The organism is Streptomyces sp. NPDC051322, assembly GCF_040689485.1.
Lineage (GTDB): Bacteria > Actinomycetota > Actinomycetes > Streptomycetales > Streptomycetaceae > Streptomyces.
The window spans coordinates 57,672-115,342 of the sequence record NZ_JBFBAK010000014.1; the positions used below are offsets into that span (position 1 = coordinate 57,672).

Here is a 57,671-nt window from a genome sequence, read left to right on the forward strand (position 1 = left end):
GGCTGGTGCTCAACAAGGGCCGCATCGGCTTCTCGGCGAGTGACGCTGCCCGTTGGACGCCCGAGTCCCGCACCTCGGCGCGTCTGCCCTGGATCGCGGTCAGCACGGAGCTCGCCCGCTATCGGGGCGTCACCGGTCTCGGCACCCCCGAGCGCCTCTACCGCCGCGAGCTCGACACCGCCACGCGGGCGTCCTTCGCCGCACTACTGCGCGCTCGCGGCCTGGACCCGGACCATTACCTCTATCTGCCCGTGCATCCGTGGCAGTGGGACGAAGTGATCCTTCCTCTTTTCGCTCCGGCCATTGCTCATCACAAGATCGTCCCTCTGCATGCCGATGGTGATCCGAGAATTCCGCAGCAGTCCGTCCGCACCTTCCTGAACCTGGACCGGCCCGACCGGCACACCGTGAAGCTTCCGCTGTCGATCCTCAACACGCTGGTCTGGCGTGGTCTGCCCACCGAGCGGACGCTCGCCGCGCCCGCCGTGACCGCCTGGGTCCAGGGCCTGCGCGACGAGGATGCCTTCCTGCGCGACGAATGCGGAGTCATCCTCCTCGGCGAGGTCGCCTCCGTATCGGTCGAGCACCCTCTCTACGATCACCTCCCGGACGTCCCGTATCAATACCGGGAACTCCTCGGTGCCATCTGGCGCGAACCGCTGGAGAGCCGGCTCGCGCCCGGTGAGGGAGCCCGCACGCTTGCCTCGCTGATCCACACCGACCTGCAGGGGCGCTCCTTCACCGCGGAACTGGTTGCCAGGTCGGGGCTCACCCCCACCGCGTGGCTGCGCCGGCTCTTCGTAGCGCTGCTGCCGCCGCTGCTGCGCTTTCTCTACCGCTACGGCACGGTCTTCTCACCGCACGGCGAGAACGCCATCGTCGTCTTCGACGACCACGATGTACCCGTTCGGCTGGCGATCAAGGATTTCGTGGACGACGTCAATATCAGTGCGGAATCCCTGCCGGAGCACGAATCGATGCCTGACGAAGTGCGCGAGGTGCTCCTGACGGAGGAACCCGCCTTTCTCACCCAGTTCATCCACTCCGGGCTCTTTGTTGGCGTCTTCCGCTTCCTCGCCCCGCTCTGCGAAGATCAGCTGGGAGTCCCCGAGGCCGATTTCTGGTTACTCGTCCGAAACGAGATTCTGCGCCATCAAGCTCGCTTCCCCGAGCTCAAGGAACGCTATGAGATGTTCGACCTCCTCACCCCCCGGATCGAGCGTCTCTGCCTGAACCGCAACCGGCTCCACCTCGACGGTTACCGGGACCGACCGAATCGTCCGCACGCCGCAGTGCACGGTACGGTCCGCAATCCCCTGCACGAGGTGTGATCCCGATTGTCAGAGGTGCCCCGTAGGGTAGTCCTGCTATGACGAAGCCCTCCCTCCCTGAGCTCTTGCACGCTGCCGTCACCGCCGTGGGCGGTACGGAGCGCCCGGGCCAGGTCACCATGGCCCAAGCCGTCGCTGAAGCGGTCGACCACAATGCCCACCTGCTGGTTCAGGCAGGCACCGGTACCGGAAAGTCCCTCGGCTATCTGGTGCCTGCCCTGGCCCACGGTGAGCGTGTCGTCGTGGCCACGGCGACGCTCGCGCTGCAGCGTCAGCTGGTGGAGCGTGACCTTCCGCGGACGGTCGAAGCCCTCCAGCCGCTGCTGCGGCGACGGCCCGAGTTCGCGATGCTCAAGGGGCGGTCCAACTACCTCTGTCTGCACCGCCTCCACGAGGGCGTACCGCAGGAAGAGGAGGACGGTCTCTTCAACCAGTTCGAGACGGCAGCTCCCAGCAGCAAGCTCGGCCAGGACCTGCTGCGGATGCGGGACTGGGCCGATGAGACGGAGACCGGCGACCGCGACGATCTCACTCCCGGTGTGTCCGACCGGGCCTGGGGACAGATCTCCGTCTCGTCCCGCGAGTGCCTCGGGGCGAGCAAGTGCGCCTATGGCGCTGAGTGCTTCGCGGAGGCCGCACGCGAGCGGGCCAAGGTGGCCGATGTCGTCGTCACCAACCACGCCTTGCTGGCCATCGATGCGATCGAGGGCGCTCCGGTACTTCCGCAGCACGAGGTGCTGATCGTTGACGAGGCTCACGAACTGGTCTCACGGGTCACCGGTGTGGCCACCGGTGAGCTCACCCCGGGCCAGGTCAACCGGGCCGTGCGGCGTGCCGCGAAACTCGTCAACGAAAAGGCGGCAGACGCCCTGCAGACCGCCGCCGAGACATTCGAGCGAGTCATGGAGCTGGCTCTGCCGGGACGCCTGGAGGAGATTCCGGAAGACCTCGGATATGCCCTGATGGCGTTGCGTGACGCCTCTCGCACGGTGATTGCGGCGCTGGGTTCCACCCGCGACAAATCGGTCCAGGACGAGGACGTCGTGCGCAAGCAGGCCATGGCGTCCGTCGAGTCCATCCACGATGTCGCCGAGCGGATCACTCTGGGCTCGGAGTATGACGTCGTCTGGTACGAGCGGCATGACCGCTTCGGCGCTTCGCTGCGAGTGGCCCCGCTTTCCGTATCGGGATTGCTCCGCGAAAAGCTCTTCGCCGAGCGGTCGGTGGTCCTGACGTCCGCCACCCTCAAATTCGGCGGGGATTTCAATGGGGTGGGGGCTTCGCTCGGTCTTGCCCCGGAAGGCACTGAGGGTGAGGACCTCCCCCAGTGGACCGGACTCGATGTCGGCTCGCCCTTCGACTATGCGAAGCAAGGCATTCTCTACGTCGCCAAGCACCTCGCGGCCCCGGGCCGCGAAGGATCCAGGACAGACATGCTGGATGAGCTGGCCGAGCTGGTGGAGTCGTCCGGTGGGCGCACCCTGGGGCTCTTTTCGTCCATGCGGGCGGCCCGGTCCGCGGCCGAGGAGCTGCGCGGCAGACTGGACAAGCCGATTCTTCTGCAGGGTGAGGAGACACTGGGCGAGTTGATCAAGAACTTCGCGGCAGACCCGGAAACCTGCCTCTTCGGCACGCTTTCGCTCTGGCAGGGAGTGGATGTCCCGGGATCCAGCTGTCAGCTGGTGGTCATGGACCGGATTCCCTTCCCGCGTCCCGATGACCCGCTGATGAGCGCCCGCCAGAAGGCGGTGGAGGAGGGCGGCGGTAATGGGTTCATGGCCGTCGCGGCCACGCATGCTGCTCTGCTGATGGCTCAGGGAGCGGGGCGGCTGGTACGCGCCATGGGAGACCGGGGTGTCGTAGCGGTGCTCGACCCCCGTCTGGCCACTGCCCGCTACGGCAGTTACCTGCGGGCCTCGCTGCCGGAGTTCTGGTTCACCACGGACCGTAACCAAGTGCGCCGCTCGCTGGCTGCCATCGACGGAGCGGCAAAGGCGGAGGGCAAATAGTGGCGTCCGTCCCTGCGGCACGAAGCTCGGGGCCTGAGCGGTCCTGAACACCTGCAAGCCTGTCCGGGGGCACTACAGGGCCCCGGAACCGGCGCAGTGGGTTCCGAGGCCCGGCTCATCGCCGATGGGTGGTCAGACCCGCCGGAGCACTGCTACCACCTTGCCGAGAATGGTGGCCTCATCCCCAGCGATCGGCTGATACGCGGAGTTGTGAGGGAGCAGCCATACGTGTCCGTCCTCGCGCTTGAAGCGCTTGACGGTGGCCTCGCCCTCCAGCATCGCCGCCACGATGTCGCCGTTCTCCGCGACGGGCTGGCGGCGTACGGTGACCCAGTCGCCGTCGCAGATCGCCGCCTCGATCATCGAGTCGCCGACGACCTTGAGCACGAAGAGCTCGCCGTCCCCCACCAGCTGCCGGGGGAGCGGGAAGACGTCCTCCACCGACTCTTCGGCCAGGATGGGTCCACCGGCGGCGATCCGACCGACGAGCGGTACGTAGGAAGCGGCCGGCTTGCCTGTGGTGTCGGTGGTCTGGGTGCTCGGCTGGTCGGAGCCACGGACCTCGTACGCCCGGGGGCGGTGCGGGTCGCGGCGAAGAAAGCCCTTCCGCTCCAGCGCCATCAGCTGATGAGCGACGGACGAGGTACTCGACAGCCCCACGGCCTGACCGATCTCCCGCATCGACGGCGGATAGCCACGCCGCTGGACGGAGTCCCTGATCACCTCGATGACTCGCCGCTGCCTGTCCGTCAGCCCAGAACTGTCCGCCCGGATTCCCGGAGGTCGGCCGGGCAGCGAGCGAGCAGGTCGCGGGGGCACCAGGCCCTCGGGATCCGTGGCGTCGTTCATGGCATGCACCGGCTCGAGTCGATTCTGGGAGCGGTCCTGGGCAGTGATGATGGCACTGTCTGCGGTCGTGGTCACGTCGGCCCCTCTCGAGATGTTCTCTCCCTAGTTGGACAACGGTAGTGGCTTTCGAAAGGTTGCGCCAAACACACGTTCGAGTGAAAAACTGGAAAACCCTTCACCTGAGCGGATGGTCGGGTGTATGAGCGCCTTGAGCGTTGAAGGCAAGCGGGCCGCCGACGCTACCGCCCCCGCCTCGCGCAGTCGTTCTGCGGGTGCTTCTCGCGGACCGTCGCCGATGGATTTCACTCTGTCATCGGGTGGCCCGGAATCCCTGCGCCGACGCGCCTGCCGTACGCTCGGCACGGCCGGACGGCGGGAGCGGTGGTGCCGACACGCGCTGAGGCGAAGGTGGCGCCGAACCCCAGATCTAGTGGTTGGATTGCAACTGCAGCCCAGAAGTAGTGGTCCCTGGTCCTTCAAGGCCCCAGTCATCGCCTATGCTTGGGGCTGCTTCGAGGGGCCTCTTCCGGGCCTTGACGAGGGTATTCAGTCGTGCGCGAAGGAGGCTCGGAACCATGCACTGCCCCTTCTGCAGGCACCCTGACAGCCGTGTGGTCGACAGCCGCACCACCGACGACGGCACGTCGATCCGTCGGCGCCGGCAGTGCCCCGACTGCTCTCGCCGTTTCACGACGGTGGAAACCGCATCGCTCATGGTGATCAAGCGCAGCGGTGTCACCGAGCCGTTCAGCCGCACCAAGGTCATTACCGGGGTGCGCAAGGCGTGTCAGGGAAGACCGGTCACCGAGGACGCTCTCGCCCAGCTCGGCCAGCGGGTCGAGGAGGCGCTGCGCGCCACCGGGAGTGCCGAGCTCACCACCCACGATGTGGGGCTGGCCATGCTCGGCCCGTTGCAGGAACTCGACCTGGTCGCGTACCTGCGTTTCGCGTCCGTCTACCGGGCTTTCGACTCGCTCGAGGATTTCGAGGGCGCCATCGCGGAACTCCGCGAAGGGCAGCCCCCCGCAGTGGAGTGCGAGTGCGGAGGGGCCCCGGCGGTGCCCCCGCCCTCCACTGCCACCGACTGATCCTTCGGGATTCACGGTCACACTGCCGGCGGCACTTCAGGAGCCGCCGGCGCCAGACAAATACAGTGCCCTGGGAAGATCTGGGCGCTTTTGGGTGTTTTAGCCCGCATATGGGAGGCGGCATGACAGAGACGACGAGTGGCCCGGCACGAGGTTCCCGATCCAAGGGATCCAAGGCGGCTGCTAATCGGCAGGGGTTGCGCGGCGAGCGCATCCACACCACCCCCGGCGTACACCCGTACGACGAGGTGGTGTGGGAACGCCGGGACGTCGTCATGACCAACTGGCGCGACGGCTCGGTCAACTTCGAGCAGCGTGGCGTCGAGTTTCCCGACTTCTGGTCGGTGAACGCGGTCAACATCGTCACCAGCAAGTACTTCCGGGGCGCTGTCGGCGCTGACAACCGTGAGAGCAGCCTCAAGCAGCTCATCGACCGTGTCGTCAGGACGTACCGCAAGGCAGGCGAGGAAAACGGATACTTCGCCTCCGCCGCAGATGCCGAACTCTTCGAGCACGAGCTGGCCTACGCCCTGTTGCACCAGGTGTTCAGCTTCAACTCGCCGGTCTGGTTCAACGTCGGAACGGCGCAGCCCCAGCAGGTCAGCGCCTGTTTCATTCTCTCCGTCGACGACTCCATGGAGTCCATCCTCGACTGGTACAAGGAAGAGGGGATGATCTTCAAGGGCGGCTCGGGCGCCGGCCTCAACCTCTCGCGTATCCGGTCCTCGAAGGAGCTGCTCTCGTCCGGGGGCAACGCATCGGGTCCGGTTTCCTTCATGCGTGGCGCCGACGCTTCGGCGGGAACCATCAAGTCCGGTGGCGCGACGCGCCGCGCGGCCAAGATGGTCGTGCTGGATGTCGACCACCCCGACGTCGAGGCCTTCATCGAGACCAAGGTGAAGGAGGAGGAGAAGATCCGCGCCCTGCGTGACGCGGGCTTCGACATGGACCTGGGCGGCGACGACATCACGTCGGTGCAGTACCAGAACGCCAACAACTCCGTCCGGGTGAACGACGAGTTCATGAACGCCGTCGAGGCCGGATCCAAGTTCGGTCTGCGTTCCCGGATGACCGGCGAGGTGATCGAAGAGGTCGATGCCAAGGCTCTCTTCCGGAAGATGGCTGAGGCCGCGCATGTCTGTGCCGACCCCGGTATCCAGTACGACGACACCATCAACCGGTGGCACACCTCGCCCGAGTCGGGCCGGATCACGGCATCCAACCCGTGCAGCGAGTACATGCACCTGGACAACTCGTCGTGCAACCTCGCCTCGCTGAACCTCATGAAGTTCCTGCGCGACGACGACCAGGGCAACCAGTCGTTCGACGCGGAGCGCTTCGCGAAGGTCGTCGAGCTGGTCATCACCGCGATGGACATCTCCATCTGCTTCGCCGACTTCCCCACCGAGAAGATCGGCGAGACCACCCGCGCCTTCCGCCAACTGGGCATCGGCTACGCCAACCTCGGCGCTCTCCTGATGGCGACCGGCCACGCGTACGACAGCGACGGCGGCCGTGCGCTCGCGGGTTCGATCACCTCACTGATGACCGGTACTTCGTACAAGCGCTCCGCCGAACTGGCCGCGGTCGTCGGCCCGTACGACGGCTACGCCCGTAACGCGGATGCCCACAAGCGCGTCATGCGGCAGCACGCGGACGCCAACGCGACCGCCACGCGCACGGACGACCTCGACAGCCCGGTGTGGGCCGCGGCCACCGAGGCCTGGCAGGACGTGCTGCGTCTCGGCGAGAAGAACGGTTTCCGCAACGCGCAGGCCTCCGTGCTCGCGCCGACAGGAACCATCGGCCTGATGATGGACTGCGACACCACGGGCGTCGAGCCGGACCTGGCCCTGGTCAAGTTCAAGAAGCTCGTCGGTGGCGGCTCGATGCAGATCGTGAACAACACGGTCCCCAAGGCCCTCAAGCGGCTGGGTTACCAGCCCGAGCAGGTCGAGGCGATCGTCGCTCACATCGCGGAGCACGGGAACGTCGTCGACGCCCCCGGCCTGCGGCTCGAGCACTACGAGGTCTTCGACTGCGCCATGGGTGAGCGTTCCATCGCTCCCATGGGTCACGTCCGGATGATGGCCGCCGCCCAGCCGTTCCTCTCCGGCGCCATCTCGAAGACGGTCAACATGCCGGCGTCCAGCACGGTCGCGGACGTCGAGGAGATTTATCTCCAGGGCTGGAAGCTCGGCACCAAGGCACTCGCCGTGTACGTCGAGAACTCCAAGGTCGGCCAGCCGCTGTCGGCGAAGACCAAGGACGTCGTCGAGGAGCCGAAGGCCGAGAAGGTCATCGAGTACCGCCCGGTCCGCAAGCGGCTGCCCAAGGGTCGCCCCGGCATCACCACCTCCTTCACGGTCGGCGGCGCCGAGGGCTACATGACCGCCAACTCGTACCCGGACGACGGCCTCGGTGAGGTCTTCCTGAAGATGTCCAAGCAGGGCTCGACCCTCGCAGGCATGATGGACGCCTTCTCGATCGCCGTCTCCGTGGGCATGCAGTACGGCGTTCCGCTGGAGACCTACGTCTCGAAGTTCACCAATATGCGTTTCGAGCCGGCCGGAATGACGGACGACCCGGACGTACGGATGGCTCAGTCGATCGTCGACTACATCTTCCGCCGCCTGGCGCTCGACTTCCTGCCCTTCGAGACGCGCTCGGCGCTCGGGATCCACTCGGCCCAGGAGCGTCAGCGTCACCTGGACACCGGTTCGTACGAGCCCGGTGACGACGATGTGGACGTCGAGGGTCTGTCCCAGTCCGCGCCGCGCGCTGTGGAAATGCCGAAGGCCGTCTCCACCAAGCCGGAAGCGGTGGCGGCGGTCCCGGCTCCGAAGGAGGCGCACAACTCCACTGAGCTGATGGAGATCACGCTCGGCCTGAACGCCGACGCACCGCTCTGCTTCTCCTGCGGCACGAAGATGCGCCGAGCCGGCAGCTGCTACCTCTGCGAGGGCTGCGGCTCGACCAGCGGCTGCAGCTGATCCTGCGGCGGGGCTGCGGGGAGATCCTGGGCAGCCCGGGTAGCTGATCAGCGTTCATCGAGGGGACCGGTCCATGGCCGGTCCCCTCGATGCGTGCCGCCGGAGCGGGTTCGGTTCGGGCGGCCCTGAATGCACTTGGTCCGAGTGCGACCGGCGTCACTCTGCTGGCCGTACGATGGCGCGGTGCTGGTCAAGTGGATTCGCTGCACGGTGACGGACCTCCGGGGGTTCGAGCAGGGGCAGCGGAGGTGGGCGGGGTTGCTGGGCGAGCCGGGTTTCCGGGGACAGGGTGGTGGATGGAGCCGTGGCCGGCAGAGCGTGGCCCATGTCTTCACCTTCTGGGAGAGCCGTCCCTTCTATGATTCGTTCATGGCGCGGTCGCATGATCGGCTCGCTGCCGCGCAGGCGGGTACGCACAAGAATCGCAGCGCCAAAATCTTCGACCACCGCTTCGATGTGAAGACCGGATTCGAGCCGCGCTTCGCGGACGCGGATGTCGTCCGTGTCGCGCACTGTCGGGTGCGTGCGGACCGGACCGAGCACTTCGCACTGATGCAGGAGAAGGTATGGAACCCCGCGATGGCGGGGTCACCGGGGATGCTGCGCGGGTTGTTCGGTCAAGCCCCTGGAGACGAGTTCCTGGTCCTTTCGATGTGGCAGTCGGCGGCCGAGCGCGGGAAATACCGTCCCGAGCGGGTCGAGCGGCTCTCGCTGCGTGCACAGACCGACGCGGATGTGGTGGCGCTGGCCGGGGACATCGTCCAGCTCGAACCCTCCTGGACCGTGTGATCTCCGTCGGCTCTGCCGGGAGGCCGGGACGGTGGTTGCCGATGCAATCTAGGGTTCTGGCATGGCACGACCACAACGCATCGTCCTCGTCCGGCATGGCGAGTCGGAGGGCAATGCCGATGACACGGTGTACGAACGCGAACCCGACCACGCCCTGAGACTCACCGGAACCGGCTGGCGACAAGCCGAGGCGGCGGGGGTACGTCTGCGCCAGGTCTTCGGGCAGGAGACCGTCAGCGCCTACGTTTCGCCCTACCGACGCACCCACGAGACCTTCAGGGCTTTCGGGCTGGACCCGGAAAAGGTGCGGATCAGGGAAGAGCCCAGGCTCCGCGAACAGGACTGGGGGAACTGGCAGGACCGCGATGACGTGAAGCTGCAGAAGGCCTACCGGGACGCCTACGGTCATTTCTTCTACCGTTTCGCCCAGGGGGAGTCCGGCGCGGACGTGTACGACCGGGTCGGCGCCTTCCTGGAGAGCCTGCACCGCAGCTTCGAGTCTCCCGATCACCCGCCGAATGTTCTGCTGGTCACGCACGGGCTGACCATGCGGCTCTTCTGCATGCGCTGGTTTCACTGGTCGGTCGGTGAGTTCGAGGCGCTGTCGAACCCGGGTAACGGGGAGACCCGGACCTTGCTGCTCGGTGCGGACGGCAGATACACGCTTGACCGGCCGTTTGATCACTGGCGTGTCCCGGAGTCCTACGGTGCCACCGGATAGAGTTGTACAGCGATGACCGCTGACTCCGCTTTCCACTCCGTTTCCGGGTCTCTTCCCGAAGCTTTCGGACGTGCCCGGTGCAGCCTGCGTGGGCTCTCCGTGGGAGACGCCCTGGGTTCCCAGTTCTTCGTCCCCGACAACTATCCGCTGCTCGCCAGGTGTGAGCTGCCGCCCGGGCCCTGGCAGTGGACCGACGACACCGAGATGGCCTGCTCGGTCCTGGCCGTGCTGGTATCGCACGGCCGCATCGACCAGGACGCGCTGGCGGCGTCATTCGCCGAGCGGCACGACTTCGACCGTGGTTACGGGCCTGCGGTCAACCGGATGCTCCGGCTGATCAGGGAAGGCGGTGACTGGCGCGAACTGGCCAGTGCCCTCTTCAACGGGCAAGGCTCCTGGGGCAACGGAGCGGCTATGCGGATCGCACCGCTCGGCGCTTGGTACGCCCACGACCCGGAGCAAGCCACTCATCAGGCCGAGATCTCGGCGTACACCACGCATCAGCACCGTGAAGCGGTGGTGGGCAGCATGGCGGTGGCCGCAGCTGCGGCCCTCGCAGCAGCTCCGGGTGGCCCGCCGACTCCTGCCGGATTGCTCGATGGCGTGATCGCGCTGGTTCCGCGCAGTGCGGTGGGCGCGGGGCTGCGCCGGGCCAAGGACATGCTCGATTACGACGATGCGGGGACCGTCGCGGCGGTGCTTGGCTGCGGACGGCGTACCAGCGCGCACGACACCGTGCCGTTCGCCCTCTGGTCCGCGGCCCGCGGCCTGGGCGATTTCGAGCAGGCGTTCTGGACAACGGCCCAGGTGGGCGGTGACGTGGACACGACCTGCGCGATCGTCGGCGGTGTAGTGGCCGCGACAGGACACGCCCAGGCGCCGCCTGAGTGGCTGGACCGGACGGAGCAGCTTCCGGAGTGGGCCCCGTCGCGTCCGTCGTAGCACGACGAACGCGACGGGCGATGGCGTCGACGGAATCAGATCGCTCCAGGGCCGCCGGCCGTACCGCTGAGCGCCTCCAGGTCGCTCTTGCGGACCTGGATGACGAATACGGCGGTGACCACGGCGAGCGCGACAAGAGAGACCGCCGCGACGAACGACATACCGATGCCGTGGGCGAGGACGGCGTCGCTCCAGGGCGCGGGTAGCTTGTGGGTCCTGGCGAAGGTCGCCTTCTGATCAGCAGTTCCGTCGGTGAGGAAGTTCGCCGCCTGTTTCGTCCCCTCGTTGCGGCTCGCGGTGCCGAAGACCGTCGTCAGAATGGACAGGCCGAGCGCGCCACCGACCTGCTGAGTGGTGTTGAGCAGCCCGGAAGCCGCACCGGACTCGTGCTCGGCCACGCCGGAGACGGCAGTGAGTGTCAGGGTCACGAAGTTGAGCCCCATGCCGAATCCGAACAGCACCATGGGGCCGAGCACGCCGCCGACGTACGAGCTGCCCGGGTCGATCATCGTGAGCCAGCCCATGCCGATCCCGGTGAGCACGGTGCCGGTCACCATGAACGGCTTCGGGCCGAGCTTCGGCAGTAGTTGAGTGGAGAGTCCTGCCCCGGTGATGATGGCGACGGTGACGGGCAGAAAGGCCAGCCCTGCCTTGATGGGGCTGTAGTGCAGCACGTTCTGGACGAAGAGCACGATGAAGAAGAACATGCCGAACATCGCCGCGGCGAGGCTGAGCATCATGACGTAGGTGCCGGAGCGGTTGCGGTCGGCGAACATCCGCAGCGGGGTGATGGGCTGCGCCGACCGGCGCTCCACCGCGATGAACGTGAAGAGAAGTACGACCGCGGCGGCGAACGATCCCAGCGTCACGGTGTCGCTCCAGCCGTCATTGGCCGCGCGGATGAACCCGTACACCAGGGCTGCCATTCCGGCTGTCGAAGCGGCGGCGCCGGTGATGTCGAACCGTCCCGGACGCCGTTCCGACTCGACGATGTAACGCGGTGCGAGGAAGGCGATGAAGAGCCCGATCGGCACGTTGACGAAAAGCACCCAGCGCCAGTCGAGCCAGTCGGTGAGCATGCCACCGGCCAGCAGGCCGAGCGCGCCACCGCCCGCGGAGACGCCGGCGAAGACTCCGAAAGCCCGGTTGCGTTCAGGGCCCTCGGGGAACGTGGTGGCTACCAGAGCGAGCGAGGTGGGCGAGGCTATCGCGCCGCCGACTCCCTGCAGGGCGCGGGCTGCCAGCAACTGCCAGGGTTCCTGGGCGAAGCCGCCGAGCAGCGAGGCGAGGGTGAAGAGCAGGATGCCGGTGATGAACATCCGGCGTCGGCCCAGCAGATCCCCGGCTCGCCCACCGAGCAGGAGCAGTCCTCCGAAGGTGAGCGCGTACGCGTTGATCACCCAGGTCAGGTTGTTGGTGGAGAAGCCGAGCGCGGTCTGGATGTGCGGCAGGGCGATGTTCACGATGGTGGCGTCGAGTACCACCATGAGCTGACAGGCGGCGATGACGGTGAGCGCGATACCAGGACGCGCCGGTCGCCGGCCGGAGTTCGGTGCGGATACGTCGCGCAGCGACATATCCAGTTGATCAGAAGACACGAAACTTCCCCCTGGGGCGAGTTGGTGCACTGAGTCGTCCCCCGGGAAGGACAGTAGCCATGCCGACTTAGGGAACGCAAGCGTTCACTAGTGAAGGGATGCGTTCCGGCGGCAGCAAGGAGAGTCGACCTGGGTCCACATTTCGGCGACACTGAAACCACTGATCAAGTGAGGGTGTGCGACCCGGTATCGACGGAGTGGAGCCGATGGTTACTTCGCGCCGGACTGCGGATTCCGAGACACAGCCCGTCTCGCTGCGCCGGCGGGGGCCGGTACTGGAACGCGCGATCCTCGATGCGGCCCTGGAGCAGCTGAGCACGGTCGGCTGGAGCGGCCTCACCATGGAGGGGGTCGCAGCAGGCGCTCAGACGGGGAAGGCCGCCGTCTACCGACGCTGGGCTTCCAAGGAGGATCTGGTCGCCGACGCGCTGATGTCCGGGCTGCCCGACCTGGACCAGGACACCGACTACGGCAGTGTCCGCGAGGATCTCTACCAACTCTGCCGACGGATACGGGACGCGATGTTCTCGAGGCCCGGGTTTGCGCTGAGATCGGTGCTTCACGAGTGCGACCACGTCGCAGCGGAGCGCTTTCACGGACTCATCCTGCAGCAGGTCGCCGAGCCTTCCGCTCGTCGCTTCAACGACGTCGTGCGGCGCGGAATCGAGCGCGGCGACGTCCGTCCTGACGCAGTCAGCACGCTGATCTGTGATGTCGTTCCCGGCCTGATGATGTATCGGTCGAAAGTGTGCGGCAGTGAATTCCCGGATGATGATCTCGCTCGGATGGTGGACGAGGTGATGGTGCCGCTGCTGCGTCCGCGGTCTCGGTGAAGTCTGGTCCGGTACCGGTGTGTCGCCGCCGGTACCAGGCGGCGTAGGCTGGCAGTCGCCATGCCGTACCAACCACCCACGCACGCCGTCGAGCGCTCACTGCGCGCCACCACGGGTGCCAAGATCGTCGCCGGTGTTGACGAGGTCGGACGCGGGGCCTGGGCGGGTCCTGTCACCGTCTGCGCCGCTGTCACCGGACTCCGTCGGCCGCCGGAAGGTCTCACCGACTCCAAGCTCATCAGTCCGAAGCGCCGCACGGAACTGGCGGGGCTGCTGGAGTCCTGGGTCACCGCGTACACGCTCGGACACGCTTCTCCGGAGGAGATCGACGATCTCGGGATGACGGCGGCGCTGCGGCTCGCCGCGGTTCGCGCGCTCGAGATGCTTCCGGTGCGTCCGGACGCTGTGATCCTCGACGGCAAGCACGACTATCTGGGCCTTCCCTGGCGGGTCCGCACCGTGATCAAGGGCGACCAGTCCTGTGTCGCCGTAGCGGCCGCTTCGGTGATCGCCAAGGTGCGCAGGGACGCGATGATGGCCGAACTCGCCATGGAGTCCGAGCTCTGCGACGGTTTCGCCTTTGACGCCAACGCGGGTTACCCCTCGCCGGTGCACAAGGCCGCGCTGGCGGAGCGGGGGCCCACTCCGCACCACCGGCTCACCTGGTCCTATCTGGATGGGCTTCCCCAGTGGCGTCACTTGAAGAAGACCCGTCTCTCCGTAGAGGCTTCCGCTCTGGAAAGCGGGGGCCAACTCGGCTTCGACTTCTGAACTTCCGGTGGGTCGGCGGCGAACCATTCCGCTCGAACAGCACTGATGTGCCCACCCGGTGGTGCTGTGTGCGCTGCCGTTTGATAGACAACCATCCATGCCTCTCATCCCCGAGGAGCCTCAGATTCACGAGAGTGCCCAGGGTCCCGGCGTTGCCCCGGCCGCCAGCCGCGCCACGTCGACCCCCCGTCCCGTACCCGGTCCGCGTCCTGCGGCCGTGCCACGCCCCGCTCGTCCGGGGCCCCGTCCAGTCGGCAGGCCGGCGCCTTCGGCGCCTCCTGCTCAGCGGACATCCTCCGTTCAGCGTTCGGAGACCCCGGCGGGAACCCATGCGGAGAACCGTTCGGGTAACCGGTCGGCGACCCGCCCTGACGCAGCCCCGACCGTTGCTCCGACCCCACAGATCCAGTTGATCCCCGCTCCGCTCGACGGCGCGCTCGACGCTGCCGAAGAGGCGGTCGATCTGCTGCTCGACACCGGTCGCCTGCCCGGAGACATCCTGGTGCTCACGACCGGTGAGCCGCACCCGTGGGCAGCCCACGAGCTGTCCTTCGGCGAAGCGTCCTACTGGGCTCAGCACGACGCCCGCGAGGACGTCTTCTATGCGGATGCCTCCGCTGTCGGGCGTGCGAAGGCCCGCCCCGTCGTGATCGTGGCCATCAACGGCGGGACCGACGACGCCGTGGGCCGGGTGCTGCCGGCAGCCAGGGAGCGGACGGGAACGCTGCTGATCGTCTGCGGCGACCCCCAGCGCGTCAACGCGGCGCTCGGCGCCGGCGTCTGAGTCGCGCACGTCGGTGTGCCCGGCCCGGCACCCCCTGGGTGACGGGCCGGGCACACCGACGTCCTGCCGCCGCGTCGGTCGGTCTGCGCTGAGAGTCGGCACGCTTGCGCGTCAGCAGGCGTTGCGGGTCCTCTGCCCCGGTCAGCGCGCCGCTGCCTTGCTCATCGCGGCCGCGGCTCCTGAACGCAGCGGTGCGGGATCCGCGTCAGCTCCGGTGTGTGCGATGCCGGATGGCTGTGACAGCGAGTTGGGCCGTCGGCCACCGCGACCCTCGCCCAGTACCTGCCAGCCCCCCCGGGTGAGGGTGATGTACGCCCCGCAGCGCAACCCGTGCAGGGTGCACGCGTCCCGCAGCCCCCACATCCACGCCCCGTCTTCCTCGGTCCAGCGTTCATCACCTTCGCGGCAGTAGAGCAGCACGGCGGTGCGTACGGGGGTGCGGCGCCGGAGGTCGTGGGGGACGACCCGGCGCAGATGCGCGAGCAGTGCGTTGCGGAAATCCCATCCGTCGGCCGGCGTGGGACGCCGGGTGAATGAGGCGCTGGCGGTGAGCCGCTCTTCATGGTCGAGCACAGCGACGACGGCTGTCGAAGGGACGGGAAGGTGCCTGGAGTGCAGGCCGCCGACCACCTCGCGAGGGTTGCGCAGCAACGGTATGCCGGCGGCTGCCCATTCGGAGGGTTCAAGGAGCCTGCCGAGCCGGTTCGTGGAGTCGGCGGACATGGACGTCGATGAGGCTGTCAGGGCGGCGGACGGAGCGAATCCGAAGGTCACGGTCCTCCCTTCGCATACGCGCCCACGGTGCGGGCAGGGTCGAGTGAGGCGCACCGGGGCACAGCTCATGGAAACCACAGGCGAACCGTGCGGGGGAGCGGCTTCAATTCTTCCTGTCGTAAGGGCAGGCGGCAACGAGCAATTGAGGCAGCTGACTGGAATCTTCTGGTATGGCACACATATCCCTGCCCAGACAGCCCGCGGATGACTCCTGCCGTCATCCCTGAACGGCGAGGACCAGGGGGAACACCCCCTTCGCTGCTGACCGGCACAGCAACCGAGCCGTGACCGCGAGCGTCCATCCGCTCTCGGAGAGATCGTCGATGAGCAGGACTGGGCCGTCGGCCGAGCTCAGCGCGGCGGCCAGAGCAGGCGGCACGGTGAACGCCGAATGCAGAGCCCGCACCCGCTGGGCGCTGTTGCTCCGGGGAATGCGCTCGTGAGCGCTCTGTGCATACTCGACCCGACCGAGCAGAGGCATACGGCCGACCTCCGCGATGTGTCTGCCGAGCGATTCGATGAGTTCCGGCCGGGTGCGGGAGGCAATGGTGACCACGCCAACCGGCCGCGGCGGGGCGTCGCTCTCGCCGCATGCCCAGCCGCCGGGCCCCCGGGCCCAGTCGGCCAGTACAGTCACCACAGCATCGGCCACGTCCTCCGGGACCGTGGTGTCAGAGGCCTGTGGAGCGAGCATCGGTCGCAGCCTGTTGCCCCAGCCGATGTCCGAAAGTCGGCCCAACGCGCGTCCGGGCAGGGCGCGTTCTGCCTGAGCGATACGTCCCTTGAGTTCGACGCCGACCGCTGCGAGCCCGGTGGGCCACATCTTTCGAGGCTCCACTTCGACGCCCGGCCTGCCGAGTTCGCCGCGCGCACGCTCCAACGCGGTCTCGGACACACCTGCGGAGAACCGGCTGCCCGCACAGTTGTCGCACCGCCCGCAGGGCGCCGCTTCCTCGTCGTCCAGCTGTCGGCGGAGAAACTCCATCCGGCAGCCGATCGTCGTGGCGTAGTCACGCATCGCTTGCTGTTCGGACGCGCGCTGCTTGGCCACCCATGCATAACGCTCCGCGTCATAGATCCAGGGCTGCCCCGTGGTGGTCCAACCGCCCTTCACCCGGTTCACCGCGCCGTCGACGTCAAGGACCTTCAGCATGGTCTCCAGCCGGGTGCGCCTCAGGTCAACAAGGGGCTCGATGGCGGGCAGCGAGAGAGGCCTTCCCGACTGGGCGAGCACATCGAGGGTGCGACGCACCTGGTCCTCGGGTGGGAAGGCGACCGAGGCGAAGTACCTCCAGATCGCCTCATCCTCTTTCCCGGGCAGCAACAGCACCTCCGCGTGCTCCACGCCGCGGCCGGCGCGGCCCACCTGCTGGTAGTAGGCGATGGGGGAGGAGGGAGAGCCCAGGTGGACCACGAACCCGAGATCCGGCTTGTCGAACCCCATGCCCAGGGCGGACGTGGCGACCAGGGCTTTGACACGGTTGGCGAGCAGATCCTCCTCCGCCTGCTGGCGGTCCGCGTTCTCCGTCTTCCCGGTGTACGAGGAGACAGTGTGACCGCGCTGGCGCAGGTGGGCGGTGACCTCCTCGGCCGCGGCGACCGTGAGGGTGTAGATGATCCCGGAGCCCGGAAGCTCGCTGATGTGGTCGGCAAGCCACGCCAGACGGTGCGCGGCGTCGGGGAGCTGGACGACGCCCAAGCTCAGGCTCTCGCGATCCAGCGGACCTCGGAGGACAAGGGCGTCGGTGCCCGAGCCGGTGCCGAGCTGATCCGCGACGTCGGCGGTGACCCGCGCGTTCGCCGTGGCGGTCGTGGCGAGCACCGGAACACCGGACGGCAGGTCGGCCAGCATGGTGCGCAGCCGGCGGTAGTCGGGCCGGAAGTCATGACCCCAGTCGGAGATGCAGTGGGCTTCGTCTACCACCAGAAGCCCAGTGGCGGCCGAGAGTTTCGGCAGTACATCGTCGCGGAAATCCGGGTTATTGAGCCGCTCGGGGCTGACCAGCAGCACATCGACCTCGCCCACGGCGATCTCGGCCTGGACCGCTTCCCACTCCTCCGGGTTCGAGGAGTTGATGGTCCGCGCACGGATGCCTGCCCGTGCCGCGGCTTCCACCTGGTTGCGCATCAGGGCCAGCAGCGGGGAGACAATCACCGTCGGACCGCTGCCCTGCGCCCGCAGCAGGGAAGTCGCCACGAAGTACACAGCGGACTTGCCCCAGCCGGTCCGCTGCACGACCAGTGCTCGCCGCTTGTCGGCGACGAGTGCCTCGATGGCTCGCCACTGGTCCTCGCGCAGCACGGCGGAACCGGTGGGCTCACCGACGAGACGGGCCAGGACGGCATTGGCCGATGCCCTGAGGTGGGAACGGTCTGAGTTGGTCATGCTCCCATGCAACCCGATGGCACCGACAATCCGCGAATGCCGGCCACAGCCCTGTGGATAAAGTTATCCACAGGGGTCGCGGGCTCGGGGCAATCACGGGATCTTCGAGTCATGAACGAGCACCACGAATCTGCCGGTCCTCCGTCCACCCAGGAGCAGGTCACGCTGCGTGGCCCCGCTGAACTTGCCGATGCCCTTCCGTATTTGCTGGGTTTCCATCCCAGCAACTCGGTGGTGATGGTCGCGCTGCACGGCCGGAGGGGCCGCTTCGGCGGCCGCCTCAGGGTCGGAATTCCTCCTTCACCGAGCGAGTGGCAGCCGGTCGCCGAGCAGCTTGCTGAAGGCTTGATCAGCGGCAGCGAGCGGCGCGGTCCCCGCCCTGAAGGGGTCATTGTCTTTCTTTGTCAGGATCCGGAAGCGGGAGAGAAGCCCGCTGCCGTCATGGAGCGGCTTCGTCCCTTCGCCCAGCAGTTGCGCACGGCGTGTGGCGCCCTCGACGTCCCGGTGCCCGAAGCACTGTGCATCTCCGATGGCAGGTTCTGGTCGTATTGCTGTCCGGATGCCCGCTGCTGTCCGCCCGAGGGAAGCGCACTGGCTCTGCCGGGTACTTCGGTCATGGCCGCGGCCGCCGCGTACGCAGGGATTCAGGTGTGTGGATCCCTCGAGGAGATGGAAGCCAGGCTGACTCCCTGGCAGCGGCCACGTACGACCTCACAGGAGCGGGCGTTGGACGAGGCGGCCGCGGTCCTCGTGCCCAGGATTCTAGCTGGGGCGGACCGCGAGCAGGTGGGTGACGAGACTCTGGAAGCCGCCCGGCGCTTGGTCCGCCGCATCGAGCAGACTCCGCAGCCGCCCGGCTGGGCACAGGCGGACGCTGCGGATGACGAGCTCATCACGGATGCGGAAGCCGCAGCGGTCCTCCTGGGCCTGCAGGACCGTACAACCCGTGACCGGGCGGCCGAATGGATGGAAGGCCCGGCCGCCGGTTCGGTTCTGCGGCTGTGGCGCGCGTTGTCCCGTCGTTGCGTCGGCTCGTATGCCGAATACGGCGCGGCACCGCTCACTCTGGCTGGTTGGGTGGCCTGGTCCACCGGTGACGAACCGGGCGCTCGGGTTGCTCTCGGCCGGGCCCTGCGTCTTGATCCGCAGTACACCTTCGCGCGGCTGCTCCATCAGGCATGCAACGAGGGGCTTGATCCAAAGGCGCTGCGACACTGTCTGCGGAAGGAGCGCAGCGGCCGGATGACAAAGCGAGGGCAGCCGGGGGAGCCCGGTGGAAGGAGGCCTGCCAAGGCCCCTGACACGCGTCGTGACGGGCCATCGGGCGCCGTCCGTCCCGACACTGCCGGGGCCCGTGACCGTGCCGGCCGGCGCAGCGGCCGGCGTGGCACGAGGAGCGGGCGATGACGCCGAGAAGCGTGTTTATCGTCAGTGAGACGACTATGATCACGCCATGTCGCCTTACGACCCGTCGGCCTTCCCGCCCTTTGCTGTCACCGTCGACCTGGTTGTTCTTACTGTGCGGCGCCATGCGCTGTGTGCGCTGGTGGTGCGCCGCGGGGAGGCGCCGTTCCAGGGCCGGTGGGCGCTGCCCGGCGGCTTCGTCAAGGCGGACGAGGATCTGGGGGCCGCAGCGGCAAGGGAACTGGCGGAAGAAACGGGGCTGTGTGCTCACGACCCCTCGACGCCCGTGCCGGGCCCGGGCCGGATCGCCGGGAACGGTGCCCACCTGGAACAGCTCGGCACCTACGGCGACCCCGAGCGCGACCCGCGGATGAGAGTCGTCAGTGTGGCGCATCTGGCACTGGCGCCCGATCTGCCCGCACCCAGGGCGGGGGGCGACGCCAACAGTGCGCGGTGGGCGCCTGTGGAAGAACTGCTTGGCTGGGAGAGCGACCTTGCCAGAGCCGGCCATACGCCCGCTCCGCTGGCCTTCGACCACGCACGCATCCTTGCGGACGGGGTGGAGCGAGCGCGCTCAAAGATCGAATACTCATCGCTCGCCACTGCGTTCTGTCCGCTGGAGTTCACCGTTGGCGAGCTCCGCCGGGTGTATGAGGCGGTATGGGGCGTAGCCCTGGATCCTCGTAATTTTCATCGCAAGGTGACCGGCACGCCGGGTTTCCTCGTCCCGTCGGGAGGGACGACGACCCGCCAAGGAGGCCGACCCGCTCAGCTGTTCCGTGCTGGAGGTGCCACGCTGCTCAACCCCCCGATGCTTCGCCCCGAGGTCTGACTTTCTCCGCGATCCTGCGCAGAAAGTCCTAAATGTCGCGTTATCTTGCTGCGGTAGCCACGCTGCCGCCAGGCGGTTCCGCCACCCGCGAGAGAAGCGATGCTCCAGGCCATCGGACTCACCAGCACCCACCGCCGGGATCGCCCGCTCGCTGTGGAGGATCTGAGCTTTCAGGCCGGCCCCGGCCGCGTCACTGCGCTTCTCGGGGCCCGCGGGTCCGGCAAGACCACGGCTCTGCGGCTGATGCTCGAGCTGGAGCAAGGACGCGGCATCACCTACTTCCGCGGCCTTCCGCTGCACCGGATCGCTTCTCCTGCGGGGGAGGTGGGGATCCTGCTGGGCGACGTGCCCGGCCATCCGGCGCGCACCGTCCGCAACCAGCTCCGCATGCTTTGCGCGGCGTCCGGGGTGCCGGGTTCCCGTGCGGACGAGCTGCTGGAAATGGTCGGCCTCGGCGGACTGGCCGGGCACCGGGTCGGCGCGCTGTCCCTGGGCATGGACCGAAGACTCGGGCTTGCTGCGGCGTTGCTGGCCGACCCGCACGCACTGCTGCTCGACGAGCCTGTGGCAGGACTGGCGCCCAGCGACACGGGCTGGCTGTTCGGTCTGCTCCGCAGCCATGCCGCCCAAGGCGGCACCGTCCTGTACACGACCAGTGATTCCAAGGCGGCCGCTCGTTACGCCGATCATGTCGTCACCATCGACTCCGGCCGCCTGGTCGCGGACCAGGACGCTGCCGAATTCGCACGTACCCGACTCCGTCCGCGGGTCGCGGTACGCACACCGCATACCGCCCGTCTCGCCGGCCTCCTGACCCGGGAGGCCCGCGCGAGTCAGCGCTCCGTGGAGGTCGTGGCCGAGAGCGGCAGCCGCCTCTCTGTGTACGGCAGCAGTTGCGCAGAGGTCGGGGACACGGCCTTCCGCCACGGGATCCCCATCCATCAGCTCGCTGACGAGATCGGCGACATGGGACCCACGGGGCTGCCTGACGATCACCGCCCGGAGTCCGTGACGCGCCTGACGCGCGCCCCGCTCAGGACCGAGGTCTCCGAGTCGGTCCCTGCCCCTCCGGCTGCCCTTGTCCCGGCAGGGCGCGCTTCCGAGGATGGCTCCGATATGCCGCCGCCGATCGTCCGTCGTCCGGATCACGGTCCGGTCAGACCACTGCGCTACGAGTTGCACAGGCTTTTCGGTGTCCGGATGCCGATTCTCACCGCGGGCGCGGTCCTCTTCCTCTCTGCCGTTCTGGCAGCGCTCCTGGGCAGGTCGGGTCAGACGCCGATGCCGCAACTGCTGGCAGCGTGGCCCCGGATTCTGCCGTTGCCGCCCGCCGCACTGGGGGCCGGTCTTCTGGGCTCTCTCGCCTTCGGTGACGAGTACCGCTACCCCGCCCTTGCCGCTCGGCACGGTGTCGTGCCCCGTCGTTTCGGGCTGTTGGCTGCCAAGCTCGCGGTGTCGGCCGGCATCGCGATCTTCCTCGCGGTGACGGCCGCAGTTGCCGATCTCGCAACTCTGCACCTCCTGTACGGCGGAGATGTGTCCGGCCCTCCCCAGGACTGGCGTCACCTCCTGGTCAGTTGGGCAGGGCTGACTGTGGGATGCGCGTGGGCGGGGTTGCTGGGGGCAGGCGTATTCCGAAGCACCACCGCCGGGCTGGCTGCTGTGCTGGCGGTCCCGGTCGTCATGGTGCCGCTGCTACAGGCGGCGATTGCGGGCCCGGCTGCGCGTTCGATCGTCGGTCTCCCGACGAGACTGCGCGAACTGGCCTGGGTGGAGTGGCCGCACCAGGCGGACCGTTGGATGATCGCATTCCTGCGCCTGGCGACTCAGCCCGTCGCGGCGGCGCTCGCACTGTCGCTGTCGGTTCTGCTCTGCGCATATCTGCTCACTGGCGTTCGTGGCAGGGCCCGTTGGTGAGCGACGCGGGCCTTCTCCACAGCGGACTGCGCACAACTTCTCGGAGAATGCCCACATCTTTCCGATAAGGCGTCAAGTACAGGGAGATCGGTGATCACCCTTTCGTGTGCTTTTCACCAAAGACCTCAAGGGCGGCCTGAGCCAAGCCGACAAAGGATGCGTGACTACCCTTGCGCACTCCATGATGAGCCCCGCCCGCTCCGCCGAGTCAGGCCTCGCGGGCCCGGGCGAACGCGACCGCTACCCGTACGCCGAAACGCCCGGTACCGACCGGGTCGGTGCCCCCTCCTGGGGCGGCGGCGACGCCGAGTTGGGCCGGGCCGGCCGCCGCGCGACAGGCAGCCGTGGCCGCGGACTGCACGGTCAACTGGTTCAGCAGCTCGGACAGATGATCGTGTCCGGCGACCTCGGCGCAGACCGCCCACTCGTTCCCGAGGAGATCGGCCAGCGCTTCGAAGTCTCGCGCACAGTTGTCCGGGAATCCCTGCGCGTGCTCGAGGCCAAGGGCCTGGTCAGCGCCCGGCCCAATGTCGGGACCAGGGTGAGGCCGGTCAGTGACTGGAATCTGCTCGACCCGGACATTATCGAGTGGCGGGCCTTCGGGCCGCAGCGGGACGACCAGCGCCGTGAGCTGAGCGAGCTGCGCTGGACGATCGAGCCACTGGCTGCGCGTCTCGCGGCAGGGCATGGTCGGGAAGACGTGCAGCAGCGCCTCGCCGACATGGTGGAGATCATGAGCCATGCACTCGCCCAGGGCGATTCGATCACTTTCTCCCGCGCCGACGCCGAGTTCCACTCCCTGCTCATCCAGCTCGCGGGCAACCGGATGCTCGAGCATCTCTCGGGCATCGTCTCCGGCGCCCTGCAGGTCTCGGGTGGCCCCGCCACCGGGTGCGAGAGGCCGACCGAGATTTCACTCGTCCAGCACGCGCGCATCGCTGATGCGCTGGCCGCGAATGACCCCCAGGCTGCTGAGGCGGCCATGCGGCAGCTGCTCACGGCGCACCCGGACGTGGAGCGAGTCGTCCCTGCGCCGCGAGAGCACTGATCGAGCCGCACGCTCGGGGCGCAGCCACGCACGCAATCGTGTCGCCGGATCCCGGGGGTCCGGCGACATAATTGTGGGTAGATGTCCCGTATGGCGAGGTCGGTCGTGAATGAGGTGTGACTCGGGCCACGCAGATTGGGCGTAACACTCCTCGAAGCAACGCGATGACCTAAGAGGTGATGGCCGAAGAGGGAATGCAAGCGTCGTTGACGGCGCTGTACAGCTCCGAGGCTCAGCCCGCGCCGTCGGTACATCCCCAGCCGGCGGTCGTCGGTTCCTGACCCGCCAGGGGCGGAACCGGAAGCCGTTTCCATCGTTTCGAGAGGTTGTTCGTGTCGGCCAGCACATCCCGTACTCTCCCGCCGGAGATCGCCGAGTCCGAGTCTGTCATGGCGCTCATCGAGCGGGGAAAGGCTGATGGGCAGATCGCCGGTGACGACGTGCGCCGGGCCTTCGAGGCCGACCAGATTCCGGCCACCCAGTGGAAGAACGTTCTGCGCAGCCTCAACCAGATCCTCGAGGAAGAGGGTGTGACTCTGATGGTCAGTGCCGCGGAGTCGCCGAAGCGCACCCGCAAGAGCGTCGCAGCGAAGAGCCCGGTGAAGCGCACCGCCACCAGGACCGTAGCGGCCAAGACGACCACGGCGAAGACAGTTGCGGCCAGTGCGACACCGGCCGCCGAGAGCGTGGACGTCGTCGCTGAGGAAGTCGAAGACGCAGAGCCGGCCAAGGTGTCGGGTGTGAAGAAGGCGGCTGCCAAGAAGGCCGCCGTGAAGAAGACGGCGGCGAAGAAGACCGCCTCCAAGAAGGACGCCGACGAGGCACTCGACGGAGACGAGGCCGAGGAGAGCCCTGCGGCCAAGGCCGGCGAGGAAGAGGAAGAGGGCGGCGAGGCCAAGGGCTTCGTTCTCTCCGATGACGACGAGGACGACGCGCCCGCGCAGCAGGTCGCCGTCGCCGGTGCCACCGCCGACCCGGTCAAGGACTACCTGAAGCAGATCGGGAAGGTTCCGCTTCTTAACGCCGAGCAGGAGGTGGAGCTCGCCAAGCGCATCGAGGCCGGGCTCTTCGCCGAGGACAAGCTGGCAAACTCCGACAAGCTCGCGCCGAAACTCAAGCGTGAACTCGAGATCATCGCCGAGGACGGCCGCCGCGCGAAGAACCACCTCCTCGAGGCCAACCTGCGTCTGGTCGTCTCGCTCGCCAAGCGTTACACCGGTCGTGGCATGCTTTTCCTGGATTTGATCCAGGAGGGCAACCTCGGTCTGATCCGCGCGGTCGAGAAGTTCGACTACACCAAGGGCTACAAGTTCTCCACGTATGCCACCTGGTGGATCCGTCAGGCGATCACCCGTGCCATGGCTGACCAGGCCCGGACCATCCGTATCCCGGTGCACATGGTCGAGGTCATCAACAAGCTTGCGCGTGTCCAGCGCCAGATGCTCCAGGACCTGGGCCGCGAGCCCACCCCGGAGGAGCTGGCCAAGGAGCTCGACATGACCCCTGAGAAGGTCATCGAGGTCCAGAAGTACGGCCGGGAGCCGATTTCGCTTCACACCCCGCTGGGTGAGGACGGCGACAGCGAGTTCGGAGACCTCATCGAGGATTCCGAGGCAGTCGTTCCGGCCGACGCGGTCAGCTTCACGCTCCTCCAGGAGCAGCTGCACTCGGTTCTGGACACCCTGTCCGAGCGCGAGGCCGGTGTGGTCTCGATGCGCTTCGGCCTCACCGACGGCCAGCCGAAGACGCTCGACGAGATCGGCAAGGTCTACGGTGTGACCCGGGAGCGTATCCGGCAGATCGAATCGAAGACCATGTCGAAGCTGCGTCACCCGTCGCGTTCGCAGGTCCTGCGCGACTACCTCGACTGAGTGTCCACGACACCGCAACGGGCCCGGGCCCCCTTCGTGGGGCGCCCGGGCCCGTTGCGTGCCAGCCGTGTCAGTGCCGGCTGACGCCTGTCCATGCTGCCCGGCAAGGCGACAGCGGCGAGCCGCTGATCGTTCAGGAAGAGCTCATCGGCCGGCTCGTAGGGGCCGGCCCGGCTGCCGCCGGTGGCACACGGCCCGGGTGCAGGCGTTTCCGGCGGTGACTGGGACCCGTGGCGGTGTGGCAAGGCTGAGCCCGGGCCGGAGCCGGACATGAGAACGGGCGACCTCTCCTGATCTTTCCAGGCAAGGCCGCCCGTCGACCGGATTCAGTCCGGTCCCTGGCTCGTCGTGGATTCGAGGTATCAGCGATCCTCTTCTTCAGAATGGCCCGGGACGGCCGTCAGGCGGTCCGTCTCGTCCTGTATGTCCGCGGCGATCTTCTTGAGTTCTGGCTCGAACTTGCGACCGTGGTGGGCGCAGAAGAGCAGTTCGCCGCCGCTGGCCAGCACGACGCGCAGGTATGCCTGGGCGCCGCATCGGTCGCAGCGGTCAGCGGCCGTCAGCGGGCTCGCGGGGGTCAGAACAGTAGTCACGTCGCCTCTTCTCTAGCTCGACGAGCTGTCGTACCAGGGTCAACATCCAACCAGGCCGAAAACGTTCCCGCTCTCGGCTTTTCCTCGAAACTTTTTGTCAAGGTGGCCGTCTGCTGCCGGTTGGCGGCGAATGAGCCGTATTGCGCTGGCTTTACGGTTTCGCGTTGCTTGTCTTCTTGTGCCCTCCCGGCTGGCTGCCGGTTCGTTGATGAGGACGTGCCCGGAGCCTAAATGGTTCATGCCTCGAAGGGAACGTGATGTGCGCTTCACTCCAAGGAGGGATCGAACAAGTGTACGGTGCTGGTTTGGGACGGGAGTCTTCTAGGGTGGCGTAACACCGGCTCTACCAGGGCTCGGTACCCTCTGACGGGCGACCGACGCCCGGTCTTTACCCACTGGGGCCCCAAGTAAATTCAGCGAGGAGCGAACCGCGTGACCGCCGATACGTCCGTGCCGTCCACTGCGCTGCTGAGCGGAGCAGACCGTGATGGCTCCAACTACACCGCGCGGCACCTGCTCGTACTCGAAGGGCTCGAAGCCGTCCGTAAGCGGCCCGGCATGTACATCGGGTCCACCGACAGCCGCGGGCTCATGCACTGCCTCTGGGAGATCATCGACAATTCGGTCGATGAGGCTCTCGGGGGGTACTGCGACCACATCGACGTGATTCTCCACGAGGACGGTTCCGTCGAGGTCCGGGACAACGGGCGGGGCATCCCCGTCGATGTCGAGCCCAAGACCGGGCTCTCCGGCATCGAAGTCGTCATGACCAAGCTGCACGCCGGCGGGAAGTTCGGCGGCGGCTCCTATGCGGCATCCGGCGGTCTGCACGGTGTCGGTGCCTCGGTGGTCAACGCGCTCTCCGCGCGGCTGGATGTCGAGGTGGACCGCAATAGCGCCACGCATTCCATCAGTTTCCGCCGCGGGGTCCCCGGCATGTTCACCGAGGACGGCCCCGGCAGCCCCTTCGATCCGGCCAACGGCCTGCGCAAGGGCAAGCGGGTGCCCAAGACCCGAACCGGCACCCGGGTCCGCTACTGGGCCGACCAGCAGATCTTTCTCAAGGACGCCAAGCTCTCGCTGGATCATCTGTACCAGCGGGCCCGCCAGACGGCCTTCCTGGTGCCGGGCCTGACGCTTGTGGTGCGCGACGAGCGCGGACTGGACGACGCGGGCCCGTCGGAGGAGACCTTTCGTTTCGACGGCGGGATCAGCGAGTTCTGCGAGTACCTGGCCCAGGACAAGGCCGTGTGCGACGTACTGCGTCTCACCGGTCAGGGCACCTTCAAGGAGACCGTCCCGGTGCTCGATGACCGGGGCCACATGACGGCCACCGAGGTGAGCCGGGAACTCGGAGTGGATATCGCACTGCGCTGGGGTACCGGCTACGACACGACGATCAAGTCCTTCGTCAATATCATCGCCACGCCCAAGGGCGGCACGCATGTGTCCGGCTTCGAGCGATCCCTCACCAGGACCGTCAACGAGGTGCTGCGCTCAGCCAAGCTGCTGCGTGTCGCCGAGGACGACATCGTCAAGGACGATGCCTTGGAGGGGCTGACCGCGGTCGTGACGGTGCGGCTCGCGGAACCCCAGTTCGAGGGCCAGACCAAGGAGGTGCTCGGCACTTCTGCGGCCAACCGAATCGTCGCCAATGTTGTCGCCAAGGAGCTCAAGGCCTTCCTGACCTCCACCCGGCGTGACGCCAAGGCGCAGGCCCGCGCCGTCCTCGAGAAGGCCGTGGCCGCGGCCCGTACACGTATTGCGGCCCGCCAGCACAAGGACGCGCAGCGCCGCAAGACCGCACTGGAGTCCTCATCGCTGCCGGCCAAGCTCGCCGACTGCCGCAGCGACGACGTGGAGCGCAGCGAACTCTTCATCGTGGAGGGTGATTCCGCGCTCGGTACGGCGAAGCTCGCGCGGAACTCCGAATTCCAGGCGTTGCTGCCGATCCGCGGCAAGATTCTCAACGTCCAGAAGGCCTCGGTCTCCGACATGCTGAAGAACGCCGAGTGCGGCGCCATCATCCAGGTCATAGGAGCGGGGTCCGGCAGGACCTTCGACATCGACGCTGCGCGTTACGGCAAGATCGTGCTGCTGGTCGACGCCGATGTGGACGGCGCGCACATCCGCATCCTGCTGCTCACGCTCTTCCAGCGGTACATGCGGCCGATGGTGGAAGCGGGCCGGGTCTTCGCAGCGGTTCCGCCGCTGCACCGGATCGAGCTCGTACAGCCGAAGAAGGGCCAGGACAAGTACGTGTACACGTACTCCGACAACGAGCTGCGGCAGAAGCTGCTGGAGTTCCAGCGCAAGAACGTCCGCATCAAGGACTCGATCCAGCGCTACAAGGGTCTGGGCGAAATGGACGCCGACCAGCTGGCGGAGACCACCATGGACCCGCGTTTCCGTACGCTGCGGCGGATCAACATCGGTGATCTGGAATCCTCGGAGCAGGTCTTCGATCTGCTGATGGGCAACGAGGTCGCGCCGCGCAAGGAGTTCATCACCAGCTCGGCCGCGACGCTGGATCGCTCACGCATCGATGCCTGAGGTCCCGCCCCGTCCGTACGAGGCGTCCACCCGTGGGTGGAGACACATCTCCACCCACGGTCCACCTCTGCTCCGATCTGCTGATCAGGCCTTCTCCGTAGCGTCTAAGGCGTAATCCTTTCCCGCTCACCGGAGGCTCCCATGTCAGCGTCCACACTCACCGATGCCCTGGTGATGGTCGCGGTCGTCGCGCTGGTGCTTGTGCGGCAGTTCCGACCGCAGCAGATCACCCACGACAGGCGTTGGTGGCTGATCCCGGCGGTGCTGGTCTTCTTCGCGTTGCGCCAGCATGGTCTGCTCGATGCGCATCACCGCACCGAGTCCGTCGCGCTGATAGCGGCTGAGCTGCTCACCGGGCTGGCCGTGGGCGCGGCCTGGGCCTGGACGACCAAGGTGTGGACCGAGCCCGACGGCTCGGCCTGGGCCCGGGGCACGAAGGCAACCGCTGCCGTGTGGGTGCTCGGAATCGGCATACGGCTGGGAGTGGCTGGTATCGCGGCATTGGCCGGAGTGAAGCTGGGTTCGGGAGCGCTACTGCTTGCCTTGGCGGCCTCCTTGCTCGTCCGGTCGGGGGTGCTGGTGTGGCGGGCCGGGCGGATACAGCCGTCGTACGGTGTTTTTGCCCCCGGATCGCCGGAGCCGGCCTGGAAGGACCCCGTATGACGCCGAGTGCCTGGGCGAGCTGGCCCTCCCGTGAAGCGCTTTCCCGGAGCGGCCTGACCAAGCCGCGTCGTGATTTGGTGCGAGCCGCGCGGCTCGTCGGCCTAGGGGCGTTGATCTGGGGGGTTCTCACCAGGGACGACGTGAGCGGATGGATCGTTGCCGGAGCTGTGGTGGGCGTGGTGGGCTGCGCCTTCGCCGCGTGGGCTTTCCACCGGACGAGTCTGGAACACCGGCTCTGGCCCTCAGTGGGGCTGCTGGCTGTACTGATGGGCGCGGCTCTCGCCGCGCAGCAGACGGGATTCTCCGTTACCGCGACGGTTCTGTGGTGCGGTTGCGCGGTCACTGCGCTCGAGCGACTGCCCCTCGCGGCGGCTCTGCCCTGCACCGCCACCGCGCTCTGTGCCTACGCCCTGCTGAACAGCGACGCCCTGCTGACGACGGCGATCACCACCGCGGGGCTGGCTCTCGGTGGCTATGTGCTGCGTCTCGACGGCGAGGCGCGGGGCGCCGCAGAGCGACTGCTGGAGCAGGAGCGGGCCGCGCTGGCAGCGAAGGCCGAGTCGGCCGCGCTGGGCGAGCGTTCCCGTATCGCCCGGGAGATCCATGACGTCCTCGCACACAGCCTGTCCGCCCAGCTGGTGCACCTGGAGGCCGCCCGGCTCCTCATCGAGCGGGACGCGGGACGTGAGCAGGTCCTGGAGCGTGTGGTGGCTGCCCGGGGCATGGCACGGGAAGGGCTGGCCGAGACCCGGCAGGCGCTGTCCGCCCTGCGCGGTGAGATGACGCCGGTTGAGGACTTTCTGCAGGAGGTGGTCGGCGGCGCACGCCTCGCGGTGGCGGGAGAGCACCGTCCGCTGCCCGCAGAGGCGTCTCAGGCGGTGCGTCGAGTGGCTCAGGAGGCCATGACGAACGTACGCAAACATGCGCCGGGTGCCGAGGTGCGGGCCCGGCTCGAGTATCTGGCCGATGAGATCGTCTTGGAGATACGGGATTCAGGTGCCAGGACATCGGTGGACGAACTGGCTGTCAGTGGCTCGGGTTACGGTCTGATCGGAATGCAGGAGCGCGCCGAACTGCTCGGCGGGACCCTGGAAGCAGGACCGGACGAGGAGGGCTTCCTGGTGAGGCTGACGGTGCCGGCATGACGGCTCGGGTGGTGGTGGCCGACGACCAGTCCGTCGTGCGCGAGGGCATTGTGATGCTGCTGGGGCTGCTGCCCGGAATCGAGGTCGTCGGAGCGGCGAGGGACGGACTGGAGGCGGTGGCGCTGGTCGCCGAACATGCCCCCGATGTGGTCCTGATGGATCTGCGGATGCCCCGCTGCGACGGAGTGGAGGCCACCCGCAGAATCCGGGCCGAGCACCCGTCCACCCAGGTGGTTGTGCTCACGACGTTCTCGGACGACGACTCGCTCTTTGCCGCCCTGCGGGCCGGGGCCCGCGGCTACCTGACCAAGGACGCCGGGGGCGACGAGATCGTCCGGGCCGTCGAGAACGTCATGGCGGGGCAGGCGGGACTGTCGCCCAGCGTGCAGCGGATGCTGGTCGAGCGGGTCACGGCAGCGTCGCCCGTGCCAGAAGCCCCGGACATCGGGGAACTGCCCGACGGGCTCACCCGGCGCGAAGCCGAGATTCTGGCCCTGATCGCCGAAGGGCTCTCCAACCCGGAGATCGCGCGTGCCCTGCACATCTCCCCGGCCACGGTGAAGACACACATCAACAACCTCTTCGCCAAGACTGGCGTGCGCGACCGGGTGCAGGCCATGCGATACGCCTACAAGGAGGGTCTCGCACTCCCACCCGGTACATCCGTCACCTAATGGGGTGAAGACGGGGCGATAGGGGATAGGAAGTGCCTCGGAATACCCATCCTTGGGCACGCGACCGCAGCGGTTGCGCACAGGGAGAGGTGTTCGGTGGACAAGGACGAAGGGCTCGACGCTGCTGAGGTGCGGCTCGACGACCCCTGGTACGACGCGCTGGCCGCCGGCTGGGGCGAGTTGGACGGTAGCGGCGCACCCGCGGCAGTACCGGCACAGGCAACCCCGGCGGACAGCCTGAGCACGGCCGATATCTACCTGGCGGTGCAGAGCAGCGCAGCCTTCCAGGAAGTGCGCAGCCGCTACCGGGGGTTCGTCGTTCCCGCGGCGCTCGCCTTTTTCGCCTGGTACCTGGCGTATGTCGTGCTGGCCACGACGGCACCGGAGTTCATGGCCCGTCCGGTGGCCGGAGTGGTGAATCTGGCGATGCTGGCGGGCCTCGGGCAGTTTTTTTCCACCTTTCTGCTGACCTGGGCCTACACCCGTCATGCCCGCTTGCGCAGGGACCGGGCCGCGCTCGAGCTCCGCTGGGACACGCAGGAATTGACACGGGGGATCCACCGTTGAGCAGCGAGACGATCACCACGCAGCACCAGACGCTGGCCCTGCTGCTGTTCAGCGCGTTCGTCGCGGCCACGCTTGCGATCACCACCTGGGTGAGTCGCGACCGGCATGGCTCCGCAGAGGAGTTCTATGTGGGCGGTCGGCTGTTCTCTCCGATGGAGAACGGATTCGCCATCGCGGGGGACTACATGTCGGCCGCCTCCTTCCTCGGTATCTCCGGACTGATCGCGCTCTTCGGCTACGACGGCATGCTCTACTCGGTCGGCTTCCTCGTCGCCTGGCTGGTCGTCCTGTTGCTGGTCGCCGAACTGGTCCGAAACTGCGGCCGGTTCACCCTCGCCGACGTGGTCGCGGCCCGCATGAGAGAACGTCCCGTCCGGATCGCGGTGGGGTCCTCGTCGGTCACCGTGTCCGTGCTCTATCTGGTGGCGCAGATGGTCGGCGCCGGCAGTCTGGTGTCCCTGCTGCTCGGGAGTGACAGCGGGGCCGCCCAGGCATGGACCGTGATCGGCGTCGGAGCTCTGATGGTCGTCTATGTGACCCTCGGCGGAATGCGAGCCACCACCTGGATCCAGATCATCAAGACCGTGCTGCTGATGGCCGGATCGATTCTGCTCACCGTGCTCGTCCTGGTGCGATTCCACGGCAACATCAATCAGCTGCTGAGCTCCGCGGCGGACCACAGCGGCCACGGGAAGAGCTTTCTGGCTCCGGGCCTCAGATACGGCGGGGACTGGACATCGCGGTTCGACTTCATCAGCCTGGGACTCGCCCTGGTCCTCGGTACGGCAGGTCTGCCGCACATCCTGTCGCGCTTCTACACGGTGCCCACCGCCCGGGCCGCACGACGCTCGGTCGTCTGGTCCATCGGTCTCATCGGCGGCTTCTACCTGATGACGATCGTGCTCGGATTCGGCGCTGCGGCGCTGGTCGGCACGGATCAGGTGAAGGCGGCGAACCCCGCAGGCAACACCGCGGTCCCCCTGCTCGCGCTCGAAGTCGGCGGGGGAGCGGGCTCGACCGGCGGTACCGTGCTCTTCGCCGTGGTCGCTGCCGTCGCCTTCGCCACCATTCTGGCCGTGGTCGCCGGAATCACGCTCGCATCTTCGGCGTCCGTCGCTCACGACTTGTACGCCACGCTCCAGCGCCGCCATCCCCGGCAGCGCAGCGAAGTGGCGGTGGCCAGGCTCGCGGCGGTGGCGATCGGCTCCGTCGCGATCGCCCTCGGGCTGCTGGCGAAGGACCTCAACGTCGCGTTCCTGGTCGGTCTGGCATTCGCGGTGGCCGCCTCCGCGAATCTGCCGGTGCTGCTGTACTCGCTGTTCTGGCGGAACTTCACGACCCGGGGCGCGGTCTGGGCCGTCTGCGGAGGGCTGGTCCCCGCAGTCGTCCTTGTGGCGCTCTCACCCGTCGTCTCCGGGAGCCCGGGATCTCTCTTCCCGAGTGTGGACTTCCAGTTCTTCCCGCTGGAGAACCCGGGCCTGGTCTCCATTCCGCTCGGCTTTCTGGCGGGCTGGCTGGGCACTGTCACCTCCGACGAGCCGCCGGACGCTGCCCGGCACGCCGAGACGGAGGTGCGGTCACTGACCGGCGCCGGGGCCGTCTGAGCCGGGTACGGCCCAGGCGTAGCGGTGCTCGGGCCGCCCGGTGTCGCCGTACTTGAGTGTCAGGCGCAGTCGTCCCGTCTGTTCCAGCTGGCGCAGATAGCGCTGCGCGGTGGAGCGGCTCAGGCCCGTCCGTGCCGCCACCTCATGGGCCGACAACGGCTGCCCGGAACCGCTCAGCACGTCGCGGATCAGCTCGGACGTCGGTACCGAGTGACCGCTGGGCAGACCGGACGAGGCGGCGGGTCCTGCGGTGCGCAGCGCGCCGAAGATCCGGTCGACCTGCTCCTGGCCGGCCGATAGCCCGCTGCCGCCCACCCGGCTCACCGTGCGGCGGAGCGCGGCATAGCTGTCCAGGCGCGAGCGCAGCACGGAAAACGTGAACGGTTTGACCAGATAGTGCAGGGCGCCGTGCCGCATGGCGGCCTGCACGGTCGCCACATCTCCGGCCGCCGTCACCATGATCACATCCGTGTGATGGCCGAGCTGGCGCATCCGCTGGACCAGCGAGAGGCCCGTTTCGTCCGGCAGGTAGTGGTCGAGCAGCACCAGATCGATCCGCTCGCGTTCCAGTGCCGCCATCGCCTGGGCGGCGCTGTGCGCACGGGCGACGACACGGAAGCCGGGAACCCTCGACACATACGCAGCGTTGATCTCAGCGACACGGAAGTCGTCATCGACCACCAGTACATCAATCATCGGGCCGCTCTCTGTTTGGGCGTTGTTGCAACGTCGTAGTTGTAGCGTGCGCAAAACGAGCACAACAGTCTCTTGCAGGCACAAGACTGCCTTGTGCCTACAAGACTGCCGCTGTGGTGTCTGCCACATCTACGGTCCCGGTCCATGAGCACAGACAACAGCCCCGCCATTGAGCTGCGGGGCGCCAGCAAGACTTTCCGCACCCCGTCAGGTGTGCCGCACACCGCGGTACGAGATCTGGACCTGACCGTCAGCCGTGGTGAGTTCGTGGCCGTCGTCGGCCCCACGGGCTGCGGCAAGTCCACCACGCTGACCCTGGTCAGCGGTCTGGAGGAGCCCACCGAGGGCGAGGTGCTGGTGGCCGGTGAACCGGTCCGCGGCATCGGCGACAAGGTCGGGTTCGTCTTTCAGCAGGATGCCGTCTTTCCCTGGCGAACCGTGCTGTCGAACGTCATGGCGGGGCCGCTCTTCCGTGGGGCGCCGAAGGGCGAGGCCAAGGAGAAGGCCCGTGAGTGGCTGGCCCGGGTGGGTCTGTCGTCCTTCGAGGACCGTTATCCCCACCAGCTCTCCGGTGGACAGCGCAAGCGAGTGGCACTCGCTGCGACTCTGGTGAACGACCCCGAAATCCTGTTGATGGACGAGCCGTTCTCCGCGCTCGACGTCCAGACCAGGGCGCTGATGTCGGACGAACTGCTGGAACTGTGGTCGGGCACCGGGTCCTCCGTGGTCTTCGTCACACACGACCTGGAGGAGTCCATCGCGCTCGCCGACAAGGTGGTCGTGATGACGGCGGGTCCCGCGACCGTGAAGCAGGTCTTCGAGATCGATCTGCCGAGGCCGCGCAAGGTCGAGACCGTCCGACTGGAGCCGCGGTTCATCGAGATCTACCGGGAGATCTGGTCGTCGCTCGGCGAGGAAGTCCGTATTACGCGTGAGCGAGGTGCCGTCAATGCCGCCTGAGACCGAGTCGGCCGCGAAGGCCGCCGTCAAGACAGGAACGACCACTCAGCCGGGCGTCGCAGGGGCCGCCCTGGACCCGGCGTCGGCACTGAACAAGAGGTCGGGCCGGACCCAGGAACGTCAGCGGGCCGCCCGCAACCGGCGCTTCCTGGTGTACGCGAGCCGCGCCGTACTGCTGGTCGCGGTCATCGGCCTGTGGGAGGCGCTGGCCCGGGCCGGGGTCATCGACACCTTCAACTTCTCCATGCCCTCCAAGATCTGGGACCAGATCCAGTCCTGGGCCTTGCACGGCACCGCCCAGGGCTCCCTCTGGGAACAGATCTGGTACACGATGTACGAGGCGCTCGTCGGCTGGATCGTCGGTGTGATCGCCGGTGTGGTCCTGGGCATCACGCTCGGGCGGATCCGCTTCCTCTCCGATGTACTCGGTCCGTACATCAAGGTGCTCAATGCCATCCCGCGCATCGTGCTGGCGCCGATCTTCCTCATCTGGTTCGGTCTGGGCACCACCTCGAAGATCGCCTCCGCCGTCGTGCTGGTCTTCTTCCCGGTCTTCTTCAACGCCTTTCAGGGCGCCAAGGAGGTGGACCGGAACCTGGTCGCCAACGCCCGGATCCTGGGCGCGAGCAACCGGCGGGTCACCTTCCAGGTGGTCATCCCCTCCGCCACCTCCTGGATCTTCACCAGCCTCCACGTCAGCTTCGGCTTCGCGCTGATCGGCGCGATCGTCGGTGAGTACATCGGCGCGACCAAGGGTCTCGGGCTGCTGGTGTCCGCCTCGCAGAGCACCTTCAACGCCGCCGGCGTCTATGCGGCGATGGTGATCCTCGCGGTCGTGGCACTGCTCACCGAAGGGCTGCTCACCTTCGCCGAGCGGCGCCTGTTCAAGTGGCGGCCCGTCGAGGCCGGCAGCGAGCGCTGAGCGCAGAGCAGTGGGCGCCCCGTTCCGCCCCGTACGAGGTACGAATCGGCCCACCGATTCATCAATCGACTCATTTTGTATAAATCACAGGGACGTGATGAATATGCGCAGCATCATGAAGGTGTCAGCGGCCGCCGTGACGGGCGTGCTCGCGCTCACCGCGCTGACCGGCTGCGGAGGTGACTCCGCGGGCGAGGGCAAGAACGCCAACAAGGTCAAGATCATGGTAGGTGGCCTCGACAAGGTCATCTACCTGCCGGCGATGCTCACCCAGCGGCTCGGCTACTTCAAGGACGAGGGTGTCGACGTTTCGCTGCTGACCGAGCCGGCCGGCGTGCAGGCCGAGACCGCACTAGTCTCGGGCGACGTTCAGGGCACCGTCGGTTTCTACGACCACACCCTGGATCTTCAGGTGAAGGGCAAGCATGTGGAGTCCGTGGTGCAGTTGTCGCACGCACCCGGCGAGGTCGAGATGGTCTCCAACCAGGCCGCCGGGGACATCACCAGCCCCAAGGACTTCAAGGGCAAGAAGCTCGGTGTCACCGGCCTCGGCTCGTCCACCGACTTCCTCACCAAGTACCTGGCGGTCCACAACGGCGTGCAGACCAGTGAGTTCACGCCGGTCGCCGTGGGCGCGGGGCAGACGTTCGTGGCCGCGCTGAAGCAGGGCTCGATCCAGGGCGGGATGACCACCGACCCGACGGTCGCGAACATCCTGGACCAGAAGCTCGGCAAGGTCCTGCTCGACATGCGTACGCCCGAGGGCTCACAGGCGGCGCTCGGCGGCCCGTACCCGTCGTCAAGCCTGTACATGAACACCGAGTGGGTCAACGGGCACAAGGAGACGGTGCAGAAGCTGGCGAACGCCTTCGTGAAGACCCTGAAGTGGATGTCGTCGCACTCGCCGGAGGAGATCGCGGCGAAAATGCCGGCCGACTACGCGCAGGGCGGCAAGGCCCTTTACGCGCAGTCCATCAAGTCGACGCTGCCGATGTTCACCAAGGACGGCGTGATGCCCGCCAACGGCCCGGAGACGGTCGAGAGGGTCCTCAAGGCGTTCAACCCCAACCTCAAGAACGCCACGGTGGACCTCAGCAAGACGTACACGACGGAATTCGCCAAGAAGGCCCACTAGCAGGAACTCCCGAGAGGCCGGGGCTCACCGCGCACCACCCACCGCGGTGAGCCCCGGCTCGCTCAGGGCCTCCGGGAGCACGACGGTGAACCGGGCCCCGCCCTCCGTGCTCTCGCCCACCCGAGCGCTGCCGCCCTGCCGCTCGGCGAGCCGGCGGACCAGGGCCAGCCCCAGTCCGCGCTTGCCGTGCGCAGGCGGCTTTTTGGTCGACCAGCCCTCCGTGAAGATCAGTTCGCGCTGGTTCTCAGGGACCCCGGCGCCGCTGTCGCTGACCCGCAGCACCGCGGTACGCCCCTGTGCGCGGAGCTCCACCTCGACCTGCGCGCCCGCCGCCGCGGACACCGCGTCCAGGGCGTTGTCCACCAGATTGCCGACGATCGTCACCAGGCCCTGCGGGTCCACCAGTCGGTCGGGCAGCAGCGTGTCGGGGGTGAGCCGCAGCGGGACCCCGCGCTCCGCGGCGACGGTGGCCTTGCCGACGAGCAGTGCTGCCAGCAGTGGGTCGTGGATCTTCTCGGTGATCTGCTCCGCCGTGGTGCGGTGCACGCCGACCACCTCGGTGATGAAGTCCGTCGCCTCCTCGTGCATCTCCAGTTCGAGCAGGCCGAGGAGGGTGTGCAGCCGGTTGGCGTGCTCGTGGTCCTGGGCCCGCAGCGCGTCGATCAGCCCGCGGGTGGAATCGAGCTCGCGGCCGAGTTGTTCGAGTTCGGTCCTGTCGCGGAGGGTGGCCACCGCGCCGCCGTCGTCGGTCGGCATCCGGTTGGTGACCAGAACCCGCCGGCCGCGCACGGTCAGCAGATCGTCACCGGTGACCCGCCCGGCCAGCACGTCGGCTATGCGTCCCTCGCCGAGCGCCTCGGCGAGGGGCAGCCCGATGACCTGCGGGCCGAGGTTCAGCAGCCGCTGGGCCTCGTCGTTCATCAGCCGGATCCTGTCTCCCCGGTCGAGGGCCACGACGCCTTCCCGGATGCCGTGCAGCATCGCCTCACGCTCCGCGAGCAGCGCCGCGATGTCCGAGAACGCAAGGTCGTGAGTCTGTCGCTGGAGACGGCGCGAGATCAGATATGCGGCCAGCGCTCCGGCGGCGAGTGCGCCGCCGGCATAGGCAAGCAGGCCGGGCACCATCGAGACCAGGTGGCCGCGCACGCTGTCGTACTTGATACCGACCGAGACCGCGCCGACGATCCGGTGCCGGGCATCACGCAGCGGCACCTTGCCACGGGCGGAGCGACCGAGGGTGCCGGTGTCGATCTCCATCACCTCGTGGCCGGAGAGCGGCGCCTCGGCGCTGGTGGAGACGACCTTGCCGATCTGGGCGGGGGTGGTGTGCGACCAGCGCACCCCATGGAGGTCGCAGATCACGATGTACTCGGCCCCGGTCGCCTTACGGATCCGCTCCGCGTTGGCCTGCACCGGGCCGTCCACCGTGGGCGGTGTGGTGAGAAGCTCCTCGGCGATCGCCGGTGAGGCGGTGGTCTCAGCGATCGCGAGGGCGCGCCGCATGGCCTGATCGTCGAGCTGCGCGCTGAGCGGACGCAGAAAGAGACCGGTGGCCAGTACGGCGACTCCGCCCGCTATGGCCAGTTGCATCAGCAGTACCTGGGAGAAGACACGCTGAGGCAGGCCGATGCGGAGCCTCCTGGGCTGTCCGGTGTTCATGTGGACGAACGGTAGAGGGCCGGGGCGACAACCGGAAGATTCCCCTGTTACGCAAACCGCTTGCGTCACTTGCGCTAATCTTGCGCGCATGACGCGACGACTTGCACAGGTAGCCCGGAAGGTGGGGGTCAGTGAGGCCACCGTCAGCCGGGTGCTCAATGGTCGGCCCGGAGTCTCCGAGGCCACTCGGCAGGCGGTTCTCTCCGCCCTCGACGTCCTGGGCTATGAGCGCCCGACCCAGCTGCGGGGCGAGCGTGCCCGGCTGGTCGGTCTGGTGCTCCCGGAACTCCAGAATCCGATCTTCCCCGCCTTCGCCGAAGTCGTCGGCGGCGCCCTCGCGCAGCAGGGGCTGACGCCGGTGCTGTGCACTCAGACCAAGGGCGGAGTATCCGAGTCCGATTACGTGGAGCTGCTGCTGGAGCAACAGGTCTCCGGTGTGGTGTTCGCCGGCGGTCTCTATCACCAGTTGGACGCCGCCCATGACCACTACAAGGTGCTCGCGGACCGCAGGATTCCGGTGGTGCTGATCAATGCGGCCATCGCCCATCTCGGTTTTCCGGGCGTCTCCTGTGACGACGCGGTCGCGCTGGATCAGGCCTGGCGCCATCTCGCCTCGCTGGGGCACGAGCGGATCGGCCTGGTGCTCGGGCCGAGCGACCACGTGCCGTCCATGCGCAAGCTCGATGCCGCGCGGGCGATCGCGGCGGAACTCGGCGCCGAACTGCCCGACGAGCGCGTCGTGCGCGCCATGTTCTCACTCGAAGGCGGTCAGGCGGCGGCGACCCGGCTGCTGGACCAGGGAGTCACCGGAGTCATCTGCGCGAGCGACCCGCTTGCGCTCGGAGCCGTCCGCGCCGCCCGTCGGCGAGGCCTGGCGGTGCCGAAGGACGTCTCGATCGTGGGCTATGACGATTCGGCATTCATGAACTGCACGGATCCGCCGCTGACCACCGTCCGCCAGCCCATCGAAGCCATGGGCCGAGCCGCTGTGGAGCTGCTGTCGGTGCAGATCGGGGGCGCTGCGGTGCCCTCGGACGAGCTGCTCTTCGAACCCGAACTCGTGGTGCGGGGCTCCACTGCGCAGGTGCCACGCCCGGGAGCCCGCTGATTGTCGAATATTTGCGGAATCTGCGCGACATCTTGCGGACTCCGGTGGTCGGTGGTTGAGTTTGCGCCGCCCCACAGCGACGCAGTTGTGGGCTTCCCGCGCTCTTGCCCACAAGGGGACCATCGATGAGAAGCACCTGGTTCCGCCCGACCCACCGCCGTACGACGGCGGCGGCCCTTGTCTCCGCTCTCGCGCTGACCGCGCTTGCCGCTTGCGGCACCAGCAGCAGCGATGAGAGCAAGGCATCAGGTGGCGGCAGCTCCGACCCGTCCGCCCCACTCGATCCCAAGACCAAGGTCACGCTGACCATGGACTGCATGCCACCGGCGGCGAAAGCCGCCGAGCTGCGCGAGTGGAAGGAAGACATCAAGACGTTCAACAAGCAGTACCCGAACGTCAAGATCGAAGGAAAGTCGACGCCCGGCCAGTGCGAGGAGCCGACCCGCTTCACCGCGGCGCTGAAGGGCAAGTCGCAGCCCGACGTCTTCTACACGTACTTCACTGATCTTCAGCAGGTGCTGGACAACAACGGCGCCGCCGACATCTCGGCGTATGTGAACGAGAAGACCGTCCCGGCGCTGGCCGGCATCGACCCCGACGTGATGAGCGTCCTCAAGAAGGACGGCAAGCTCTACGGTCTGCCCACCAGCAACTACACCATGGGCCTCATGATCAACCGCAAGCTCTTCAAGCAGGCGGGGCTGGACCCGAACAAGCCGCCCACGACCTGGGAGGAGGTCCGCAAGGACGCCAAGGCCATCGCAGGTCTCGGTAAGGGCATCGCCGGGTACGGCGACTACAGCGCGACCAACCAGGGCGGCTGGCACTTCACCGCGGAGATGTACGGCCTCGGCGGCGACGTCGTCACGCCGGACGGCAGGAAGGCGGCCTTCAACGACGACATCGGCAAGCAGGTCCTGTCGAACCTCAAGGCGATGCGCTGGGACGACGACAGCATGGGCAAGACCCAGCTGCTGAAGTGGGGCGATCTGCAGAAGCAGATGTCCACCGACAAGCTGGGGATGTTCCTCGCCGCCCCGGACGACCTCACCTACATGGTCCAGCAACTCGGCGCCACGTACGAGAACTACGGTATGGGGCCGATCCCCGGCGGTCACGCCACGCTCTTCGGCGGCAATGACTACATGTTCAAGCAGGGCAGTTCCCCGGACAAGATCAAGGCCGCCATCGCCTGGGTGAACTTCAAGACGCTCACCCCGGGCAAGGGACAGTTCGACTGGGCGCGCTCGAAGTCCGACGCGCTGCCCGTGGGACTGCCACAGCCGAACTTCTGGACCGGCGACATCAAGGCGAAGGACCTGCAATCCCGCACCGACAACGCCACCATGCCGGTCGAGAACTTCAAGCCCTTCATGGACAACCCGGTCAAGGGCAAGGCCGAACCGGCCAAGGCGCAGGAGATCTACAAGGTCCTCGACAACGCGATGTCGGGCGTCCTGACCAACAAGAACGCGAACATCGACAAACTGCTCTCTACCGCCGAGCAGCAGGTCAACCAGGTCCTGGCGAACCAGTAAGAGACCGACGAGGGCCGGGACTTCGCGGTCCCGGCCCGGACCCGACCGGACCCGGCGCCAAGGAGAGACCATGTCGGCCCCCACCCTGCCCGTGAGCAGCAAGCAGACGCAGCCGCCGCACCGCGGCGGCCCGCCACCGGAAGCACGACGTGAGGTGTTCGTCCGCGGTGTGCGCCGCAACCTCTCGGCGCACGGCTTTCTGATCGGCGCCGTGCTCTGCTTCGCGTTCTTCTCGTGGTACCCGATGGTCAGGGAGTTCCTCCTGGCCTTCCAGAAGACCGAAGCAGGAAAAACCACCTGGGTCGGTCTGGACAACCTGGAGTACGTGTTCCACGACCCGGCCTTCTGGCAGGCCTGGCGCAACACCCTGCTCTTCACGGCCCTTGCGCTGCTCCTCGGCTTCCTCGTCCCGTTCGTCATAGCAATCGTGATCAACGAATTCCGGCACGCCCAGGGGTTCCTGCGCCTGCTGGTCTACCTGCCCGTCATGCTGCCGCCGGTCGCCTCGGTGCTGCTCTTCAAGTACTTCTACGACCCCGGATACGGACTCTTCAACGGTGTCCTGCACTTTCTGCATCTGCCCGAACAGCAATGGCTCCAGTCCACCAGCACCGCGATGCTCTCCGTGGTCATTGCCGCGACCTGGATGAACATGGGCGGCGCGACCCTGATCTACCTCGCCGCGCTGCAGGGCATACCCGGGGAGCTGTACGAAGCGGCCGAACTCGACGGAGCCGGGCTCCTCAGCAAGATCTGGCATGTCACGATCCCGCAGACCCGGCTGATCCTCTCGTTGCTCCTGCTGATGCAGATCATCGCGACCATGCAGGTCTTCACCGAGCCCTTCCTGCTGACCAACGGCGCCGGCCCGGAGGGTTCGACGACCACCGTCGTCTACCTGATCTACCAGTACGCCTTCAATTTCAACAACTACGGCGGCGCCGCCGCCCTCGGCCTGGTCCTGCTCGTGCTGCTGGCCGGCTTCTCGGCGGCGTACGTCCGACTCAGCCGCGACAGCGAGAGCTAGGAGTACGACGATGGCAGAGCGCACTCTGATCTCACCGGCGCAGCTGGGCCGCCCCCGGGGCAAGACCGTCTACTGGACCGTTCTGACCCTGGTGGTGCTGCTGTTCACCCTGGTCTTCCTCGGCCCGCTGTACTGGATGGTGACCGGGGGCCTGAAGACCGCGCAGGAGTTCGCGCAGTCGCCGCCCACCACGGTCCCCAAGAGCTTCCACCCGGAGAACTACTCGCATGCGTGGAAGGTGATGCAGCTGTCCAAGCTGCTCCTCAACACGCTCTACTACGCCTTCGGCGCACTGGCCTTCCAACTCGTCTTCGACGTCGCTGCCGCCTATTCGCTGTCCAAGCTGAGACCCGTCCTCGGCAAGGTCATCCTCGGCATGATGCTGGCGACGCTGATGATTCCGGCGACGGTGCTCGTCGTGCCGCAGTACCTCACGGTTCTCGATGTGCCGATCTTCCAGCGCAATCTGCTGAACTCGCCCTGGGTGATCTGGCTTCCCTCGGTCACCAACGCCTTCAACATCTTCCTGCTGAAGCGGTTCTTCGACTCGATCCCGCGGGAGCTTCTTGATGCGGCGTCCATCGACGGGGCCTCGCCCCTGCGGACGCTGCGCTCCGTGGTGCTGCCGATATCCCGTCCCATCCTGGGCGTGGTCTCGATCTTCGCGGTCGTCGGGGTCTGGAAGGACTTCCTCTGGCCGATGCTCACGCTGCCCGACCCGAGCAAGCAGACCCTGAACGTCGGAATCTACTCGCTGGCCCAGGGGGTGCCGGAGAACTGGCTCATCGCCGCGCTCGCCATGGCGTCGGCACCGACGCTGATCATCTTCCTGATCTTCCAGCGCAACATCATGAGCGGCCTGACCGCGGGCAGCCTCAAGGGCTGACCGCCGCCGGACCGCCGCAGCACCCGTAACGCGCTCGCTGAGCGGACCTTCCTGAAGCACACCTCTCTGAGCACACCTCTCTGAGCACTCCGTCGCCGGCCTCTCACCGGCGCCCCGCTGTCCGGGGCCGGCGGCGGAGTCCCACCTGCCCGAAAGGACCGTCACGTGGCAGACATCCTCCCGTCCGAGGCCACCGAAGACTGGTGGCGAACCGCCGCCATCTACGAGGTGTACGTCCGCAGTTTCGCCGATGCGGACGGTGACGGCACCGGTGATCTGGCGGGCGTGCGGAGCAAACTGCCGTACCTTGCCGGGCTCGGCGTCGACGCCCTCTGGTTCACGCCGTGGTACCTCTCGCCGCTCGCCGACGGTGGTTACGACGTGGCCGACTACCGCACCATCGACCCCGCCTTCGGCACCCTCGGCGAGGCCGAGAAACTCATCGCCGAGGCCCGCGAACTGGGCATCCGTACCATCGTCGACATCGTGCCCAACCACGTGTCCGACCAGCACGCCTGGTTCAGGGCGGCACTGGCGGCCGGTCCCGGCAGCCCGGAGCGCGAGCTGTTCCACTTCAGGCCGGGGCGCGGCGAGAACGGTGAACTGGCGCCCAACGACTGGCCGTCGCAGTTCGCCGGATCCACCTGGACCCGCGTCGAGGACGGCGAGTGGTACCTCCACCTCTTCGCGCCCGAGCAGCCCGACCTCAACTGGGCCCATCCCGTGGTCCGTAAAGAACACGAGGACGTGTTGCGCTTCTGGTTCGAGCGAGGTGTCGCCGGCGTACGGATCGATTCCGCGGCGCTGCTCACCAAGGCCGAGGGGCTGCCCGACTTCGTGGAGGGCCGCGATCCGCACCCGTATGTCGACCAGGACGAGATCCACGACGTCTACCGCTCATGGCGTGCCATCGCCGACGCATACGGCGGCGTCTTCGTCGGAGAGGTCTGGCTGCCCGACTCCGAGCGCTTCGCACGCTACCTGCGCCCGGACGAACTGCACACGGCCTTCAACTTCACCTTCCTGTCGTGCCCGTGGGATGCCGGCCGACTGCGCAACGCCATCGAGGGGACGCTCGCCGAGCACGCACCGGTCGGCGCCCCGGCGACGTGGGTGCTGTGCAATCACGACGTGACGCGTACGGTCACCCGCTACGGGCGTGCGGACACCGGGTTCGACTTCGCGACCAAGGCCTTCAGCACCCCAACCGACCTGGAGCTGGGTACCCGCAGGGCCCGCGCTGCGGCGCTGCTCTCGCTCGCCCTGCCCGGTTCGGTCTATCTCTACCAGGGCGAGGAGCTGGGGCTGCCCGAGGCCGAGATTCCGCTGGACCGGATTCAGGACCCGATGCACTTCCGCTCCGGCGGCAGCGATCCGGGCCGGGACGGCTGCCGGGTGCCACTACCCTGGACAACCGAGGCGCCGGCCGCCGAGCCCTGGCTTCCGCAGCCGGCAGGCTGGTCGGATTACGCCGCCGAAGTCCAGGCCGGAGACCCGTCTTCGATGCTGTCGCTGTACCGCACGGCTCTGCGACTGCGCCGTGCGGAGGCCGGTTTCAAGGGGGCCGCGCTGAGCTGGCTGCCGGCCGCGGACGGCGTTCTCTCCTTCGCCCGGTCCGACGGCCTGCGCTGCGTCGTCAACCTGGCTGCCGAGCCCGCCGGACTTCCCGGTCATGCGCGGGTGCTGCTCACCAGCGGCCCGCTGGACGACCGAGGCCGACTCCCGCAGGACACGGCGGTCTGGCTGCGGGTCTGACCTCACGGCCTCACGCCCCGGTGGGTTCGGGCCCGGGCAACGGCTGAGGTGGGCGTGGGCCGTTGTACTGACCACTGGGGCGCAGCCGTAGTGGCCGCTCCGTGTATTCCTCCAGCGCATGGGCGATCCAGCCCGCGGTTCTCGCCACGGCGAAGAGCGTTTCGCCGCCCTCCGCCGGCATGCCCGCCGACACCGAGAGCACGGCGAGAGCCAGATCGACATTGGCCTGCAACTCGGTATGACGAGCCGTTGTCGCCACCACGTCCCGGGCCGCTGCCAGGGCAGGGCCCGCCTGGGGTACGTCGTCGAGCAGTGCGAACAGCGCCCGGGCGCGCGGGTCCTCACCCCGGTAGAGCCGGTGCCCGAGCCCCGGCACCCGGCGCCCCGACCGCAGATGGTCCGCCACGACGGGCGCGGCGCCGCCCCGCTCCAGGGCCTCGGCCAGCATCCGGTGGGCCAGCCCGCTCGCGGCTCCGTGCAACGGTCCTTCCAGCGCGCCGAGCCCCGCGGAGACGACGGCGTACGGATGCGCGCGGGCGGAGGCGGCGACTCGGGCAGCCAGTGTCGATGCGGCCAGATCATGGTCGATGAGCAGCACAAGTGCCGTGTCGAGTACCCGAAGTGATGTCGCGTCGGGCGCCCGCGTGGTCAGCCGTGACCACAGTCCGCGCGCCAGTCCGTCGCGTTCCCCCGCGCCCTGCCGGCCGGGATCGCCGATCACCGGCAGCGCGCCCACCAGGGTGGGAACCAGGTTGCGTGCGGTACCGAGCACGGCGTCGGTCGAGAGATCGAAGCGAAGCGGATCGGCCGCTGCCGCCGCGACAGTGACCGCCCGCAGCCGGTCCATCGATGTGGCGTGCGCCGGCAGTGCGGCCACGGCCCGGCGCCCGGCCTCCAGCGCTTCCGGCGGGGCGGCGAACCGTGTTCCGGGCCGGATCGTCCCGGTCCACAGCCACTCGGCCACCTCTTCATAGCCGTACCGGCCGGCGAGTGCCGTCGCGTCCACGCCGCGGAAGAAGTAGCGCCCGGTCTCCGGATCGATCAGCGTCACGCCGGTACGGAAGGCGAGTTCGGCCCCGGGTGGCTGAGGCTCCCGGCGGCCCGCACGCCGGGACAGGGCCGCCACCTCTCTCGCGTCGAAGGTGCTGCCACGTCCGCCCGGTGTGCGCCGGCTGCCGAGCAGACCGCGGCTGACGTATGCGTACACCGTCTCCGGCTTCACCCCGAGCCGGTCGGCCGCCTCCCTGGTGGTGAGCCGTTCGCCTTCCGCCCCGGCTGATTGATCCGTCATGTGACAGCCGCCTTCATATTGATTCAATCAACGTTGACAGGATTCTAGTCAAGGATGGACAGTCAATTCAATACAGAGTGCGATTCGTGGGAGGAAGCCATGGTCACCATCACCGCTCCGCGAGGACTCGCGGGTGTCGTCGTCACGGACACCGGGATAGGCGATGTCCGCGGTCGCGAGGGGTTCTACCACTACCGTCAGTACTCGGCGGTCGATCTCGCACAGGCCCGCACGTTCGAGGACGTCTGGTACCTGATGGTCCACGGCGAACTGCCGGGGACCGCCGAAGGCGCGGATTTCACCGCGAGGACCACCGCCATGCGCCGGCTCCCCGCCGAGGTGCGCGATGCGCTGCCCCTGATCGCCCGGGCGGGCTCCGGCCCGCTCGCCGGTCTGCGTACCGCGTTGTCCCTGCTCGGCGCGTCAGCGGGCTTCCGGCCGGTGTACGACATCGACGGCGACCGGCGTACCGCGGACGCGCTCACCGTCTGTGCTGCCGTCCCGACCCTGCTGACCGCCCTGCACCGGATCGGCCGGGGACTCGATCCGGTGGAACCGCGCGACGACCTGCCGTATGCGGCGAACTACCTCTACATGCTCACCGGTTCGGAGCCGGACCCGGTCCGGGCCCGAGCTGTGGAGCAGTATCTGATCTCCACCGTCGACCACGGTTTCAATGCCTCGACCTTCACCGCGCGGGTCATCGCCTCCACCGGCGCCGATGTGGCGGCCTGCCTGGTCGGCGCGGTCGGTGCGCTGTCGGGGCCGCTGCACGGCGGCGCGCCCAGCCGGGCCCTCGACACCCTTGACGCCATCGGGAGTCCGGACCGCATCGACGCCTGGGTCCGCGAAAAGGTGCTGGCGGGGGAGCGGATCATGGGCTTCGGCCACGCCGTCTACCGCACCGAGGACCCGCGTTCCCGGATGCTGCGCGGGATCGCCCAGCAGTTCGGCGATCCGCTGGTGGACTTCGCCGTCCAGGTCGAGGAGCGGGTGGAGGCGATCCTGGCGGAGCTCAAACCGGGCCGTGAACTGCACACCAACGTCGAGTTCTACGCCGGTGTCGTCATGGAACTGTGCGGGCTGCCGCGCGAGATGTTCACCCCCACCTTCTGCGCGGCGCGCGCGGTGGGGTGGAGCGCGAACATTCTGGAGCAGGCGGCGGACTCAAAGATCATCCGCCCGGCGGCGCGCTATGTGGGGCCACCCCCGCCACAGCCGGTGCCGACGGCCGGTCAGAACTGACCTGACTCCTGATCCGGGGCGGCGCCGGGAGCCCGTACCGCAGGAGTCCCGCCCCGAATCCGGGTGGGGTGTCCCGCGGTACGGCCTCTAACCTTCCGCCCGGCTACACCGGGCCCGCGAGCGTGGCGACCGGCGAGGCCAGGGGGATTCCCGAGCCGTCCCGGCGCGGGTCGGGTTCCGGCAGCTCGGCGGGTGCGCCGTTCGCCGCGGCAGCCCGCACCGGTGTCTCGCCCGCCCAGCCCAGCACCAGCAGATCCTCACCCTTCAGGAAGCGCTGGCAGCGCACCCCGCCGGTGGCCCGCCCCTTGCGCGGGTACTGATCGAACGGCGTCAGCTTCGCCGTACGCACCGAGTCGTCCAGGGTGCCGTGCGAGCTCGCGACCGTGAACACCGCGGCGTCAGCCGCCGGGTCCACCGCGGTGAACGAGATCACCTTGGCGCCGGCGCCCAGCTTGATGCCTGCCATACCGCCCGCCGGGCGGCCCTGCGGCCGCACCTGCCCCGCCGGATAGCGCAGCAACTGCGCGTCATCGGTGATGAAGACGAGGTCCTCCTCGCCCGTCCGCAGCTCGGCCGCGCCGACGATCCGGTCGCCGTCCCGGAGGCCGATGACCTCCAACTCGTCCTTGTTCGCCGGGTAGTCGGGCACTACCCGCTTGACGATGCCCTGTTCGGTACCGATTGCCAGACCGGGCGACGACTCGTCGAGCGTGGTGAGACAGACCACCGACTCGTTATCCGTGAGGGAGACGAACTCCGAGATCTGCGCCCCGCCCGCCAGATTCGGCGCGGCGGCGGTGTCCGGGAGCTGCGGCAGGTCGATCACCGCCAGCCGCAGCAGCCGGCCGGCCGAGGTGACCACACCGATGTCGCCGCGCGCCGTCGCCGGAATGGCGGAGACCACCACATCGTGCTTGGTGCGCTTCCGGCCTTCCGCGCTCGGCGGTTCCGCGTTCGCCGTACGGGCCAGCAGACCGGTGGATGACAGCAGCACCCGGCACGGGTCGTCGGCGACCTCCAGGGAAGCCGCGGCGACCGGCGTGCCCGCCGACTCCAGGAGGACCGTGCGCCGGTCGGTGGAGTACTTTTTCGCCACCGCGGCGAGTTCGGCGGAGACGAGCTTGCGCAGCTCCGCGTCGGAATCCAAAATCTTCGTCAGCTCGTCGATCTCGCTGTTGAGCCGGTCGCGCTCGCTCTCCAGCTCGATCCGGTCGAACTTGGTGAGCCGGCGCAGCGGTGTGTCCAGGATGTACTGCGTCTGGGTCTCGCTCAGCGAGAAGTGCGAGATCAGCCGCTCCTTGGCCTGGGCGGAGTTGTCGCTGGACCGGATGAGGCGGATGACCTCGTCGATGTCGAGCAGAGCCACGAGCAGGCCGAGGACCAGATGCAGCCGGTCCCGGCGCTTGCCCCGGCGGAACTCGCTGCGGCGCCTGACCACCGAGAAGCGGTGGTCGAGATAGACCTCGAGGAGCTCCTTGAGACCCAGCGTCAGCGGTTGTCCGTCGACCAGCGCCACGTTGTTGATCCCGAAGGACTCCTCCATCGGGGTGAGCTTGTAGAGCTGCTCCAGCACCGCCTCCGGAACGAATCCGTTCTTGATCTCGATGACCAGGCGCAGGCCGTGCGAGCGGTCGGTGAGGTCCTTCAGGTCGGCGATGCCCTGCAGCTTCTTCGAACCGACCAGGTCCTTGATCTTGGCGCGGACCTTTTCGGGGCCGACGGCGAAGGGCAGTTCGGTGACGACGATGCCTTTGCGCCGCGGCGTGACGTCCTGCACGGTGGCGGTGGCCCGGATCTTGAAGCTGCCCCGGCCCTTCTCGTACGCGTCCTTGATGCCGTCGAGTCCCACGATCCGGCCACCGGTCGGCAGATCGGGTCCCGGTACGAAGCGCATCAGGGTGTCGAGGTCGGCGCCCGGGTGCTTGATCAGGTGCCGGGCGGCGGCGATGATCTCGCCCAGGTTGTGCGGCGGCATGTTGGTCGCCATCCCGACCGCGATCCCCGACGAGCCGTTGACCAGCAGGTTCGGATAGGCAGCCGGGAGCACCCCGGGCTCGCGTTCCTGGCCGTCGTAATTCGGCTCGAAATCGACGGTGTCCTCGTCGATCGACTCCGTCATCAGCGAGGTCGCGTCGGCCATCCGGCACTCGGTGTACCGCATGGCGGCCGGCGGGTCGTCGTTGCCCAGGGAACCGAAGTTGCCGTGCCCGTCGACCAGCGGGAGGCGCATGGAGAAGGACTGCGACAACCGCACCAGCGCGTCGTAGATCGAGGCGTCGCCGTGCGGATGCAGCTTGCCCATGACCTCGCCGACGACCCGGGCGCACTTCACGTAGCCGCGGTCGGGCCGCAGCCCCATCTCGTTCATCTGGTAGAGGATGCGCCGGTGTACGGGCTTCATACCGTCACGGGCGTCCGGCAGGGCCCGTGAGTAGATCACCGAGTACGCGTACTCGAGGAAGGAGCCCTGCATTTCATCGACCACGTCGATGTCGAGAATCTTCTCCTCGAAGTCCTCCGGCGGCGGGGTCTTCGTGCTGCGGCGGGCCATCGCTGCTGCGGCTCCTTCACGTGCCTGGTCTGGTAGTGACGCCGACCATTGTGGACCGTCCCACCGACAACGCCGACCGCGACCCGGGAACTTAGCCAGCTGTGAGCAGGCTTGCATACAGTGGCAGCACTGCATTCAACGCGGTCACACACGCGATCGAAGGGACGTACATGCCCATGGGTCACACGGCCACAGCCGAGGCCGGTTCCGGCGGCCTGACAGCGACCGAGCACCGGCTGGCCAATGGCCTGCGGGTGGTGCTCTCCGAGGACCACCTGACCCCGGTCGCCGCGGTCTGCCTCTGGTACGACGTCGGTTCACGCCACGAGGTCAAGGGGCGTACCGGACTTGCTCACCTTTTCGAGCACCTGATGTTCCAGGGTTCCGCCCAGGTCAAGGGCAACGGCCACTTCGAGCTGGTGCAGGGCGCCGGCGGGTCGCTCAACGGCACCACGAGCTTCGAGCGCACCAACTACTTCGAGACGATGCCCACCCATCAGGTGGAGCTGGCGCTCTGGCTGGAAGCGGACCGGATGGGCTCGCTGCTCGCCGCGCTGGACGACGAGTCGATGGAGAACCAGCGGGACGTCGTCAAGAACGAGCGCCGCCAGCGTTACGACAACGTGCCCTACGGCACTGCCTTCGAGCGGCTGACCGCCCTGTCCTACCCGGAGGGCCACCCGTACCACCACACGCCGATCGGCTCGATGGCCGACCTGGACGCGGCGACCCTGGACGACGCGCGGACCTTCTTCCGCACGTACTACGCGCCCAACAACGCGGTCCTGTCGGTCGTCGGCGACATCGACCCGGAGCAGACGCTCGCCTGGGTCGAGAAGTACTTCGGCACGATTCCCTCCCACGACGGCAAGCAGCCGCCGCGGGAGGGATCTCTTCCCGACATCGTCGGCGCGGAGCTCCGCGAAGAGGTCCACGAGGAGGTGCCCTCGCGTGCCCTGATGGCCGCCTACCGGCTTCCGCAGGACGGCACCCGGGCCTGCGACGCCGCCGACATCGCGCTGACGATCCTGGGCGGCGGCGAGTCCTCGCTGCTGCACAACCGCCTGGTACGCCGGGACCGCACGGCCGTGGCCGCGGGCTTCGGCCTGCTGCGGCTGGCCGGTGCGCCCTCGCTGGGGTGGCTGGACGTCAAGGCGTCCGGTGGTGTGGAGGTACCGCGCATCGAGGCGGCCGTCGACGAGGAACTGGCCCGCTTCGCCGCCGAGGGCCCCACGGCCGAGGAGATGGAGCGCGCCCAGGCGCAGCTGGAGCGCGAATGGCTGGACCGGCTCGGTACGGTCGCCGGTCGCGCCGACGAACTGTGCAGGTTCGCCGTGCTGTTCGGTGACCCGCAGCTCGCCCTGACCGCCGTCCAGCGGGTGCTGGACATCACCGCGGAAGAGGTCCAGGAGGTCGCGAAGGCGCGCCTGCGCCCGGACAACAGGGCGGTGCTGGTGTACGAGCCCGTCACCGCTGAAGAAGCCGAAGAGAACCGCGCGCCCGAGAGCGAAGCGACCGACCGGAACGACGAGAACGACGAGGCGGACCAGTGACCGATGCCGCAGCCGTGAGCATGACCTTCCAGCCGCAGCCCCAGCCGGGTGTCGCCAGGCCGTGGGCGTTCCCGGCCCCCGCGCGCTCCACCCTGTCCAACGGGCTGACCGTGCTGCGCTGCGACCGCCCCGGGCAGCAGCTCGTGGCCGTCGAGATCAACCTCGACGCCCCGCTGGACGCCGAGCCGGACGGACTCGACGGCGTCGCCACCATCATGGCGCGCGCCTTCTCCGAGGGGACCGACAAGCACTCGGCCGAGGAGTTCGCCGCCGAGCTGGAACGCTGCGGCGCCACACTCGACGCGCACGCCGACCATCCCGGCGTCAGGATCTCCCTGGAGGTCCCGGTGTCCCGGCTGCCCAAGGCTCTCGGCCTGCTGGCCGCCGCGCTGCGCGCGCCGGCCTTCGCCGAAAGCGAGATCGAGCGACTGGTGGGCAACCGGCTCGACGAGATCCCGCACGAGCAGGCCAACCCGGCCCGCCGCGCGGCCAAGGAGCTCGCCAAGGAGCTCTTCCCGGCCGCCGCCCGGATGTCGCGTCCGCGCCAGGGCACGGAGGAGACGGTCGTGCGTATCGACGCGGGCGCCGTCCGCGCCTTCTACGAGGGATACGTCCGGCCCGCGACGGCCACCGCGGTAGTGGTCGGGGACTTCACCGGGATCGATCTGGACGCCGTGCTCGCCGAAACCCTGGGCGACTGGCAGGGCAACGCGGCCACGCCGCGGCCGGTACCGCCGATCACCGCGGACGACACCGGCCGGGTGGTCATCGTGGACCGTCCGGGCGCCGTGCAGACCCAGCTGCTGATCGGCCGGATCGGCGCCGACCGGCACGACCGCGTCTGGCCCGCCCAGGTTCTCGGTACCTACTGCCTGGGCGGCACTCTGACGTCCCGTCTCGACCGCGTACTGCGCGAGGAGAAGGGCTACACCTACGGCGTACGCGCGTTCGGCCAGGTACTCCGGTCCGCCCCCGACGGGAGCGGCGCGGCGATGCTCGCGATCAGCGGTTCGGTGGACACCGAGTCGACGGGCCCGGCGCTCGACGACCTCTGGACGGTGCTGCGGACCCTGGCGGCGGGCGGTCTCACCGACGCCGAGCGGGATGTTGCCGTGCAGAACCTCGTGGGCGTCGCTCCGCTCAAGTACGAGACGGCCGCGGCCGTCGCGGGCACCCTCGCCGACCAGGTCGAGCAGCACCTTCCGGACGACTTCCAGGCGCAGCTGTATGCGCGGCTTGCCGCGACCGGCACGGTCGAGGCCACCGCCGCGGTGGTGAGCGCCTTTCCCGCGGACCGTCTGGTGTCGGTGCTGGTCGGGGACGCTGCGCAGATCAAGGAGCCCGTCGAGGCGCTCGGGATCGGCGCGGTGACGGTCGTATCGGGCTGAGCCGTTCGCCATAGCTGAGCCGTTCGCAGTAACGGAAGCACCCCCCGGGGCTCCGGTGGCCAAAGCGCCGCCGGGGCCCCGTTGGTGTGTCCGGCTCAGGTCGGTTCCGTGTCCGGTTTGTTGGCTAAATCGATCGTCCGTCCTGTGGCATGTGCGACACATCCTCTTGTCCGTTTGGTCCCGCCAGGACCGGCCCCTTACGGTCGCTCTCGCTGTTCCTCGCTGACCCGGTAGGCGAGCACGAACGAAAGGATCAGTCCCTTCATGGCGTTCACCCGCCCTCCCGGCAGGCACCGTGCCCCGAACCGGCCGGCCCGCAGGACCGCGGCCGCCGCGGGCGCCGTGACTCTTGCCACCGCGGGCGTCATCGGAAGCCTCGCCTCTCCGGCGATGGCCGCCGAGGCAAAGGCCCCCCACCACGAATCGGGCCGACCTGGTCCGGAGCATCATCGTCGGCGACACCGTCGCCGACCGGATCGAGGCCCAGGCCACCGCACAGCAGCACGAGGCCGACGTGGCCGCCGCGAAGGCGAAGGCCGAGAAGGAACGCCAGGCCGCGCAGCGCGCAGCGCGCGAAGCGGCCCGCAAGCGCCTCAACGCCTACGTGGCCCCGATAGCCGACTCCTACGTCTCCACCGGTTACCGGACCGGCGGCAGCCTCTGGTCCTCCGGCAGCCATACCGGCATCGACTTCCATGCCCCAGTGGCACGGTGGTGCACGCGGTCGGCGCGGGCACCGTCGTCGAGGCCGGCTGGGGCGGCGCGTACGGCAACAACATCGTCATCAAGATGAACGACGGCAGCTACACGCAGTACGGGCACCTGTCGTCCATCGGCGTCTCGGTCGGTCAGTCCGTCACCTCGAACCAGCGGATCGGTCTCTCCGGTGCCACCGGAAACGCCACCGGCCCGCACCTCCACTTCGAAGCCCGCACGACCCCCGACTACGGCTCGGACATCGACCCCGTGGCGTATCTCCGCTCGCACGGCGTCAACGTCTGACGGACGGACTCGTCCGACGGACGGTCCTCAAAAGATATCCACGGTTTACCGGGCGCCGTCGGAAATTAACCCGCCCTGTCATAGAGTCACCGAACAGGCGTCGGTCGACCGCGTTTCGCGGGGATGAAGGCGGAGGTTCGGTCATGCGCATTCCCGCGTATTCGGTGTGTACGGCTATTCGTGACGACATTATTGCGGGTGTCTTCGCACGTGGCAGCCGGCTGACCGAGGAACCCCTCGCCCGCCGCTACGGAGTCTCCCGGGTCCCGGTGCGCGAAGCGCTGCGCACCCTGGAGTCCGAGGGCTTCGTGGTCACCCGCCGCCATGCCGGTGCCTGTGTCGCGGAGCCGACCGAGCGGGAGGCCGCCGATCTGCTGGAGATACGGACCCTGCTGGAGCCCATGGGTGCGGCCGGGGCGGCCCGGCGCCGCACCGAGACCCACCTCAAGGTGTTGCGCGGCCTGGTGAGACTGGGGCAGGAGCGGGTCCGCCGGGCGCAGGGCGAGGATCTGCGGTCGCTGGGCGGGTGGTTCCAGGAGACGCTCGCCCAGGCATCGGGAAGCGCGGCGCTGACGGTGCTGCTCACTCAGCTCGGACAGAAGATCGTCTGGATGTACACCGTCGAGCAGCCCGCTGACCCGGGTGAGTTCTGGGCGGAGTGCGGGGCGATCGTGGAGGCGGTGGCTCGTCGCGACGCGGAGCGGGCCCGCTTCCTGACAGCACGGCATGCCGAGCGGGGGACCGCGCTGTACCGGCTGCGGGATCAGACGGGTGTGAGGGCTTCGCAACATGGTGTAAACACCGCGAGTGGCTCGCATTAACAATCGCGCCGTATACAAAGAATGCGGGCCGGTAATGCGGAAGCCGGATTTTCTGCTGCCCTTTTAATCCGGCTCGTCGGCCTTTTCGAACCGGCGGCCGGAAAAAACAAAGCCGCAGCGCCCGAGGAGGAGCTGCGGCTCTGGTGGCGCCGGTGGCCGGCGCGGTGCCGTCAGACGGTCTCGGGGAGCTCGTCGAGGCCCTCGGCGACCAGCTTCGCCAGACGATCCAAGGCGGCATCGGAGCCTTCCGTGTCCGAAGCGAGCACGATCTCCTCGCCGCCCTCGGCGCCGAGGCCGAGCACCGCGAGCATCGACGCGGCGTTGACCGGACTGCTGTCGGCCTTCGCGATCGTCACCGGAACGCCGGAAGCGGCGGTGGCACGGACGAAAATGGAGGCGGGCCGGGCGTGCAGACCCTCGGCCCAACCGACCTTTACGCGGCGCTCAGCCATGGTGTTGCCCTTCAAGTTCTCTGGCAGTTGTCTAGACCATTCTTGCATGCGGTCCGAGGTGCTCGGGCCCTGGCCGGTGCCCGACTGTACCGCCCCTCTCACCGCCCTGACCCGTACGCTTTCCCCATGCAGCCTCCGCTGGAGCAGAACCCGCACCAGGTGTACCCGGCCCACTGGGAAGCCGATGTGGTGCTGCGCGACGGTGGTACCGCGAGGATCCGGCCGATCACCACCGAGGACGCGGAGCGGCTCGTCAGCTTCTACGAGCAGGTGTCGCCCGAGTCGAAGTACTACCGCTTCTTCGCACCGTATCCCCGGCTCTCCGCCAAGGACGTCCATCGCTTCACCCATCACGACTACGTCGACCGGGTGGGCCTCGCGGCGATCGTGGCCGGCGAGTTCATCGCGACGGTCCGCTACGACCGGATCGGCAAGGGGGAGGCCGAGGTCGCCTTCCTCGTCCAGGACGCGCACCAGGGGCGAGGCGTCGCCTCGGCACTGCTCGAACACATCGCAGCGGTCGCCCGTGAGCGCGAGGTGAGCCGGTTCATCGCCGAGGTACTGCCCGCCAACAACAAGATGATCAAGGTCTTCACCGACGCGGGGTACGAGCAGAAGCGCAGTTTCGAGGACGGCTCGGTCCATCTCACTCTCGACCTCGAACCCACCGAGGCATCCCTCGCCGTGCAGCGGGCCCGGGAGCAGCGGGCCGAGGCCCGCTCGGTGCAGCGGCTGCTGGCGCCCCGCGCGGTGGCGGTGGTCGGCGCGGGCCGGGCGCCCGGTGGGGTGGGCCGGACCGTGCTGCGCAATCTGCTGGGCTCCGGATTCACCGGCCGCGTCCATGCCGTGAACCGCGCCTTCGCCGATGACCTCACGGAGGTGGACGGTGTCCCCGCCCACCGCTCGGTCGTCGGCATCGACGACACCGTGGACCTCGCCGTCGTGGCGGTGCCGGCCGAACACGTCCCCGCCGCGGTCGCCGACTGCGGGAAGAGCGGCGTGCAGGGCCTGGTCGTCCTGGCCGCCGGTTATGCCGAGAGCGGCCCGGAAGGGCTGCGGCGCCAACGAGAACTCGTACGGCAGGCGCGTTCGTACGGGATGCGCGTCATCGGCCCGAACGCCTTCGGCCTCATCAACACCTCCGAAGCCGTCCGGCTGAACGCGTCGCTGGCCCCCGAGTCGCCGGCCCGCGGCCGGATCGGGCTCTTCACCCAGTCCGGCGCCATCGGTATCGCCCTGCTCTCCGGGCTGCACCGGCGCGGCGCGGGACTCTCCTCCTTCATCTCGTCGGGTAACCGCGCAGATCTGTCCGGCAACGACTTCCTGCAGTACTGGCACGACGACCCGGACACCGACATCGCCCTGCTCTACCTCGAATCCATCGGCAACCCCCGGAAGTTCACCCGGCTGGCCCGGCGCACGGCAGCCGTGAAACCGGTCGTCGTGGTCAAGGGCGCCCGGCACAGCGGCAGCGCCCCGCCGGGCCACGCGGTGCCGGTGACCCGCATCCCGGACGCCACGGTCTCGGCGCTGCTGCGACAGGCGGGGGTGATCAGGGTCGACACGGTCACCGAACTCGTCGACGCGGGTCTGCTGCTCGCCGACCAGCCGCTGCCGACCGGCCCGCGGGTGGCCATCCTGGGCAATTCCGAGTCGCTGGGACTGCTGACCTACGACGCCTGCCTCACCGAACGTCTGCGGCCGCTGCCGCCCGTCGACCTGACCACGGGGGCCACCCCGCAGGACTTCCGCGAGGCGCTCGCCCGGGCGCTGGCGGACGACGGCTGCGACGCGGTACTGGTCACGGCGATCCCCTGGGTGGGGGAGAACGGCGTCACGGAATCGGGCGGCGGCGAGGTGCTGGCTGCCACGCTCCGCGAGGCGGCCGCGCAGGCGCCCTCCGCCAAGCCGGTGGCCGTGGTGCACCTGGAGATCGGCGGCCTCGCCGAAGCGCTGGCGGCAGCCACCAGCACCGCGCCGGGGTCCGCGCAGCCGGCCCCCGGCCCCGCCCGGCCGAGCAGGCAGGGCGTCGCCGGGCCCGCCCCGGGCCCCGGCCCCGGCCCGGTGGCCTCGCCCCGAGGCGGTCCCCGCCGTATCCCCGCATACCCGGCCGCCGAGCGGGCCGTCCGCGCGCTCGCCCAGGCCGTCAGATACGCGCAGTGGCGCCGCCAGTCCGCCGACGCCGGCCGGGTGCCCGAATACGACGACATCGACGAGGCCGGCGCCGCGGCCCGGATCGACGCACTTCTCGGCACCGCCCACGTCGATGTCTCCCGGGGCCTGGCCCTCTCGACCGACGACGCCTGCGAACTCCTCGGCCTGTACGGCATCCGCGTGCTGCCCGCCCGTCCGGCGCCGGACGCCGACGCCGCCGTCGCGGCCGCGGCCGGCCTCGGCTATCCCGTCGCGCTGAAGGCCACCGCACCTCACCTCCGTCACCGCCCCGACCTCGGCGGCGTCCGCCTGGACATCGCGTCCGAGGCCGGACTGCGCCGTGCCTACACCGAACTGACCGGCGCCCTCGGTACGCCCGCCGAGGTCCGCCCGGTGGTCCAGGCGATGGTGCCCCGGGGCGTCGACACCGTCGTACGGTCCGCGATCGACACGGCTGTCGGCGCTGTCCTCTCCTTCGGACTGGCCGGAGCACCGTCCGAACTGCTCGGCGACACGGCGCACCGCCTGGTCCCCGCCACCGATCGCGATGCCGCCGAGCTGATCCGAACCATCAGAACGGCCCCGCTGCTCTTCGGCTGGCGCGGCTCGGCGCCGGTGGACACCGCCGCACTGGAAGAACTGCTGCTCCGGGTGTCCCGCCTCGTCGACGACCATCCGGAGGTGGTCTCGGTCGCCCTCGAGCCGGTCGTCGTCGGACCCACCGGTCTCTCCGTGCTCGGCGCATCGGTACGCCTGGCCCCCGCGCACGCCCGCGGCGACCTCGGCCCG

General features: G+C 68.3%; 44 protein-coding genes and 1 pseudogene (2 of these 45 cut by a window edge). 35 read left to right on the top strand and 10 right to left on the bottom strand.

All coding sequences use genetic code 11. The features are described from left to right. On the top strand, window positions 1-1,331 hold the 3' portion of the coding sequence (locus tag AB0436_RS27215; RefSeq protein WP_366470585.1) for an IucA/IucC family siderophore biosynthesis protein. The gene continues 475 nt to the left of window position 1, outside the view; only the last 1,331 of its 1,806 coding nucleotides appear in the window; its start codon lies off the left edge, out of view; the stop codon is at window positions 1,329-1,331. A gap of 38 nt (window positions 1,332-1,369) precedes the next feature. After that, the gene (locus AB0436_RS27220; RefSeq protein WP_366470586.1) at window positions 1,370-3,340 is read left to right on the top strand and encodes an ATP-dependent DNA helicase; all 1,971 of its coding nucleotides are present in this window, start codon (window positions 1,370-1,372) and stop codon (window positions 3,338-3,340) included. Between the two features lie 132 nt (window positions 3,341-3,472). On the opposite strand, the gene lexA is transcribed toward AB0436_RS27220, so the two are convergent. Next, window positions 3,473-4,264 (bottom strand): transcriptional repressor LexA, encoded by a 792-nt coding sequence (lexA, locus tag AB0436_RS27225; protein WP_366470587.1) that lies wholly within the window; start codon window positions 4,262-4,264, stop codon window positions 3,473-3,475. A 500-nt stretch (window positions 4,265-4,764) separates the two neighbouring features. Here lexA and nrdR point away from each other — a divergent pair, with 500 nt between their 5' ends. From nrdR to AB0436_RS27250, 5 genes are all read left to right on the top strand, one after another. Next, window positions 4,765-5,277 (top strand): transcriptional regulator NrdR, encoded by a 513-nt coding sequence (gene nrdR, locus AB0436_RS27230; RefSeq protein ID WP_366470588.1) that lies wholly within the window; start codon window positions 4,765-4,767, stop codon window positions 5,275-5,277. Window positions 5,278-5,399: 122 nt separating this feature from the next. Continuing rightward, window positions 5,400-8,270, top strand: coding sequence for a vitamin B12-dependent ribonucleotide reductase (locus AB0436_RS27235; protein ID WP_366470589.1), 2,871 nt, complete (start codon window positions 5,400-5,402; stop codon window positions 8,268-8,270). Window positions 8,271-8,453: 183 nt separating this feature from the next. Continuing rightward, the gene (locus AB0436_RS27240) at window positions 8,454-9,059 is read left to right on the top strand and encodes a YdbC family protein (protein WP_366470590.1); all 606 of its coding nucleotides are present in this window, start codon (window positions 8,454-8,456) and stop codon (window positions 9,057-9,059) included. Window positions 9,060-9,120: 61 nt separating this feature from the next. Beyond that, on the top strand, window positions 9,121-9,780 hold the full coding sequence (locus AB0436_RS27245; RefSeq protein ID WP_366470591.1) for a histidine phosphatase family protein: 660 nt from the start codon (window positions 9,121-9,123) through the stop codon (window positions 9,778-9,780). A 12-nt stretch (window positions 9,781-9,792) separates the two neighbouring features. Beyond that, window positions 9,793-10,722: an ADP-ribosylglycohydrolase family protein gene (locus AB0436_RS27250; RefSeq protein WP_366470592.1), complete on the top strand. Its 930-nt coding sequence runs from the start codon at window positions 9,793-9,795 to the stop codon at window positions 10,720-10,722. 35 nt (window positions 10,723-10,757) lie between these two features. On the opposite strand, the gene AB0436_RS27255 is transcribed toward AB0436_RS27250, so the two are convergent. After that, on the bottom strand, window positions 10,758-12,299 hold the full coding sequence (locus AB0436_RS27255) for an MFS transporter (protein WP_366470629.1): 1,542 nt from the start codon (window positions 12,297-12,299) through the stop codon (window positions 10,758-10,760). 227 nt (window positions 12,300-12,526) lie between these two features. Here AB0436_RS27255 and AB0436_RS27260 point away from each other — a divergent pair, with 227 nt between their 5' ends. The 3 genes from AB0436_RS27260 to AB0436_RS27270 all read left to right on the top strand — a co-directional run bounded on the left by AB0436_RS27260 (window position 12,527) and on the right by AB0436_RS27270 (window position 14,708). Further along, window positions 12,527-13,153: a TetR/AcrR family transcriptional regulator gene (locus tag AB0436_RS27260; protein WP_366470593.1), complete on the top strand. Its 627-nt coding sequence runs from the start codon at window positions 12,527-12,529 to the stop codon at window positions 13,151-13,153. Between the two features lie 60 nt (window positions 13,154-13,213). Further along, the gene (locus AB0436_RS27265; protein ID WP_366470594.1) at window positions 13,214-13,924 is read left to right on the top strand and encodes a ribonuclease HII; all 711 of its coding nucleotides are present in this window, start codon (window positions 13,214-13,216) and stop codon (window positions 13,922-13,924) included. A gap of 97 nt (window positions 13,925-14,021) precedes the next feature. Then, on the top strand, window positions 14,022-14,708 hold the full coding sequence (locus tag AB0436_RS27270; protein WP_366470595.1) for a hypothetical protein: 687 nt from the start codon (window positions 14,022-14,024) through the stop codon (window positions 14,706-14,708). A 141-nt stretch (window positions 14,709-14,849) separates the two neighbouring features. On the opposite strand, the gene AB0436_RS27275 is transcribed toward AB0436_RS27270, so the two are convergent. Together AB0436_RS27275 and AB0436_RS27280 are read right to left on the bottom strand one after the other, a co-directional pair. Then, the gene (locus tag AB0436_RS27275) at window positions 14,850-15,482 is read right to left on the bottom strand and encodes a hypothetical protein (protein ID WP_366470596.1); all 633 of its coding nucleotides are present in this window, start codon (window positions 15,480-15,482) and stop codon (window positions 14,850-14,852) included. A gap of 217 nt (window positions 15,483-15,699) precedes the next feature. Beyond that, window positions 15,700-17,868, bottom strand: a complete 2,169-nt coding sequence (locus tag AB0436_RS27280; RefSeq protein ID WP_366470597.1) for a RecQ family ATP-dependent DNA helicase — start codon at window positions 17,866-17,868, stop codon at window positions 15,700-15,702. A 111-nt stretch (window positions 17,869-17,979) separates the two neighbouring features. Here AB0436_RS27280 and AB0436_RS27285 point away from each other — a divergent pair, with 111 nt between their 5' ends. The 5 genes from AB0436_RS27285 to AB0436_RS27305 all read left to right on the top strand — a co-directional run bounded on the left by AB0436_RS27285 (window position 17,980) and on the right by AB0436_RS27305 (window position 24,940). Then, a complete protein-coding gene (locus AB0436_RS27285) occupies window positions 17,980-19,275 on the top strand; it encodes a DUF4192 domain-containing protein (protein WP_366470598.1) in 1,296 nt (431 codons plus the stop codon). A 46-nt stretch (window positions 19,276-19,321) separates the two neighbouring features. Then, on the top strand, window positions 19,322-20,104 hold the full coding sequence (locus AB0436_RS27290; protein WP_366470599.1) for an NUDIX domain-containing protein: 783 nt from the start codon (window positions 19,322-19,324) through the stop codon (window positions 20,102-20,104). A gap of 99 nt (window positions 20,105-20,203) precedes the next feature. Continuing rightward, entirely contained in the window at window positions 20,204-22,021 is a 1,818-nt protein-coding gene (locus AB0436_RS27295; RefSeq protein ID WP_366470600.1) for an ATP-binding cassette domain-containing protein, read from the top strand. A 160-nt stretch (window positions 22,022-22,181) separates the two neighbouring features. Further along, window positions 22,182-23,069, top strand: a complete 888-nt coding sequence (locus AB0436_RS27300; RefSeq protein WP_366470601.1) for a FadR/GntR family transcriptional regulator — start codon at window positions 22,182-22,184, stop codon at window positions 23,067-23,069. Window positions 23,070-23,401: 332 nt separating this feature from the next. Then, a complete protein-coding gene (locus tag AB0436_RS27305) occupies window positions 23,402-24,940 on the top strand; it encodes an RNA polymerase sigma factor (protein ID WP_366470602.1) in 1,539 nt (512 codons plus the stop codon). Between the two features lie 362 nt (window positions 24,941-25,302). On the opposite strand, the gene AB0436_RS27310 is transcribed toward AB0436_RS27305, so the two are convergent. Next, window positions 25,303-25,533: a hypothetical protein gene (locus AB0436_RS27310; protein WP_365851396.1), complete on the bottom strand. Its 231-nt coding sequence runs from the start codon at window positions 25,531-25,533 to the stop codon at window positions 25,303-25,305. A 432-nt stretch (window positions 25,534-25,965) separates the two neighbouring features. On the opposite strand from AB0436_RS27310, the gene AB0436_RS27315 reads away from it, so the two are divergent. The 6 genes from AB0436_RS27315 (at window position 25,966) to AB0436_RS27340 (ending at window position 32,739) form a co-directional block, all read left to right on the top strand. Then, complete coding sequence (locus tag AB0436_RS27315) at window positions 25,966-28,086, top strand: DNA topoisomerase IV subunit B (protein WP_366470603.1); 2,121 nt, start codon at window positions 25,966-25,968, stop codon at window positions 28,084-28,086. Between the two features lie 141 nt (window positions 28,087-28,227). Beyond that, entirely contained in the window at window positions 28,228-28,749 is a 522-nt protein-coding gene (locus AB0436_RS27320; RefSeq protein ID WP_366470604.1) for a DUF1453 domain-containing protein, read from the top strand. Beyond that, window positions 28,746-29,894, top strand: a complete 1,149-nt coding sequence (locus AB0436_RS27325; RefSeq protein ID WP_366470605.1) for a histidine kinase — start codon at window positions 28,746-28,748, stop codon at window positions 29,892-29,894. The genes AB0436_RS27320 and AB0436_RS27325 overlap by 4 nt, the downstream gene beginning before the upstream one ends. Next, on the top strand, window positions 29,891-30,568 hold the full coding sequence (locus tag AB0436_RS27330; RefSeq protein WP_366470606.1) for a response regulator transcription factor: 678 nt from the start codon (window positions 29,891-29,893) through the stop codon (window positions 30,566-30,568). Before AB0436_RS27325 ends, AB0436_RS27330 begins: the two co-directional genes overlap by 4 nt. Window positions 30,569-30,664: 96 nt before the next feature. Next, window positions 30,665-31,135, top strand: a complete 471-nt coding sequence (locus AB0436_RS27335) for a DUF485 domain-containing protein (RefSeq protein ID WP_366470607.1) — start codon at window positions 30,665-30,667, stop codon at window positions 31,133-31,135. 11 nt (window positions 31,136-31,146) lie between these two features. Continuing rightward, on the top strand, window positions 31,147-32,739 hold the full coding sequence (locus tag AB0436_RS27340) for a cation acetate symporter (RefSeq protein WP_366470630.1): 1,593 nt from the start codon (window positions 31,147-31,149) through the stop codon (window positions 32,737-32,739). Here AB0436_RS27340 and AB0436_RS27345 read toward each other — a convergent pair. Then, the gene (locus AB0436_RS27345) at window positions 32,713-33,435 is read right to left on the bottom strand and encodes a response regulator (protein WP_366470608.1); all 723 of its coding nucleotides are present in this window, start codon (window positions 33,433-33,435) and stop codon (window positions 32,713-32,715) included. The two genes, AB0436_RS27340 and AB0436_RS27345, sit on opposite strands and share 27 nt — an antisense overlap. Before the next feature lie 144 nt (window positions 33,436-33,579). On the opposite strand from AB0436_RS27345, the gene AB0436_RS27350 reads away from it, so the two are divergent. The 3 genes from AB0436_RS27350 to AB0436_RS27360 all read left to right on the top strand — a co-directional run bounded on the left by AB0436_RS27350 (window position 33,580) and on the right by AB0436_RS27360 (window position 36,452). Continuing rightward, a complete protein-coding gene (locus AB0436_RS27350; protein ID WP_366470609.1) occupies window positions 33,580-34,395 on the top strand; it encodes an ABC transporter ATP-binding protein in 816 nt (271 codons plus the stop codon). Next, a complete protein-coding gene (locus AB0436_RS27355) occupies window positions 34,385-35,317 on the top strand; it encodes an ABC transporter permease (RefSeq protein WP_366470610.1) in 933 nt (310 codons plus the stop codon). The genes AB0436_RS27350 and AB0436_RS27355 overlap by 11 nt, the downstream gene beginning before the upstream one ends. Window positions 35,318-35,420: 103 nt before the next feature. Then, window positions 35,421-36,452 (top strand): ABC transporter substrate-binding protein, encoded by a 1,032-nt coding sequence (locus AB0436_RS27360; RefSeq protein ID WP_366470611.1) that lies wholly within the window; start codon window positions 35,421-35,423, stop codon window positions 36,450-36,452. 24 nt (window positions 36,453-36,476) lie between these two features. Here AB0436_RS27360 and AB0436_RS27365 read toward each other — a convergent pair whose 3' ends face one another. Beyond that, window positions 36,477-38,111 carry a sensor histidine kinase gene (locus tag AB0436_RS27365; RefSeq protein WP_366470612.1) on the bottom strand — a complete coding sequence of 545 codons (1,635 nt, stop codon included), beginning with the start codon at window positions 38,109-38,111 and terminating at the stop codon, window positions 36,477-36,479. A gap of 88 nt (window positions 38,112-38,199) precedes the next feature. Here AB0436_RS27365 and AB0436_RS27370 point away from each other — a divergent pair, with 88 nt between their 5' ends. The 5 genes from AB0436_RS27370 to AB0436_RS27390 all read left to right on the top strand — a co-directional run bounded on the left by AB0436_RS27370 (window position 38,200) and on the right by AB0436_RS27390 (window position 44,425). Next, entirely contained in the window at window positions 38,200-39,219 is a 1,020-nt protein-coding gene (locus AB0436_RS27370; RefSeq protein WP_366470613.1) for a LacI family DNA-binding transcriptional regulator, read from the top strand. Window positions 39,220-39,344: 125 nt separating this feature from the next. After that, complete coding sequence (locus AB0436_RS27375) at window positions 39,345-40,757, top strand: extracellular solute-binding protein (protein WP_366470614.1); 1,413 nt, start codon at window positions 39,345-39,347, stop codon at window positions 40,755-40,757. A gap of 70 nt (window positions 40,758-40,827) precedes the next feature. Then, window positions 40,828-41,784, top strand: a complete 957-nt coding sequence (locus AB0436_RS27380; RefSeq protein ID WP_366470615.1) for a sugar ABC transporter permease — start codon at window positions 40,828-40,830, stop codon at window positions 41,782-41,784. 10 nt (window positions 41,785-41,794) lie between these two features. Continuing rightward, window positions 41,795-42,670: a carbohydrate ABC transporter permease gene (locus AB0436_RS27385; RefSeq protein WP_366470616.1), complete on the top strand. Its 876-nt coding sequence runs from the start codon at window positions 41,795-41,797 to the stop codon at window positions 42,668-42,670. 165 nt (window positions 42,671-42,835) lie between these two features. After that, on the top strand, window positions 42,836-44,425 hold the full coding sequence (locus AB0436_RS27390; protein ID WP_366470617.1) for a glycoside hydrolase family 13 protein: 1,590 nt from the start codon (window positions 42,836-42,838) through the stop codon (window positions 44,423-44,425). Between the two features lie 10 nt (window positions 44,426-44,435). On the opposite strand, the gene AB0436_RS27395 is transcribed toward AB0436_RS27390, so the two are convergent. After that, entirely contained in the window at window positions 44,436-45,716 is a 1,281-nt protein-coding gene (locus AB0436_RS27395) for a citrate/2-methylcitrate synthase (RefSeq protein WP_366470618.1), read from the bottom strand. A 99-nt stretch (window positions 45,717-45,815) separates the two neighbouring features. Here AB0436_RS27395 and AB0436_RS27400 point away from each other — a divergent pair, with 99 nt between their 5' ends. Beyond that, window positions 45,816-46,961, top strand: a complete 1,146-nt coding sequence (locus AB0436_RS27400) for a citrate synthase/methylcitrate synthase (RefSeq protein ID WP_366470619.1) — start codon at window positions 45,816-45,818, stop codon at window positions 46,959-46,961. 103 nt (window positions 46,962-47,064) lie between these two features. Here AB0436_RS27400 and AB0436_RS27405 read toward each other — a convergent pair whose 3' ends face one another. Beyond that, on the bottom strand, window positions 47,065-49,512 hold the full coding sequence (locus AB0436_RS27405) for a DNA topoisomerase IV subunit A (protein WP_366470620.1): 2,448 nt from the start codon (window positions 49,510-49,512) through the stop codon (window positions 47,065-47,067). Between the two features lie 176 nt (window positions 49,513-49,688). Here AB0436_RS27405 and AB0436_RS27410 point away from each other — a divergent pair, with 176 nt between their 5' ends. From AB0436_RS27410 to AB0436_RS27425, 4 genes and pseudogenes are all read left to right on the top strand, one after another. Beyond that, on the top strand, window positions 49,689-51,065 hold the full coding sequence (locus tag AB0436_RS27410) for a pitrilysin family protein (protein ID WP_366470621.1): 1,377 nt from the start codon (window positions 49,689-49,691) through the stop codon (window positions 51,063-51,065). Next, window positions 51,062-52,453, top strand: a complete 1,392-nt coding sequence (locus AB0436_RS27415; protein ID WP_366470622.1) for a pitrilysin family protein — start codon at window positions 51,062-51,064, stop codon at window positions 52,451-52,453. The genes AB0436_RS27410 and AB0436_RS27415 overlap by 4 nt, the downstream gene beginning before the upstream one ends. 264 nt (window positions 52,454-52,717) lie before the next feature. Then, a pseudogene (locus tag AB0436_RS27420) lies at window positions 52,718-53,455 on the top strand (M23 family metallopeptidase). A 143-nt stretch (window positions 53,456-53,598) separates the two neighbouring features. Then, window positions 53,599-54,276, top strand: a complete 678-nt coding sequence (locus AB0436_RS27425; RefSeq protein ID WP_366470623.1) for a GntR family transcriptional regulator — start codon at window positions 53,599-53,601, stop codon at window positions 54,274-54,276. A 170-nt stretch (window positions 54,277-54,446) separates the two neighbouring features. Here the strand turns inward: AB0436_RS27425 and AB0436_RS27430 are convergent, their stop codons facing one another. Then, window positions 54,447-54,728 (bottom strand): HPr family phosphocarrier protein, encoded by a 282-nt coding sequence (locus AB0436_RS27430; RefSeq protein WP_365851374.1) that lies wholly within the window; start codon window positions 54,726-54,728, stop codon window positions 54,447-54,449. Window positions 54,729-54,854: 126 nt separating this feature from the next. Here AB0436_RS27430 and AB0436_RS27435 point away from each other — a divergent pair, with 126 nt between their 5' ends. Continuing rightward, window positions 54,855-57,671 carry the 5' portion of a GNAT family N-acetyltransferase gene (locus tag AB0436_RS27435; protein ID WP_366470624.1) on the top strand. The gene runs 21 nt beyond the window's last position, so the window shows 2,817 of its 2,838 coding nt (coding positions 1-2,817); the start codon lies at window positions 54,855-54,857; its stop codon lies off the right edge, out of view.

What these genes read in the sequence shown, in the direction of transcription:
- AB0436_RS27220 (WP_366470586.1), top strand. Translation starts at nt 1,370, where the DNA reads ATGACGAAGCCCTCCCTCCCTGAGCTCTTGCACGCTGCCGTCACCGCC.
- nrdR (WP_366470588.1), top strand. Translation starts at nt 4,765, where the DNA reads ATGCACTGCCCCTTCTGCAGGCACCCTGACAGCCGTGTGGTCGACAGC.
- AB0436_RS27235 (WP_366470589.1), top strand. Translation starts at nt 5,400, where the DNA reads ATGACAGAGACGACGAGTGGCCCGGCACGAGGTTCCCGATCCAAGGGA.
- AB0436_RS27245 (WP_366470591.1), top strand. Translation starts at nt 9,121, where the DNA reads ATGGCACGACCACAACGCATCGTCCTCGTCCGGCATGGCGAGTCGGAG.
- AB0436_RS27250 (WP_366470592.1), top strand. Translation starts at nt 9,793, where the DNA reads ATGACCGCTGACTCCGCTTTCCACTCCGTTTCCGGGTCTCTTCCCGAA.
- AB0436_RS27255 (WP_366470629.1), bottom strand. Translation starts at nt 12,299, where the DNA reads ATGTCGCTGCGCGACGTATCCGCACCGAACTCCGGCCGGCGACCGGCG.
- AB0436_RS27260 (WP_366470593.1), top strand. Translation starts at nt 12,527, where the DNA reads ATGGTTACTTCGCGCCGGACTGCGGATTCCGAGACACAGCCCGTCTCG.
- AB0436_RS27265 (WP_366470594.1), top strand. Translation starts at nt 13,214, where the DNA reads ATGCCGTACCAACCACCCACGCACGCCGTCGAGCGCTCACTGCGCGCC.
- AB0436_RS27270 (WP_366470595.1), top strand. Translation starts at nt 14,022, where the DNA reads ATGCCTCTCATCCCCGAGGAGCCTCAGATTCACGAGAGTGCCCAGGGT.
- AB0436_RS27280 (WP_366470597.1), bottom strand. Translation starts at nt 17,868, where the DNA reads ATGACCAACTCAGACCGTTCCCACCTCAGGGCATCGGCCAATGCCGTC.
- AB0436_RS27285 (WP_366470598.1), top strand. Translation starts at nt 17,980, where the DNA reads ATGAACGAGCACCACGAATCTGCCGGTCCTCCGTCCACCCAGGAGCAG.
- AB0436_RS27290 (WP_366470599.1), top strand. Translation starts at nt 19,322, where the DNA reads ATGTCGCCTTACGACCCGTCGGCCTTCCCGCCCTTTGCTGTCACCGTC.
- AB0436_RS27295 (WP_366470600.1), top strand. Translation starts at nt 20,204, where the DNA reads ATGCTCCAGGCCATCGGACTCACCAGCACCCACCGCCGGGATCGCCCG.
- AB0436_RS27320 (WP_366470604.1), top strand. Translation starts at nt 28,228, where the DNA reads ATGTCAGCGTCCACACTCACCGATGCCCTGGTGATGGTCGCGGTCGTC.
- AB0436_RS27325 (WP_366470605.1), top strand. Translation starts at nt 28,746, where the DNA reads ATGACGCCGAGTGCCTGGGCGAGCTGGCCCTCCCGTGAAGCGCTTTCC.
- AB0436_RS27330 (WP_366470606.1), top strand. Translation starts at nt 29,891, where the DNA reads ATGACGGCTCGGGTGGTGGTGGCCGACGACCAGTCCGTCGTGCGCGAG.
- AB0436_RS27345 (WP_366470608.1), bottom strand. Translation starts at nt 33,435, where the DNA reads ATGATTGATGTACTGGTGGTCGATGACGACTTCCGTGTCGCTGAGATC.
- AB0436_RS27350 (WP_366470609.1), top strand. Translation starts at nt 33,580, where the DNA reads ATGAGCACAGACAACAGCCCCGCCATTGAGCTGCGGGGCGCCAGCAAG.
- AB0436_RS27355 (WP_366470610.1), top strand. Translation starts at nt 34,385, where the DNA reads ATGCCGCCTGAGACCGAGTCGGCCGCGAAGGCCGCCGTCAAGACAGGA.
- AB0436_RS27360 (WP_366470611.1), top strand. Translation starts at nt 35,421, where the DNA reads ATGCGCAGCATCATGAAGGTGTCAGCGGCCGCCGTGACGGGCGTGCTC.
- AB0436_RS27365 (WP_366470612.1), bottom strand. Translation starts at nt 38,111, where the DNA reads ATGAACACCGGACAGCCCAGGAGGCTCCGCATCGGCCTGCCTCAGCGT.
- AB0436_RS27370 (WP_366470613.1), top strand. Translation starts at nt 38,200, where the DNA reads ATGACGCGACGACTTGCACAGGTAGCCCGGAAGGTGGGGGTCAGTGAG.
- AB0436_RS27375 (WP_366470614.1), top strand. Translation starts at nt 39,345, where the DNA reads ATGAGAAGCACCTGGTTCCGCCCGACCCACCGCCGTACGACGGCGGCG.
- AB0436_RS27380 (WP_366470615.1), top strand. Translation starts at nt 40,828, where the DNA reads ATGTCGGCCCCCACCCTGCCCGTGAGCAGCAAGCAGACGCAGCCGCCG.
- AB0436_RS27385 (WP_366470616.1), top strand. Translation starts at nt 41,795, where the DNA reads ATGGCAGAGCGCACTCTGATCTCACCGGCGCAGCTGGGCCGCCCCCGG.
- AB0436_RS27395 (WP_366470618.1), bottom strand. Translation starts at nt 45,716, where the DNA reads ATGACGGATCAATCAGCCGGGGCGGAAGGCGAACGGCTCACCACCAGG.
- AB0436_RS27400 (WP_366470619.1), top strand. Translation starts at nt 45,816, where the DNA reads ATGGTCACCATCACCGCTCCGCGAGGACTCGCGGGTGTCGTCGTCACG.
- AB0436_RS27405 (WP_366470620.1), bottom strand. Translation starts at nt 49,512, where the DNA reads ATGGCCCGCCGCAGCACGAAGACCCCGCCGCCGGAGGACTTCGAGGAG.
- AB0436_RS27410 (WP_366470621.1), top strand. Translation starts at nt 49,689, where the DNA reads ATGGGTCACACGGCCACAGCCGAGGCCGGTTCCGGCGGCCTGACAGCG.
- AB0436_RS27425 (WP_366470623.1), top strand. Translation starts at nt 53,599, where the DNA reads ATGCGCATTCCCGCGTATTCGGTGTGTACGGCTATTCGTGACGACATT.
- AB0436_RS27430 (WP_365851374.1), bottom strand. Translation starts at nt 54,728, where the DNA reads ATGGCTGAGCGCCGCGTAAAGGTCGGTTGGGCCGAGGGTCTGCACGCC.